Here is a 54354-nt window from a genome sequence, read left to right on the forward strand (position 1 = left end):
TGCAGCTTCATCCACAAACGCTTTATCTTCTGGTAAAGGTGGACGTTTGCTGGCTTTCATTTTTGCACGTGCTTCAATCATGGCATCTAATGATGTCTGATAGGTTTCCCAATTTGGATAAGGCTTTAAATTGGTTAGCTCACGGCGACGATTATCTGCTGTAAGGGTTTGTTGCTCCATCTGATCAATTTCAGCACGGCGCTCAGAAAGACTCAGTACAATCTTTTTACGGTCATCTTCTTTTTTAGCAAGCTTAGTTCGTGCATCTAAATAACTAAACTGCGGGTCTTGTGTTACCCGTGAAGCAGACAACTTCTCAAGCTGTGGTAAATATTTTGCAACATCGCCTTCACGCTTGAATGGCGCAGTTGGAATAGTATCCCATTGCAATGCATTTTTTGCTTTACGCTCACCAAATTGCTCGTTGTAAATATCAACCAATTTAATGTCTGGAATTACGCCTTTATTTTGCGTACTTCCACCTGTAATACGATAGAACTTACGCTGTGTTAACGTCGCTTGTCCATACGCTAAGCTATCAAGCTGAATTTGTGCTGTTCCTTTTCCAAGCGTTGTACTGCCAATCACTACGCCACGGCCATAATCTTGAATTGCTGCAGAATAAATCTCACTTGCAGATGCCGATGCCAAGTTAATAAGTACGGCAAGTGGTCCTGAGTAAAGCTGTTCGCCATCATCATTGTCTTTAAACACACTCACTGTGCCATTGCCATCACGAATTTGAACAACAGGCCCTGATTTAATGACTTGCGAAATCATACGAGCCACTTCTTCTAATGACCCACCTGGATTATTTCTTAAATCTACAATAATCCCTTCAACATTTTGCTTTTGTAGCGACTGTAATGCAGCTGCTGTATCTTGAGCGACTGAACGGTAATCTGCGCCATCACGACGTGCGCGATAATTTAAGTAAAATGATGGAATTTCAATGACACCAAACTTATGGGTTTTGCCATCACGTACAACCTCTGTGGTGCGTGAACGCACCCCTTCATCTTCTTCTTTAATCACATCACGGACTAATGTCACATTACGTGCTTGGCTCATAGAAACGCCTGCACCCAATAAACGAATTGTCACTTTAGTACCGCGTTTACCACGGATTAACCCTACAATTTCTTGGCTGGTCCAACCCACCACATCTTCCATTTTTTTGCCGTCTTGGGCCACACCAATAATGCGGTCACCTGGGTGTATTTGACCTGATTTGCTGGCTGGTCCACCTTCAACAATGGTTTCAACACGTGTGTAATCTTCATTACGGCGTTCAGGACGAATGGATACCCCAATCCCTTCAAGCTCAAGCGTGGTTTGACGGTTTAATTCAATGGCATCAATAGGCGGGAAATAATTACTATGTGGATCATATGTCAAAGTCATTGCATTTAAAATGCGCTCTAACACATCATCACTCTTTAAACGGCTAATTCGTTCTAGCTTACGCTTATAACGTTTGGTCAAGGTTTGGACTGGTGTTAAGTCTTCGGCAGCTGTTAAATCTTGTCCATTGGCAAGTGAAGGGTCTGCTTTTAAAGCAGCTTGTTTTGCCATATCTTCTTGCTTGGTAATAGTCAGGCTAATAAGCTGTGATACCAGCATTTTATCCCAATAATCTTGACGTTCTGCTGTCGTTGCAAAATAAGGCGCTTTTTCACGATCAATATCAAGATAAACATCTTTTTGCTCAAGATTTTGTGGTTTTTTCACTTCTTTGAGCATGCTTTCATAGAAGCTGGTCAGATGTTTTCGATATTGTGCATGAATATCATAAGCTGCCGTTAAGTCACCTGCTTTTAAAGCCGCACCCAAGGTTGCACCATATTTTTGTTTATATGCTTCAACTTCTGAGGCTAAAAATAACGTATGATCTGGATCTAAACTGTCTAAATACATATCTAAAATACGCTGCGATGTATTGGCATCTAAACGCATATTTAAGTAATGTTGACGGTCTACTAAATTGGCCAATTGCCGAGTGACCAGCTTTTGCTCTTGTGTAGGTTGAATCGATTTCTGTACCGACGCTATATTGTTTGCAGCAATGGCTTCAGACATTGTATGGTTAAAAAATAAACCACCAGTTGCCAATGCAACAGCACACGCGATTATTTGAAGTTTCATAAACGAATTATATTTCCTTTGAGTTTAACCAAATAACACGCTTTTAAGTGTTCTGGATACCAGCGTATTCAATATGTTAAACAAACTATACCTTCTATGTTGTCTAGTTTTATCATATTCTGTGCAAACAAAATGTAGCAAATCATTGCAAAATATGCGCAATGTTTAAATCTGAAGTCCACAGGGAAAAATACGCTTATGATTGGCGCACTCATGCTCGATATCGAAGGCACCTCTTTATCTGACCAAGATATTGAGCTTTTAACCAATCCTCAGGTCGGTGGTATCATCTTATTTTCCCGCAATATTGTCTCGCCACAACAGGTCAGACAATTGACCGACCATATGCGACAAGTTCGTCCTGAGCTATTAATTGCCGTTGACCAAGAAGGTGGACGCGTTCAGCGTTTAAAGCAAGGTTTTACGCGACTTCCTGCAATGGGTAAGCTTGGCGAACTGTATCAATCATCGCCTGACCAAGCATTAACTTTAGCTCAGCATAGCGGTTGGTTAATGGCAACTGAAGTCTTAGCTGTGGGCATTGATTTTAGCTTTGCCCCTGTGCTTGATGTCAATAATATCAGTGATGTGATTGGCGATCGCAGTTTTTCCAAACACCTAGAAGACATTCCTAGGTTAGCTTCAGCATTTATGCAAGGCATGCATGATGCAGGAATGGCAACCACAGGTAAACATTTCCCAGGCCATGGTTCAGTAAAAGCAGACTCGCATGTGGCAGAAGCCGTGGACCACCGCAGTTATGATGAAATTTATGAAAATGATATGCAGGTATTTATTGAGTTAATGCCACATCTTGATGCGCTCATGCCTGCACATGTGATTTACCCACAAGTAGACCGACATCCCGCAGGTTTCTCTAACTATTGGATTGAAGAAATTTTACGTGGTCATTTAAAGTTTGATGGTGTGTTATTTTCAGATGATTTAACCATGCAAGCTGCATGTGTGGTCGGTGGTGCAGATATGCGAATCCAAGCTGCACTAAAAGCAGGTTGTGATATGGGGCTGGTCTGTAACCAACGTGATGCTGCTATTTTAGCGTTAAATGCGATTCAAGCATTGCCGCTACCGAATCAAGAACGCTTAGAACGTATGCGTGGCAACATTCCCGCCATTCAAATTGGTGAAGCTTTCGATTTGGGTGAAACATGGCAAACTGTCCAAAGCACAGTCACTGCATTTGTGAATCAATCATCATAAATAAAGTCTTATTGCCTTAAAAGCACCTGATGTAATGAAACTAACCTAGCTCATCACAGCCACAAAGCAAATAATGATGATTTTATTTCCCTGATGACGCTGTTAAGATAAACCCAATTAATACTTTTTATTACGCTGATAGGTTATGCAACAGTCTATTCAAGAATATATGAAAACGATCGGACAACAAGCACGCGCTGCATCACAGCTCTTGTCTGCTGCATCAACAAAAAGTAAAAATGATGCATTACAAACCATTCATGATGCATTGATTACGCATAAAGCAGACATTTTAACTGCCAATCAAGCTGATATGGAAAAAGGACGTGCTAGCCAATTAGATGCTGCACTACTTGATCGCTTAGAGCTCACTGAAGCTCGATTCAATGGCATGTTAGAAGGTTTAAAAGATGTTATTGCATTAAAAGACCCGATTGGTGAAATTACCGATTTAGCATATCGCCCAACAGGCATTCAGCTTGGAAAAATGCGTGTACCGCTTGGCGTGGTCGGAATGATTTATGAATCACGTCCAAATGTAACGCTAGAAGCTGCATCATTGGCATTAAAATCAGGCAATGCCATTATTTTACGTGGTGGTTCTGAAGCGTTGGCATCAAACCAAGCGCTTGCCCACGTCATTCAACAGGCATTAAATGCTGTAAATTTTCCTGCTGCCGCTGTACAAGTCATTGAAACTGCAGACCGTGCAGCTGTGGGTGAATTAATTACCCTCACAGAATATGTTGATGTGATTATTCCAAGGGGTGGTAAAGGCTTGATCCAACGTATCACCAATGAAGCACGTATTCCTGTCATTAAACATTTAGATGGCAACTGCCATATTTTTGTCGAAGCACAAGCAGATATTGCCAAAGCATTGCCTGTTATTCTTAATGCCAAAACCCATCGCTATGGCGTATGCAATGCCATGGAAACGCTGTTGGTAGATCAAGCAATTGCTGAGGACTTCTTACCACAAGTCAAAGCCATTTATGCAGAAAAGCAAATTGAACTACGTGGCTGTGCAGAAACCGTGCGTATTTTAGGTAGTGACATTGTCCCTGCAACAGAAGATGATTGGTACACAGAATACTTAGGACCAATTCTTGCAGTGAAAGTGGTTCAGGATATGGATGAAGCCATTCACCATATTAATCATTATGGTTCACATCATACAGATGCCATTTTGACAGAAAACTTTACCCTTGCTCATTCCTTTTTAGCGCGTGTTGATTCAAGCTCTGTGGTGATTAACGCTTCAACCCGTTTTGCAGATGGTTTTGAATATGGTTTAGGTGCAGAGATTGGCATTTCAACAGATAAAATTCATGCCCGTGGTCCGGTTGGACTTGAAGGTTTAACTTCACAAAAATGGATTGTCTTTGGTCATGGTGAAATTCGTCAATAGGTAGTTTTTACACGCTATTGACTTTTTATATCCAAACAAAAATCTCCATAAGTCATAAAAAGCTCAAACCATTGAATTTCAAGCAATGGCTTGAGCTTTTTTATCTATTCTGTTTGGTTTCAAATCAATATGCTAATGATGGTTTATTACCCATCTATTTAAATGGCTATTTAACATGAGATCAGCTTTTAGCTTGGCATCACTACTGTAAAAGATTGAACTAACTTCTCTGAGTCAGTAATCAGCTGTTGCCAATGCGGTAATAATTCTGATCTAAACCCAAGTGTTAAATATCGAATATCTTGATCTTTTATAATTTGTGTTTGATTTAATTCACAGCTTGTGTCACCCATTTTGAAATAGAAACAGCGGATTACAACACTGACCTTTTTATCAGGGGTTTCTTGCCAATAGACTGTCTTTTTATTCCCTTGTTCATCCTCAAAAACATCTATTTGATATAGGTCTAAAGAGGTATTAAATTGTTTTTTTTCTTTATATTCTGCATCAGGCATCTCTTCACCACCAAATATCCCTTTTTCTAATTTGCTGTGTAATACTTGTTTAATCCCTTCATTTAAGTATCTTTGCTTTAACTCTTTCGCCAAATTAGTATTGATTGCGAATTGTTGTAATTGAATGTTTAAATCATCTGGCTTTTCTAAATAATTAAAAGCTTTTGTCGCAGACATGGCAGGCCAAGATACTCTAAAAGCAGCACTACTAATTGCATCATGGCAGCCTTTTGCTTGGTGTGGTATCACACTGTTACCGCCCCAATAATCCACATCGACATATTCCACTTTGGTTAAAAATAAATAATTTCTGTCAATACGCATTTGCTGATGACCAAACATGCCACACTCATAAGGCTTCTCTTTAATGCTCGGAGTGTTTGGAGTCTTTTCACAGCTCGTTAAAATAATAATAAAAAATAGTACCGATAACTTAGTGGCTGGAAAAAATACACCCCCAATACTGTATACCAAACTTAAAAACAAACTATTCACTCTTTATAATCCCTTTCATGAGTAAGCATAATAAAACCCATAAGTTGGTATTTTCTAGTTATATTTCATAATTCATCCCAATATATAGATCAGCTTTTAGCTTGGCGTCACTACTGTAAAAGATTGAATTAACTTCTCTGAGTCAGTAATCAGCTGTTGCCAATGCGGTAATAATTCTGATCTAAACCCAAGTTTTAAGTATCGGATATCTTGATCTTTTATAATTTGTGTTTGATTTAATTCACACATTGTCTTACCGACTTTAAAGTACAAACAAAGGATTACAACACTGACCTTTTTATCAGGGGTTTCTTGCCAATAGACCGTCTTTTTAGTTCCATTTTCATTTGTAATGATATCTATTTGATATAGGTCTAAGGACTTATTAAATTGTTTTTTTTCTTTAAACTCTGCATCAGGCATCTCTTCACCACCAAATACCCCTTTACGTAAACTAAGCTGTAATTTTTTTTTATTACCTTCATTTAAGTATCTTTGCTTTAACTCTTTCGCCGAATTGGTATTGATTGCGAATTGTTCTAATTGAATGTTTAAATCATCTGGCTTTTCTAAATAATTAAAAGCTTTTGTCGCAGACATGGCAGGCCAAGATACTCTAAAAGCAGCACTACTAATTGCATCATGGCAGCCTTTTGCTTGATGTGCTATCACACTGTTACCGCCCCAATAATCCACACCGACATATTCCACTTTGGTTAAAAATAAATAATTTCTGTCAATACGCATTTGCTGATGACCAAACATGCCACACTCATAAGGCTTCTCTTTAATGGTCGGAGTGTTTGGAGTCTTTTCACAGCTCGTTAAAATAATAATAAAAAATAGTACCGATAACTTAGTGGCTGGAAAAAATACCCCCCCAATACTGTATATTAAACTTAAAAACAAACTATTCACTATTTATAATCCCTTTCATGAATAAGCATAATAAAACCCATAAGTTGGTATTTTCTAGTTATATTTTCATAATTTACCCCAATATATACATTTGTTATATTTAGTTTTTCATGTCATAAAAGGTTAAAAAAGCACTTCATATTTATAAAACATATCTGTTAAAGTCTAAATTGAGTGAGTTTATTTTTTGTCAGTAACTCACTAGATTTGATTGGCTTTTAAGGATTTTTTTCATTAGGAACAATGACGTGTCAACATCTATCTTAGTAATAAACTGCGGCTCTTCTTCAATAAAATATGCTTTGATTTCAGAGCGACCACAGGACCGCATTCATGGTTTGGCTGAAAATTTAGGTTCAGCAGAAGCACGCATCAAAGGCATTACCATTGGTGGACAGCCGCTAGACCTTGCCATTCCACATGCTAATCATGAACAGGCACTTGATGTCTTATTACAACGATTGTCAAAATATAAACCTCAAGCCATTGGGCATCGTGTTGTTCATGGTGGTAAACTCACTAAAGCAGAACGATTAACCCCCGAAATTATAAAAACCATTCGCGCAGCTGTTCCCCTTGCCCCGCTTCATAATCCTGCCCATTTGATTGGTATTGATGCAACCATGCGCTTATTTCCCGATTTACCGCAAGTGGCAGTATTTGATACCGCATTCCATCAAACCATGCCGGCACATGCCTACCGTTATGCCTTACCACAATTTTTATATACAGAACATAATGTTCGACGCTATGGTTTTCACGGTACAAGCCATGCCTATGTTTCACAAAAAGCAGGTGAATTGACAGGTCAAATTGATCAAGGTGGTTGGTTAACCGCCCACCTAGGTAATGGCAGTTCGACATGTGCAATTTGGAATGGAAAAAGTGTTGATACATCTATGGGCATGACGCCACTTGAGGGTGTGGTTATGGGCACCCGAAGCGGTGACATTGATCCAAGTATTCATCAATACCTTGCCACCAATTTAGGATGGGATCTTCATAAAATTGATCACATGCTAAACCGAGAAAGTGGTTTACTTGGTTTATCGAATTTATCCAATGATATGCGCACGCTCATTGAGGCTTCAGAACAAGGTCATGAAGATGCAGCACTTGCGATTGAAGTGTTTAGTTATCGCTTAGCCAAATCACTTGCTGCATTAAGCTGTGGATTACCTACTTTACAAGGACTGATTTTCACAGGCGGAATTGGAGAAAACTCAGCACATATCCGCGAAAAAACAGTCGCATATTTACCACATTTTGGTTTTGCTCTAGATCTGCAAAAAAACACTCAATTACCACGTGGGCAAGAAGGACGAATTGACCAAGGTCAAGGACCTCAAATTTGGGTTATTCCAACAGATGAAGAAGGCCGCATTGCCAAAGAAACCATAGAAGTGATTCAGCAAAATAAACAATAAACCGACTCACTCACAACCTCAAATAAGGTGCTGTATGAATACATTATTACTGATACCAAGCAAAGAAAGTGTGGGACTCACCTCAGCCTGTTTAGGCTTAATTTATGCATTAGATTGCAATGGTGTGAAGTCTGGTTTTTTTAAGCCCTTTGAAAAAGAAAAGCAGCAAACTACCGACTTATATGAAAAGTTATTTCAAGATACGCCTGCACTGTCTATTGATTATGAAAAATTTTTATATGCGCTCAATCATGATCAAATCGATGAGCTGCTAGAAGATGCTGTCTCACAACACCGTAAAATTGCTGCAGGCCGTGACATTGTTATTGTAGAAGGTCTCCCCCCTGCACCACATTTATATTCAAGTTATGACCTTAACCTACAACTTGCTAAAGCATTAGATGCCAAAATACTTTTAGTCAGTGATGCAGACCTTCAAGCACCCGAAGCGACAGCTGTTTCCATTGATGCAAGCTATAAAGCATTAGACATTACAGGGCGTAACCGTGTTGCAGGCGTCTTGCTCATGCGAACCAAAGGGTTACCTGAACAATCAGCTCAGATTCCTGTAACACTTGATTCAAGTTTAAGATTAGTTCAAGAAACCAAACATTTTACGCGGGCACTACAGCAGTATAGCCAACACATTGGGCAAGCACATTTACCTGTGGTTGGGCTCGTTCCATTTAGCAACACTTTAAGCGTTCCAAGAACAGCCGATATTTTAGATGCCATCGAAGGCACATGGATTAATGAAGGCGAAGCACAGCAACGGCGTATTTTGCATACTAGTTTGGCAAGTTCAGACGTTGCTTATGAGTTAAATAAACTGACAGCAGGTGAGCTGATTGTCAGCTCGACAGAACGGCATGATATTTTGTTGGCTAGCTGTTTAGCCACTCAACAAGGTACACCGCTTGCAGGCCTTATTTTGTCTGAGCGTGAACAACCGCAAGCAGCAGTATTAGAATTTTGTGAACCCACATTACAGCTTGGGCTTCCCATCATTCATACCCCACTCAATCCCATTGAAACCATTCAACGCCTTCATCAATTTAGCCTTGAAATTTCAATTCATGATATTGAGCGTGCCAAGCAAATTACGCGTTTTGTATCAAGTCATATTGATGAAGAATGGCTTGCGCATTATGTCAAAAAATCTCATCAAGTCCGCTTATCACCTGCTGCATTTCGGTATGAATTGGTGCAACAAGCCATTCAAGCCAAAAAACGAATTGTTTTACCTGAAGGTGATGAACCTCGTACCATTGAAGCTGCGATCATTTGCCAAACGCGTGGTCTTGCACAATGTGTGTTATTGGCAAAGCCTGACGACGTTCATAAAGTTGCAAGTGCACGTCATTTAACAATTCCTGCAGACCTAGAAATTATTGATCCTGAATTCATTCGTCATCAGTATGTAGACCAAATGGTTGCACTTAGACGAGGTAAGTTGGCTGCAGCACAAGCCAAAGAGCAACTCCAAGACACTGTAGTACTCGGCACAATGATGTTGGCACTTGATGAAGTTGATGGCTTGGTTTCGGGTGCCGTTCATACCACAGCCAACACAGTACGCCCGGCGTTTCAATTAATTAAAACAGCGCCTGCTTATTCATTGGTTTCCTCTGTCTTTTTCATGCTTTTACCGGATGAAGTGTTCGTCTATGGCGACTGTGCAATCAACCCAAATCCGAATGCAGAACAATTGGCAGAGATTGCCATTCAATCGGCAGATTCTGCAAAAGCATTTGGCATTGAGCCTCGGATTGCCATGATCAGCTACTCTACAGGTGCATCTGGTATGGGCACTGATGTTGAAAAAGTCTTACAAGCAACCACGCTTGTCAAAGAAAGACGTCCTGATTTATTGGTTGATGGTCCATTACAATATGATGCAGCATCTGTTGAAAGCGTCGGTAAGTCTAAAGCGCCTGATTCTAAAGTTGCAGGACAAGCCAATGTGTATATTTTTCCTGATTTAAATACAGGCAATACCACCTATAAAGCCGTACAGCGCTCTGCCAATGTGGTGAGTGTTGGTCCAATGTTGCAAGGCTTAAACAAACCTGTCAATGACTTGTCTCGTGGTGCATTGGTCGATGACATTGTGTTCACCATTGCACTCACTGCAATTCAAGCACAAGCACCTAAATAACTTTGGCGCATCAGGGCAATTATTGTATCTGATGCGCTTTTCAGTCGTTGAAAAAATGCCATCAATTCAACATCCTTATTCATTTTAAGCATATAATTTATCGCGCTAGCTTACCGCCCGCTCAAGAGATTAAAGATATGACCACGATCATCAAGCAAGAAGACTTGATTACTTCTGTCAAGGACGCTTTACAGTTTATTTCCTACTATCACCCACAAGATTTTATTCAAGCCATGAGCCGCGCTTATGACTATGAACAAAACCCTGCTGCAAAAGATGCCATTGCACAAATTTTAATTAATTCAAGAATGTGTGCAGAAGGCCATCGTCCGATCTGCCAAGATACAGGCATTGTGAACGTCTTTGTCCAAGTGGGCTTAGATGTTAAATTTGATCTTACCTTGAGTTTAGATGACGCCATTAACGAAGGTGTACGTCAAGGTTATTTAGAAAATGCCAATATTTTACGTGCATCTGTTTTAGCAGACCCTGCGTTTTCGCGTAAAAACACCAAAGACAACACCCCTGCTGTCATCCATTACACCCTTGTACCGGGTAACACAGTTGACATAACAGTTGCAGCAAAAGGTGGTGGATCTGAAAATAAATCTAAACTTGCCATGCTCAATCCATCGGATTCAATTGTTGATTGGGTCTTAAATACAGTCCCAACCATGGGTGCAGGTTGGTGTCCGCCTGGCATGCTTGGTATTGGGATTGGCGGGACAGCTGAAAAAGCCATGATGCTTGCCAAAGAGTCGCTCATGGAAGAAATTAATATTGATCAATTACTGAAACATGGCCCAAAAAATAAAATTGAAGAGCTGCGTTTAGAACTGTTTGAAAAAGTAAATGCTTTAGGCATTGGTGCACAAGGATTAGGTGGGCTAACCACGGTATTAGACATCAAAATTAAAGATTATCCTTGTCATGCTGCAGGAAAACCTGTGGGAATGATTCCAAACTGTGCCGCTACACGTCATGCACATTTCACCTTAGATGGTTCAGGTGTTGCACATATCCCTGCACCTAAGCTCTCTGATTATCCTGAAATCACATGGTCTTCCTCAAAAGCAAAGCATGTTAATTTGGATACGCTGAGCCAAGAAGATATGAATACATGGCAACCGGGTGACACATTGCTCCTCAGTGGTACCATGTACACAGGTCGTGATGCTGCACATAAAAGATTGGTTGAAATGATTGATCAAGGTGAGCCTTTACCAGTCGACCTAAAAGGCAAGTTTATTTATTATGTGGGTCCAGTTGACCCAGTCAATGATGAAGTGGTCGGCCCTGCTGGACCAACCACAGCCACACGTATGGATAAATTCACCCCTAAAGTGTTAGCACACACAGGTTTGTTCGGCATGATTGGTAAAGCTGAACGTGGGCCAACGGCTATTCAAGCCATTCAAGACAACCAAGCCACCTATTTAATGGCTGTTGGTGGAGCTGCATATTTAGTATCTAAAGCCATTCGCGAAGCAGAAGTCGTGGCTTTCCCTGAGCTCGGAATGGAAGCCATTTATAAATTTGTGGTTGAAGACATGCCTGTTTCTGTGGCGGTTGATGTCCATGGCACATCAATTCATGCCATTGCCCCTAAAATTTGGCAGAAAAAAATTAGTCAAATTGCTGTAACCAATGCCATGTTATAATTGAAGAAAGTAGGCAGAATTTTACTGCCTACTTTATTTTTCAGGCTTAACATGGTATTTATCATGTTTATAACTATAAAGAGTAATAACCCTATGTTAAAAAAAATAGTTTTATTTGGTTTAATCAGTCTAAATATGGCACATGCATTTGCTGCTCCTGCCACTGAAGTTTCTGTACAAAAAGCGCTTAAACTAACAAATATTAATGACGTTGTGAGCCAAAGTATTCAATCTTCACAAACTGTATTAACCAGTCAATCTGTTCAATTGGTTCGTCAATATACAGGTCATAATGTCCTAACAACTCAAGACAACCAAGCAGCACAACAAATTGCACAAGTGCTCTATAACAATACAAACAGCATTCTAAAAGATTTAAACATCCAACAGATTGCTGGGGATGTATATCGCCGTTATTACACAGAAGAAGAACTTAAAGCCTATATTAAATTTTTAGAAACACCCGAAGGTCAATCTATTAACCGTAAATTACCGCTTATCACACAAAATGTGACTCAAGATGTGGTGAAAAGACTGCAAAGCAATCCAGATGTAAAAACAAGACGAGAACAGTCGAACCAACAAGTCAAAGATATTTTATCAAAATTGCCAAAAGCTCAACCTGCTGCAGTTGCTCCAGCCAAGTCTTAACATATGATTTGCTCAACAAAAACACACACCCTTGTGTGTTTTTGGTTTAAATTATAAGTCATATAAATTAGATCTCTATTCGTAATGACCATTAAAATATTTATCTCGACCACAGCATTGATCGTTGGCCTTTTCTGTATGCCATTGGCACATGCCACACCAGCAACAGCGGCATCTATTAATCAATTATTTGACACATTACAAATTCGTAAAAACACAGAAGCCATGATTAAACCGCAACAACTTAAACAATTGGGCTTAGATCAAGATCAATTTTGGGCAGCAATTGAACCCCAATTAAAACAGGCATACCAAGACAGGTTAACTGAAGAAGAAATACAAGCACTCGACCAATTCTACAACACCAAAGAAGGTCGCTCTTTGTCACAAAAAATGCCTGAGCTCACCCAACAAACGTATCAAATCGCACTCCAAAACGTTATGACACACAGTCAAATTAGCCAAGGTTTATTTAAACTTTTTGGTCAATAAATTAAAAATTAAATACAACATTATACATACCTTTTAAGTGTTTTTAACGCAGGCTTTTTAATATGAAAAAACGTATTTCACATACAATACAAGGACTGTTTTTAGTTGCTGCAACTGTTGGTATCACCTTTCAAGCCCATGCAATGACGCCTGCACAAGAGCTCATTAGCTTAACAGACGCCAATACACTAAACCGTACCTTTGACAGCTTAATTCCATCTTACCGCCAACGTTCAATTCAACTGGTGCAGCAGCATACAGGACACAGCCAATTAACTGCAAAGGATTTGGCAGTGGTTGATAAACTCACGCAAAGTATGCTTAGTACATCGCAAGATTACTTAAAACGCATGAACATTATGCAAAGCATCGAAGGTGTATATGCGACCTATTACACTGATCAAGAAATCCAAGCCTATTTACGTTTTTTAAAGTCCCCTGAAGGTCGCTCAATTATGAGTAAAAGAACCCAAATTAGTGGAGCAATCGATCAGCAAATTGCGATGTCTATTACCAACATTGCAAAAAGCGCAAGCTTCCAACAAACAATTAGCCAAAACATTCAGCGTATTTTGGCAGAATTACCAAAGAAATAATCTTCTACGCAACCAATACACTGTTTCATTGTGCACAGTAGGCTCAGATTCATAGTCCTTATGAATCTTGAATGCCTTTGCATCTGTATGTAGTAATTTGCAAGATTAAAACAGCATTTTCTTCATAATTGGCCTACGCTTAAAGTGACCAACAAGGACGTGAAGATCATGCAAAGACACCTGTTATCATTTTTAAAATTGGGTTTTATCACACTCATCTATGGATGTAGCCTACAAACGCAAGCTCAAGCCTTACATCAAAATACCCCTCCCGATCCTATTCAAACTGTAATTACCAACGCATTCAAGCCATTAATGAATCAATACCATGTTCCTGGTATGGCCATTGGTATTATTTATAAAAACCATATAAATCAGCAGTATTATGGTGTTCAATCTATAACAACTGCTACGCCTGTAACACCGCAAACCATATTCGAATTGGGATCAGTGAGTAAAATTTTCACAGCAACAGCAGGTGCTTATGCCAAACAACAAGGTAAAATATCTTTTCAAGATCATCCGAGTCAATATTGGCCTGCACTTAAACAAGCTCCGATTGATCAGCTCAACTTACTACAGCTTTTAACTTATACCAGTGGTCATTTAAGTTTACAGTTTCCAGAAACTGTAAAAACTGACCAACAAGTATTGAGCTACTTTAAAAATTGGCAAATCAAAAATAAGCCCGGACAATACCGTCAATATTCAAATCCAAGTATTGGTTTATTTGGTCATTTAACTGCAAAGGCTGTAGGTATGCCTTTTACAACTTGGTTAGAAGGTACGATTTTTCCACAACTTGAACTCAAAAACACCTATATCCAAGTGCCTTCCGACAAAATGAAAGACTATGCCTTGGGTTATGACAGCAAAAACCGTCCCATTCGTGTGGATGCAGGTCCGTTTTCAGCAGAAGCTTATGGTGTTAAGTCGACATTGCCTGATTTATTACAGTTTTTAAAACTGAGTCTGCATCCAGAAACCAGCTCACCTTTAATGAAACAAGCCATTTTAGATACTCAACAAGGCTATTATAAAGTGGTAGGACATGACATGTATCAAGCCTTAGGTTGGGAAATGTTTGCATATCCAACTCGCCTTGAAACACTCACAGACAGTAATACAGAACAAATCATTTTTGAATCAAATGAAATGACTACTCATTTTTCTGAACCGCGTTCTAAAGTCTTTCATAAAACAGGGTCCACCAATGGCTTTGGCACATATTTATTTTTTGTTCCAAACGAGGACTTTGCACTGGTCATGCTGATGAATAAACGTATTCCAAATCAAGAACGTATTAAAGCAGCTTACCGTGTGTTCACTGAATTAAAAAATCATCCTGCACTAAAATAATGTATAAAAAAACGCACCCCAAGGTGCGTTTTAATTCTAACTACAATTATTTATTGCCAACAACTTTTAATTCAGGCTCAGGTTCAACTTCTTGTTCTTTCGGCTGACGCTCTGGTTTGAACTCAGGCAATTTATTTTCTGAAATCACTTGATCATTAATAATCACTGTACCGACATCTTGGCGACTTGGTAAGTCATACATGGTATCAAGTAATACATTTTCTAAAATTGAGCGTAAACCACGTGCACCTGTGTTGTGTGCCAATGCTTTTTTCGCCACCGCACGAAGCGCAGCATCTTCAAAAATAAGATCCACATCTTCCATATCAAATAAATATTGATATTGACGTGTTAACGCATTTTTTGGCTCAGTCAAAATTTGCATTAATGCTTCTTCATCTAATTCTTCAAGCGTTGCAATCACAGGGAGACGACCAATAAACTCAGGGATTAAACCGAATTTCACAAGGTCTGTGGCTTCAACTTGACTAAATAGTTCCGAAACACGTTGGCGATCATCTTTTTTACTGACTTCTGCATTAAAGCCAATGCCGCCTTTTTCTTGACGTTGCTGAACAATTTTTTCTAAACCAGAAAACGCACCACCACAAATAAACAATATATTTGAAGTATCGACTTGAATCAGTTCTTGCTGTGGATGCTTGCGTCCGCCTTGAGGTGGAATTGATGCCACAGTGCCTTCAATCATTTTAAGTAAAGCTTGCTGTACCCCTTCCCCAGATACATCACGGGTAATGGATGGGTTTTCAGCTTTACGTGTGATTTTGTCAATCTCATCAATATAGATAATGCCTTTTTGTGCTTTATCGACATCATAATCTGATTTTTGCAACAGCTTTTGGACGATGTTTTCAACATCTTCACCGACATAACCTGCCTCAGTGAGTGTTGTTGCATCTGCCATTGCAAAAGGAACATCTAATAAACGTGCTAATGTCTGTGCCAATAATGTTTTGCCCGATCCTGTTGGACCAATCAACAAAATATTACTTTTCGCCAATTCAACTGCATCTTTTTTCTGCGTACTTTCAGATACTTTGAGGCGTTTATAGTGATTATATACCGCAACTGACAATGTTTTTTTCGCAGTGTCTTGTCCAATAACGTATTGATCAAGCGCAGCACGAATTTCTTGTGGTTTTGGTAACGGACGTGCTGACCAATCATTTGTATTGACTTGCTGACTTGTTTGCACTAAGTCTAAACATACATCTACGCATTCATTACAGATATATGCGTCCTCACCTGCGATCAATTTACCGACTTCTGCCTGTTTCTTTCCGCAAAATGAACAGTTTTTTTGTCCTTGAGGATGGTCGGACATATTTACTCCAAATCACTAAATTTTAATTTATGGGCGCTTATTAAGCACTGCGTCAACTAAACCATAATCTTTGGCTGCTTGAGCAGTCATAAAATTATCACGGTCAGTGTCACGTGCTAGCGTTTCATAGTCTTGACCACTGTGCTCGGCCATTAAACGGTTTAAACGCTCTTTAATAAAAATAATTTCACGGGCATGAATTTCAATATCAGATGCCTGACCACGGAAACCGCCTAAAGGTTGATGAATCATCACACGTGCATTTTCTAAACAATAGCGCTTCCCTTTTGCACCGGCATTTAACAGAAAAGCACCCATTGATGCTGCCTGACCCATACAAATGGTAGAAACGTCTGGTTTAATAAACTGCATGGTGTCATAAATTGCCATCCCTGCTGTTACAGAACCGCCAGGTGAATTGATATACAAATGAATGTCTTTATCAGGATTTTCTGCTTCTAAAAACAACATCTGCGCAACAATTAAATTGGCCATATTGTCTTCAACTTCGCCCGTTAAGAAAATTACGCGCTCGCGTAATAAACGAGAAAAAATATCAAAGGAACGTTCCCCACGTGAGGACTGTTCAACAACCATCGGGACTAAAGCATTTTCTATATTTGGAACATACATGGCTTTATTTTTTCCTAAATTCTTTTTGTCACTTATCTTACGGTAACAATATGAGGTATATTAGCTGAAAATGCAAAGCGAATCCTGACTTTTATTACGCAGATTCTTTTGGAATCGTGCTGATTTTATACAGGATTAACAATTTAACAACAGCATAAAAAAAGGCGCGATTAAAGCGCCTTTTTTCGGTTCAACACAACCATTAACCTTGTTGTTGTTGACGAGCTTGTTGCTCTTTTAACAAGTCTTCATAAGAAATTTCTTTCTCAGTCACTTTTGCTGAAGCAAGAATATAGTCAACCACTTGGTCTTCTAAAATCACAGCTTCAATTTGTGAACGCTGTTGCTGATCGTTTTTGAAATATTCAATCACTTCAGCTGGATCTTCATATGAAGTTGACATTTCATCGATATAAGCATCAACACGCGCTTGATCAACTTCAAGTTTCGCATTTGCAAGTACAGTGCTTACAAGTACACCTAGCTTCACTGAACGCGTTGCTTGTTCTTTAAATAAATCATCTGGCAACATGCTTGCATCAAATGCATTTGCACCTTGAGCACCAAACTGTTGTGTGAATTGCTGAATCATTTGCTGACGTTGACGGTCAATTTCTTGAGCAACCATTGCATTTGGTACTTCAATTTCATTGGCTGCAACCAATGCATCAAATGTTGCTGCTTTCACTTGATTACGTAAACCATTTTTCACTTCACGTTCCATATTTTTACGAACGTCAGCTTTTAATTTATCTACGCCTTCACCTTCAGCTAAGCCAAAGATTTCTAAAAATTCAGCATCAACTTCAGGCAATTTTGCTTTTTCAACTTGCTTGAGTGTGATTTTGAATTGAGCAGCTTTTCCTGCAAGGTTTTCAGCTTGATAGTCTTCAGGGAAAGTTACATCAATAACTTTCTCTTCGCCACTCTTCATGCCAATGATGCCATCTTCAAAACCAGGAATCATTTGACCTGCGCCAAGCACAAGTTTGTAATCTTGCGCTGAACCGCCATCAAAGATTTCGCCATCAATCGAACCTTCAAAGTCAAAAGTCACTTGCATGTCTTTTTTCGCCATGCCTTTGGTGTTGACCCAAGTTTGACGTTGTTTACGCAAGTTTTCGATCATTTGATCGACATCTTTATCTTTGATTTCTGAAATTTGACGTTCAACTTCTAAACCATCAAATGCTTTCACTTCAACTTCAGGATAAACTTCAACAGTCGCTTCATACACTAATGCATCTTCAGTGTTTTCAACTTTTTCAATATTTGGCATACCAACAGCATTGATTTTTTCTTGTTGAATTGCTTCAAATACGGTATCACGAATGATGTCATTCACAACTTCTTGATAAATACCTGCACCATATTCACGGCGTACAACATTTAAAGGAATTTTACCTTTACGGAAGCCGTTGATTTTTGCAGTTTTGGCAGTGCGCTTTAAACGAGCTTCAAATTGCTCATTAATACGGCCAGTCGGTACAGATACGTTTAAACGACGGGCAACGCCCGAAACAGCTTCAGTCGTTACTTGCATGGCTTCCTCTATTCTTTTCACAGGTGAGTAATAACAAAATTTTTAAAGTGGTGCATTATATTCTATACAACCAATATATACAAAGTTTTGCTGTATGTTTATCCATTTACGCCTAAAAAGGGGTAAAATAGAGTGAATAAGTGCTATTTTTGGCTTTTTTTATTCATTTCAAGCCAATTTCAACAAAGTTACTATTTGACCAGCACAACGCATATTTCCTGCTTCGCATGGTTACAAATTGTCTTTTTTTGTCACATTTTGATCATGATTGAAGCGTTATAATTAACGTGATACCTATTCACTTCATTATTTAGAAAACTGACTAGCCCGTCTCTTTTGTCTATTTCATAATTAAAATTAAAATCAGTGATTTAAATAACACTCAATTACACATTTCATTAATTAAATAGTCTTAAATTGAGCTTAATTTATCAAATAATAATGATTATTAATAACGATTGCTTTATGGCGATCTATTGCTATTTAAAATAACATATAAAATACTGATTTATAATGATTTTAATTCTATAAAATCCTTTTTTCATCCATGATTGAAGTTTTGCTATTTTCAAAGTATACCAAATTAACGATAATCATTTTTATTTAAGAATCGTTACATTTACTTACGAGTTGAAACATGTCCTTCATCAAATCACGTAAAAAGTTTGTCTCTTCTGCACTTGTCTCCTCTCTGTCTATGATTACAACAGCAGCGATTGCGCAGCAAGACCTTGCAGAACTACCAACGATTGAGTCACATAGCCATACTGAAGAAAAAGCACCATCGTTAAAAACAGATCAGTCAGCAAACCCAAGATTTTTAGCACCGTTGCGTGATACTGCAAAATCAGTAGATGTTATCTCATCAAAACTCATTGCAGATACGCAAGCCACAACTTTAAGTGATGCATTAAGAACAGTGCCAGGTGTGACTTTAGGTGCTGGTGAAGGTGGTAACCCCAATGGCGATCGTCCAATCATTCGTGGTTACAACTCTGAAAGTTCAATCTATGTTGATGGTGTGAGAAATGCGACATCTCAACAACGTGAAATGTTTGATGTTGATCAAGTGGAAGTTATTAAAGGATCAGCATCCTCTTTAGGTGGTGCAGGTACAACAGGTGGTAGTATTAATATCATCAGTAAGCTCCCGAAAAAAGAAGACTTTATTCAAGGTTCAATTGGTCAAGGTACAGATGACTATCGTCGTATTGTTCTTGATGGCAATAAAAACTTTAACAATGGCATTGCTGCACGTGTTGTGGTGATGGGTCATCAAAATGATAAGCCAGGACAACGTAACGGCGCTGAATACAGTCGTGCAGGCATTGCCCCAAGTATTGTTTTTGGAACAGACTCTGCAACCAAAGCCACTTTCAGCTATTACTATCTAAGAACAGATGATATTCCTGATTCAGGCGTACCCTATAGCAACCCAACAGGTGCAGGTACGGCAGGCAAACCTGTTAATGTTAAACAAGGCATTTTTTATGGCTTAAAGAACCGTGATTTCCAAAAACAAGAAAATCAAATCGGTACATTCAAGCTTGAACATACGTTTGACAACGGCTTTGTACTTGCCAATACAGCCACGTATACAGGCTCAAAAAACGATTATTCATGGACACAGCCTGATGACTCTCAAGGCAATGTGACCTATAACAAAGTATGGCGTCGTGCAAATAGCAATATTTATGATACAGACGCATATGCTGACCAACTTTCACTGCGTGGCAAACTCAACACAGGACGTTTTGAACACCGTCTGAACATGGGTGTTGATTACAGCTATCAATCCACAGATCGCGGCAGTTATACCACCACCAACTCACTCACCGCTGCACAAGCGTGTGGTACAGGTGCCAATAAACTCAATCCAAATTATGGCATTGGTACAAGCAATGGTTTTTGTACATCATTGACCAGTCCTAACCCATATGATGCATGGTCAAGCGATCGTGTTGGACATGGTGTTAGCTCAACTAAAACCAGAAATATTGGTGTCTATTTACTTGATAATATTGAGCTGAGCCCACAATGGTTACTTGATTTAGGCGTACGTTGGGATCAATTTAATACCAAGCAAACTGCATATGCGAGCGTAAGCGGTGCAACATATACGGTATTGTCCCCAAGCAGTATTAACAACGACAGTAAGTTCTTTACTTACAATGCAGGCTTAACGTTTAAACCTGTAGAGCAAGGCAGTATTTATGTAAGCTTTGCCACATCAGCAAACCCAGTTGGGATTAGCTCAGGTGATGGATCAGAAACCATTGCTGCTGCATATGCTGACTTATCTCCTGAGAAAGCACGTACTTATGAACTTGGTACAAAATGGGATTTATTGAACAGTCGTGCCAATGTTACCGCAGCTATATTTCGTACCGAAAAACAAAATACTCGTATTGCTGTAAGCCCAATTCAATATACCAATGCAGGTGAAAGCCAAGTTGATGGCTTTGAGTTTGGCTTAAATGGCAATATCACAGATGCTTGGGATGTTGCGCTAGGCTATAGCTATTTAGATGCAAAACAAACAGGCAATCCTGGTGTAAATACACGTAATGGTGTGGCATTAGATACGCAAGGTAAGCAATTACCCAATGTACCTAAAAACAGCTTTACATTGTGGAGCAATTACCGTGTGACACCAAAACTTAGCTTAGGCGGTGGTGTCGTTGCCAATGACCGAGTTTACGGTAGTGCAACCAACAACTTATGGGTTCCAGGCTATACACGCTATGACCTTATGGCAAAATACATTGTAAATTCAAACATCGATTTACAGTTAAATGTGAACAACGTAACTGATAAACGCTACTTCACCAAAGCATTTGCTGCGCATTATGCGACTGAAGCCGATGGACGAAATGCAGTATTGGCATTGAACTTCAAATATTAATTGATTATCATTTTTATAAAGCAGCCTCTTTTGAGGCTGTTTTATTGAATATGCTCTTCAAGTCAACTTGATTCTCTGCGGAAAACCCTAGATATGATTCATCACATTCCACATGTACTTCATGTTGAACAAGTTCAGTACTTTCGTGAACGATTAAAACAAGCAACGTGGACTGATGGTAAAACCACCACAGGTAATTTGTCAGCCTTGGTCAAAAATAACCAACAACTGCCTGTTGATCACCCAATTGCCAAAGAACTAGGTCAGCATATTTTAGATGCACTTGCACAGTATCCGCTATTTTTATCAGCAGCATTGCCACTTGACATCATGCCGCCTTTTTTTAATCAATACGAAATTTCGCAAGCATTTGGTTTTCATGTCGACAATGCCATTCGGCATATGCCGCATTCCAATCAACGTATTCGCACAGATTTATCTTGCACGTTGTTTTTAAGCGATCCTACTGAGTATGATGGCGGAGAATTGGTTATTGAAGATACATATGGCTATCATGAAGCCAAGCTGCCTGCAGGAGATATGATTTTATATCCATCTACAAGCTTACATGAAGTATCTGCAATTACATCAGGTTGCCGAGTTGCCTCTTTTTTTTGGTTACAGAGCATGATCCGTGATGACTCTAACCGACATATGCTATTTCAATTGGATCAATCGATTCAAAGCTTACGAGCCGAACAAGGTGATCAGCATCCGCAAGTTGTTCAACTGACAAGCCTGTATCATAATTTGATTCGCAAATGGGCTGAAATGTAAGGCTTTCTTTCGGCGCGTTTAGGAGTTTGACCCATGCTGCCACCACTCACACATATTCCAGCGCATCTTTTAACGCTACTAGATTATGAACAACAAGCGCAGCAGCATTTGCCTGCATCATATTGGTCATACCTACAAAGCGGTGCAATGAATGAAATCAGCTTACAAGAGAATCAAACCCAATTTAATGCATGGCGTATTTTACCTCGTATGCTCAACAACTTACGAAATGGGCACACTGCACTGACTTTATTTGGGCAGCATTATCCGCATCCAATTTTTTTAGCGCCTATTGGGCATCAAGCATTATTTCATCAGCAAGCGGAACAAGCCACTGCATTAGCAGCTGAAGTGATGCAAAGCAATATGGTGTTAAGCACATTTACCAACACCCCTTTGCAACACTTCAAACAAGACAACCCATTTAAATGGTTTCAGTTGTATTGGCAAGGCGATCGCGATAAATCATTAGCACTCGTAAAAGAAGCTGAAGCACATAACTATAAAGCGATTGTGGTCACAGTCGATGCGCCCCATAAAGGCATTCGTGATACTGAACGCCACGCCAACTTTCAATTGCCTGCCAATATGCCTCATCCACATACCAAACCTTATTTAATAGCAGAACATCTCACTCCAGAGGAGCATCCTGTATTTGATGGTTTAATGCAATTTGCTCCCACTTGGTCAGATATTGCATGGCTTACTCAAAACACAAGCCTTCCTGTGGTTTTAAAAGGTATTTTACATCCTGAAGATGCTCAACTGGCCATACAGCATGGCGTTGCTGGGCTTATTGTATCGAATCATGGCGGTCGTGTTCTAGACACAACACTCCCTGCCTTACACGCTTTACAGCAAATTCGCCATGCAGTTCCTGATGACTTTCCATTGCTCTATGATGGGGGGATTCGGCGCGGCAGCGATGTATTTAAAGCCTTGGCTTTAGGTGCAACTGCAATATTCATTGGCCGACCTTATATTTATGGTTTAGCCAGTGCAGGCGCTTTAGGAGTTGCTCATGTCATCCGCACATTAAAAGAAGAATTTGAAATTACTATGGCCCTTGCAGGGACAGCCACGCTTCAAGATATTTCAAGTTCACACATCTGCCTTTTAAGGTGATTGACATCAGACAATTTATCATTTAACTTGGGTATACCCACCCTAAACTCCCTTAAATGATTTGATTATCTATGCATAACTAGATGATATAGGTAAACTAATCGCAAAATTTTTAAAATAATATTATTCATGCAATAACACGACCCCCTTCTGCATAAATAACAAGGAGTATTCAATCATGTTGGCTGATCCAAGCAAAAAATATCGCCGTATGTATCAACGTGTTAATTTACCAGACCGCCAGTGGCCAAATAAAGAAATCACCACAGCACCACTCTGGATGAGCACTGACCTGCGCGATGGGAATCAAGCCATCTTTGAACCAATGAGTCTCGAACAAAAATTTAAAATGTTTCTTATGCTCGTCAAAATTGGCTTTAAGCATATTGAAATTGGTTTTCCTTCAGCATCACAGACTGATTTTGACTTTACGCGTAAACTGATTGAAGAAAACCATATTCCAGATGACGTCTATATTGAAGTTTTAGTACAAGCACGTGATCATCTAATTGCTCGTACCTTTGAGTCACTTGTCGGTGCAAAACGTGCAATTGTGCATATCTATAATTCAAATTCACCGACATTCCGTCAAAAAGTATTAAATACAGATATTGATGGCGCAAAAAAACTTGCTACAGATGCTGCAAAAAAAGTCAAAGAATATGCAGCAAAGCAACCAGAAACAAAATGGGTGTTTCAGTATAGCCCAGAATGTTTTTCAGCCACTGAACTTGAAGTCGCTAAAGACGTGTGTGATGCAGTCACAGAAATTTGGGATGCTACCCCTGACAATAAAGTTATTCTAAATTTACCTGCAACTGTTGAAGTTTCAACACCAAATGTTTATGCCGATCAAATTGAGTGGATGCACCGTAATTTAGCACGTCGCGATAGCGTACTGATTTCAGTACATTGCCATAATGACCGCGGCTGTGGAATTGCAGCATCTGAGCTTGCCATCATGGCAGGTGCAGATCGTGTTGAAGGCTGTGTATTTGGAAATGGCGAACGTACAGGTAATGTGGATATTGCAGCCATTGCCTTAAATATGTACTCGCAAGGTGTTGCACCACATTTAGACTTTTCAAACATTAATGAAATTATTGCAACCATTGAAGAATGTACAGGTTTGCCTGTCCACCCACGTCATCCATATGCAGGTGATTTGGTCTTTACGGCATTTTCAGGTTCGCATCAAGATGCCATTAAAAAAGGCTTTGAATTTCAAAAAAATGAAACCATTTGGGATATGCCATACCTCCCAATCGACCCAAAAGATCTTGGCCGCGATTATGATGCTGTGATTCGTGTGAACAGCCAATCAGGTAAAGGTGGAATTGCTTACTTACTTGAATCAAAGTACAACATCACTTTGCCACGCCGTGTACAAATTGAATTTAGCCAAATTGTACAAGCGCATACTGACACCACATCCAAAGAAATTTCTGCTGAAGAAATTTGGGACTTATTTAAAGCCACGTATATTAATATCAAAGATAAACATTACAGCATTAAAAAATACCATCTTTCAACAGAAGATCATGATCAAATCATTGATTTAGATATTGTGATTAATGATCAAGTTCAACGTTTACAAGGTCGTGGTAATGGACCGATTTCTGCGGTCATTAATGCGCTGAATCTTCCAATTGATGTTTTGAGCTATGAAGAACGCAGTATTGGTCATGACTCTAAAGCACAATCATTGGCTTTACTTGAAATTCAAGTTAAAGATACAGGTCGCAGTGCATTTGCTGCAGGAATTCATAGCAATACCATTACTTCACCAATTGAAGCAATTATTGCATGCACCAACCGATTGATTGATCAAGGTGTTTTAAAGATCAATGATATTGTTTCAGAAACAGTTTAAACCAAATAATGGTTTAAAAAGGATACCCAAGTTGGTATCCTTTTTCTCATTCATGATTTAAAAATTAAGGCGATTACGACCCGTGTCTTTTCCTTCTGACTCCGTGGGTATAGTTACCCCGAAAAAGTATAGCTTTGAAAACCCGCTTCAATTGGAGTGCGGTCGTATTTTACCTCATTTTGAATTGATGGTTGAAACCTATGGCACATTAAACCAAGATAAATCAAATGCCATTTTAATTTGTCATGCGTTATCAGGCCATCATCATGCAGCAGGATATCACCAAGAAACAGATAAAAAACCAGGATGGTGGGATGCATGCATTGGTCCAGGAAAAGCCATTGATACCAATGTATTTTTTGTGGTGGCACTCAATAATATTGGTGGCTGTCATGGTTCAACAGGACCAACATCACCTAATCCTGAAAATGATAACCTTCCCTATGGCCCAGATTTTCCATTGGTTACGGTACGGGATTGGGTCAAAACTCAAGCCATGTTGGCAGATCGCTTAAAGATTCAGACATGGTATGCAGTAGTTGGCGGTTCACTCGGTGGTATGCAAGCTTTGCAATGGTCAGTGGATTATCCTGATCGTTTGGAACGCTGTGTCATTATTGCCAGTGCCCCTAAATTGTCTGCTCAAAACATTGCGTTTAATGAAGTGGCACGACAGTCTATTTTATCTGATCCAGATTTCCATCAAGGCTATTATTTGGCCAATGACAGTTATCCGCGCCGTGGTTTAATTTTAGCGCGTATGGTTGGACACATTACCTATTTATCTGAAGCTGCCATGAAGCAAAAATTCGGTCGTGACTTAAAGTCAGGCAAATTCATGTATGGCTTTGATGTTGAATTCCAAGTTGAAAGTTATTTGCGCTATCAAGGTGAACAGTTTAGCCGTAACTTTGATGCAAACACCTATTTAATTATGACCAAAGCACTTGATTATTTTGATCCAGCGCGTGAATTTGATGCATCATTGACCCAAGCTATGGCCAATACCAAATGCCGATTTTTAGTGATTTCTTTCACTACAGATTGGCGCTTTAGTCCTGAACGTTCAGAAGAAATTGTGAATGCGCTCATTACCAAAGACAAACCTGTGAGCTATCTTGAAATTAATGCCAAACAAGGACATGACTCTTTCTTGTTTCCAATTCCTTTATATGTCAATACCATGCGTGCGTTTTTAGGTGGTGAAACACTCCTTCACACCACACCTCGCCTACAGGAGAAAACCACATGAGATTAGATCAGCAACTCTCTGAAAAATGGATTAATCCGGGTTCTAAAGTCCTTGATTTAGGTTGTGGTGATGGCGAACTACTTGCAAATATGAGTAAAAAGCATAATATTAGTGCTTATGGCTTAGAAATTGATCAAGAAAAGATTGCAATTGCGATCGGTCGAGGGTTAAATATTATACAACAAGACCTCAACCTCGGATTACATCGTTTTGCTGATCAATCCTTTGACTATGTGGTCATGGCGCAGGCTTTGCAATCTGTAGACGCGCCAGATGTATTATTAAAAGATATGGTACGTGTAGGAAAACAGGCAATTATTACTTTTCCTAATTTTGCTCATTGGAAAACACGCTCATTTCTCGCATTAAAAGGCAAAATGCCTGTTTCTGATGCACTGCCGTATATGTGGTATAACACACCAAATATTCATTTATGTACTTTCCGAGATTTTGAGGCGCTATGTGCTGAAAATCAAATTCGGATTATTAATCGGCTCGCTGTGAACGGAGATCAGCAAGATAGTTTACTCAGTAAATATCTTCCCAATCTGTTCGGTGAAGTCGCTATTTATCGAGTGAGCGCAATATGAGAAAATTTTTAATTAGTAGTTTGTTATTCGGACTGTCTGTCCTATCACATGCCGACTATCTACCAACCACACAACAAACTGTGTCATCACAAGCAGCACGTTATTCAACAATGGGCTTTACTGACCTTGTGAAAGAAGCCAATGCAGGTCAAGCAGCTGCACAATTTTATGTTGCTATGCATTATCAAGCAGGTAAAGATACTGCAAAAGATATGAATCAAGCATTTGCTTGGTACAAAAAAGCTGCAGATCAAGGTATTCCTGCAGCACAACTAAATGTTGGGCGTATGTTGGCTGATGGTCTAGGTACAAGCAAAAATATGACCTTAGCACGCACCTATTTAGAAAAAGCAGCAAGCCATGGCGATAACCGCGCAAGCTTCAATTTGGCGCTCATGGAAGAACATAAGAAAGACTTTATTGGTGCATATCAGTGGTATGAACTGTCTACACGCGATGGCATGTTAGATAACAAAGTAATTAATATGTCTGAAAGCAAAAAAACAGCTTTAGCAGCAAACTTAACGCCAGAACAAATTCGGCAAGCAGTTGATCGTGCAGATCAATGGATTCAAGCACAATAATATGTAGTTAGTACATTTCTCACTCAAAGCAGCACATTTGTGCTGTTTTTTATTGGACAAAACTTAAATATCTTAGGACATGACCATTATGGCAAATCCCCTTCAAACCACATGGCTGACTGAACCTGAACTTGTCCTTGCCAGTAATAATCAAGGCAAAATTCGCGAATTTAACCATCTTTTTGCTGATTTAAAATTGCCTGTTCAAATCATTGCACAAGGTGAGCTTAATATTCCTGATGCCATTGAAGATGGATTAAGCTTTATTGAAAATGCCATTATTAAAGCCCGTCATGCAGCACGCTTATCTGGAAAACCTGCGATTGCTGATGATTCAGGATTATCTGTCCCTATCTTAGGCGGTGCACCTGGCATTTATTCAGCACGCTATGCAGGTGAACATGGTGATGATCAAGCCAATAACCAAAAGCTATTAAAAACATTAGAAGCATATCGACATGGGCAACCGATTCAAGGAATGTTTGTGTGCGTGCTCGCTTATGTCTCACATGCAGAAGATCCACTGCCACGTGTGTTTCAAGGTATTTGGCAAGGTGAAATTTTAGACCAACCCCGTGGTGAGCATGGATTTGGTTATGACCCATTATTTTGGCTACCTGAGCTACAAAAAAGCAGTGCCGAACTTGAGAAAAGTGAAAAAAATAAATACAGTCACCGTGGTCAAGCTATGCAACTGTTTTACCAAAGTTTAAACCAGTAAAATCAATTTAAAACCTGCAGGACAATAGCAAATAGCATAATTGTAATTAAACTGGTTATTGTACCTGCAGCAATATAATGCGCAGACTTGCCTGTGCCTTGGTAATGGGTTTCTAATGCCACAATATTTGCAGCTGGCGGTAAACAGAATAAGAAAAACCACAATGTTAAATGTGCTTTAAATACAGCAAATGATGTCCATGAAATTATTAGACATATACTGCTTGCTAACACAAGCTTAATCGACATCATTGATATACTGGTTTTTAAATCATGCCATGTCACTTTGGTTTGACCAAGCCATGTGCCTAAAACCGCCATTCCTGTCAATACCATGCCGACTTTGACCCAACTTTCAAACTCTGTGATATAACTCAATTGCACCCTATGCTGTATACCAAGTTCATGCAAAAACACACCGAGCATTAAAGCCATCATTGCAGGGGTTCGACGTAGTTTATTTAAAGTTGCAAGTATGTTTAGCTTTTCTGTACTGACGGCACGAACAGCATAAATATTGCCAAAAATAGAACTGCCAATATAAAGGGCAATCATCATTGCACTCACATCTTGACCAAAAATAAGTAATGCCAATGGAAAACCAAGCCAACCAATATTCACATAGCTTGCACATAAAGCAATTAAAGTATCTTTAAAAATCAAGCTAAATACAGCATAAACCATCACTGCTGTAAAAAAACTCACAAGCATAAACATCAAGCTGCCTGCTTGATAATTTAACATCTGATATATAATGATAAATGGGATAAAGAACCACGCCAAAGTGGTGGCACATCCTTGCTTAAAACGTTCTGCCCATGAAGAGTAATTCATCGACCAACCCACAACAAAGCCTAAAATAGGCAGCCATGCTGACATCAACTATTCCTTTTGATGGTGAACATAAATCTGTTCTTAGCCTTTGAACATACATGTCTAGACTTAATCCTTTCTTTAAATTGCAATCTATCTGTCATCACAATGTCATAGGAAGTTGTTGATATAAGTCTCATTATAAGGAGAATAGAATATGGCTGGTTTATCAATTTGGCATGTCATCATTTTCTTAATTGTTGTCGTTTTACTTTTTGGTACCTCAAAATTAAAAAATCTAGGTAAAGATATTGGTGGTGCTGTCAAAGACTTTAAAAAAACGATGCATGATGATGAAAATGAAAAGCTACCTGCACCCCGCACAGTGAAAGCTGAACCTGCAACTGTAAAAACTACAAAAACTGAGTAGTGTATGTTTAATGTCGGCATCACAGAGCTGCTGGTTTTTGCCATTATTACCCTATTAATTCTCGGTCCAGATAAACTGCCTGAAGCCATCCGTTTTGCAAGTCGTTGGTACAGTAAAACCAAACGCTTCATCGGTAACATTCAAGATGATATTGACCGTGAGTTAAGAGTGTCTGAGCTGAAAGATCAAATGCAAAAAGAAATGCAAAGAATCACTGAGCTTGAACAAAAAATGCAAATGCAGTTGAAAAGCATGGAATCTTTAGATGTACCAAAAAATCAATTGGCACAATCATTATCAAAGACCTGCCATCAGCTTACCCCTATCCAGCAAATCCATTTCGGGTATTCGTTAGATTATCCATTTTTAGTGACCAATACAGCATCTAACACTGCTGAACTGCCTCAACTCAAGGTTGCTGTATGACAACGCTACATTCTTCGCAAGAGCAGACAGATGAGCTGCAACAATTTGATGAAATGCCAATTCATAAGCATTTAATTATTTTACGTAGGCATCTCATTAAAGTTGTTGCAATGGTTTTGGGTTTGTTTTTATGTTTATTGCCTTTTGCCAACCATACTTATCAATTGCTGTCTGAACCACTTCGTCGACAACTTCCTGTTAATTCATCCATGATTGCAACAGATGTCACAGCAACGTTTTTAGCGCCATTTAAACTTAATTTATGTGTTGCGCTCATGATCAGTATGCCTTTTATTTTGTATCAGATTTGGTCATACATTAAACCTGCTTTACATCAGCATGAAAGAAGCATCACATGGCCATTATTAGCCAGTAGCATTAGCTTATTTTATGTTGGAATCGCTTTTGCTTATTTTGTGGTATTACCATCCATCTTGCATTTTTTTATTAATATCGCGCCTGAAAGCGTTGCTCCAATGACTGACATTAATAGCTATTTAACATTTTGTCTAAAGTTGTTTTTAGTTTTTGGATTCACCTTTGAAATCCCTATTATCACAATTTTGCTCATTTTATCAGGCTTAGTCAGTACAACAACTTTTGTTGAAAAAAGACGCTTTGTCATTGTGGGCTGTTTTTTCGTTGCAATGTTTGCGACACCGCCTGATGCACTGTCTATGATCATGCTTGCCATTCCAATGTGGATGCTGTTTGAGATTGGACTTTTATTTGGTAAAACGCTCGAAAAAAGAAAGTTAAATCACGAATAAGTAAACTTTTAACCATTTTGTCACACAAGTGTCAAGGCATATTCATTTTTCACACTTATATTCTTAAAAACTTAATGATTTTATACTTTTAACTTACCTTAGGAGCCTCTCATGAAAGAGCAGACGCCATATCATGAAGACCAAGAACTTGATAATAACAATTCAGAAAATACACATTTCAACGATATTCTTGAACAATATATCAGCCGTCGCGATTTAATCAAAAAAACAGCAAGTGGTGCAATTGCTTTAGCGATTGCAACATCAGCAACTGCAACCAGTATTCCATTTAGACATCCAAGACCGCATAAACATCGCCCAACTGAATCAGGAACACGTCCTGAAAAACTTACATTCACACCTGTAGCTAAAAACAAACTAGATGTAGTGACTGTTCCTGAAGGGTATGATGTAAAAGTACTTTATCGTTTAGGTGATGCAATTCACCCAGCGTTAAATGATTGGGATGATAATAATATTCCATCGGGTCCAAGCTTCCAATTCCGTTCTGGCGACTGCCATGATGGTATTCACTTCTTTGGTTTAAACTCAAGAACTAAACAAGTTGATGATCGTGTATCATCAGAAGGGTTGCTTGTCATGAACCATGAGTATATTAACCCGACTTTCCTACATCCAAAAGGACCGACCAAAGTAGATGGTCATCGCCCTGAAGATGAAGTCATCCGTGAAACCAATGCACACGGCGTATCGATTATTCATATTCGAAAAGATGATGCGACTCAAGATGTTAATTTGGTTAAACACTCTATTTTTAACCGTCGTATTACTGCAACAACTTTAATGCAATTTGAAGGCCCTGCTGCAGGTTCAAAACTTCTTGCAACTGCCTTTTCACCTAAAGGCGTTCGTACACGCGGTACACATAATAACTGTGGTAATGGTTATACTCCTTGGGGAACTTACCTCACTACAGAAGAAAACTTTATTGGTTATTTCCAACGTTCTAAAGAAGACGATAACAAGCGTCCTGCACATGAAATCGCTGCACTTGCACGTTATGGCTTAAAAGCAGGTTCAAGCTCTCGCTACGGCTGGGAATCTGCCGTTGGTAAATTACAACCACAAGACCTATATGATCGCTGGGTGGCTGATGTTAAAAAATCAAGCGAAAAGTTAGATTACCGTAATGGTCCAAATACTTTCGGTTGGATGGTTGAAATTGATCCATTTGATATCAAACACCACCCTGTAAAACGTACTGCCTTAGGCCGTTTTGCACATGAAGATAGCGCATGCCGTGCTGTTGCAGGTCAACCACTTGCATTTTATATGGGTGATGACTCTCGTGGTGAATATATTTACAAGTATGTCTCAGACGCTGTATGGAATCCAAGAGATTCAAAAGGTGGCTATAAAGCTGGTGACAAATATATGAACCGAGGCCGTTTATATGTGGCGAAATTCAATCAAAACGGTACAGGTGAATGGATTGAATTAACCCATGGTAAAAATGGTTTAAATGCATCAAATAAAGTATATCCATTTACAAGCCAAGCTGATGTTGTCACCTTTGCCCGTATGGCAGCAGATAGTGTGGGTGCAACTCGTATGGATCGTCCTGAATGGTGCAGTATTCATCCTGAAACAGGCGAAGTGTATGTCACACTCACCAACAACTCAAACCGTGGTACCAATTACCCAACAGATGCAGCCAACCCACGTAATTATCAAGACCTTTATGGTGGTACAAAAACCCAAAAAGGTAATGTCAATGGGCATGTAATTCGATTTAAAGAAGTGAATGATCAAACCACTGCAACACGTTTTGAATGGGATATTTACCTATTTGGTGCAGAAGCTGGTATGAATCCAAACATTAACTTATCTGGATTAACAGACAACAATGACTTTTCAAGTCCAGATGGTATGGCTTTTGACTCACGCGGGATTTTGTGGCTTCAAACAGATGACAGTGCATATACTGATGTGACGAACTGCATGATGCTTGCTGCCCTACCAGGTTTTGTAGGTGATGGCACAACTGCAACCACAAGTAGTGGTCAGCTTACTCGTGTTGGTGCAAAAGTAAATGACAGCAACTTAAGACGTTTCTTAGTGGGTCCAAAAGAAGCTGAGATTACAGGAATTACTTTAACGCCAGACAATAAAGCAATTTTTGTCAATATTCAGCACCCAGGTGAAGAATCTGCAAGCTTTGATCAACCAAATAGCCATTGGCCTGCAACACAAGCCAATGCAGGTAATACAACAGCTCGTCCGCGTTCAGCAACCATTGTTATCACACGTAAAGACGGTGGTTTAATCGCAGGCTAATTGCATTAAAATGAATTGAATACCTCGTCTTTGTACGGGGTATTCTTTATTTAAAGCCATGCTTATTTTAAATAAACCACAGTTATACTTTATGTTATTTCAATATTTTCACTATAAAAAATAAGTTTTAGATCATAATCACTACGGAAAAACTCACCATTTTTAATATTGTTCCGTTAAAATTGCCCTCACATGTTTGTTAAAAGGAATCATCATGCTGGCCTACCCCAATATCAATCCAATAGCTCTTGAGCTGGGTCCACTCAAAGTTCACTGGTATGGCATCATGTATCTATTGGCATTTTTATGTGCATGGGGACTTGCAACCTATCGCGGACGGCAGCGCACTGGCTGGGGCTCAGAAATGATCTCTGACTTGATTTTCTATGGTGCATTGGGTGTTGTATTAGGCGGACGCATCGGCTATGTGATTTTTTATGAGTTTGATAATTTCATTGCCAATCCACTTTGGTTATTCAAAGTTTGGACAGGTGGAATGAGCTTTCATGGTGGTTTTATTGGTGTCATGGTCGCCATGATATTATGGTGTCGTAAATACCAAAAAACGTGGTTTCAAACGATGGACTTTATTGCACCCTGTGTACCAACAGGCTTAATGTTCGGACGAATTGGTAACTTCATTGGTGGTGAGCTATATGGCCGTGAAGTAGTTGATCCCAACTATCCATTTGGTATGATCTTCCCGACAGACCCATTGCAATTGGTACGCCATCCTTCACAAATTTATCAAGCACTGTGTGAAGGTCTATTACTGTTTATTATTTTGTGGTGGTTTAGTTCCAAGCCGCGCCCACGTATGGCTGTATCTGCCCTCTTCTTAATGGGCTATGGGCTTGCACGCTTCGTAATGGAATTTTTCCGCGAACCAGATGCCGACCAAGGATTTGTATTACTCGGTTGGATGACCAAAGGACAATTGCTCTCTTTCCCAATGATTATTATTGGAATTTTAGTTCTTGTTTGGGCATATAAACGTCCGATTTATGATTGGGGACCACAAAAAAACTAACCCAATAAAAGAGGCGTTTGCCTCTTTTTTTATGGTAAGATTTGGGCTAAAAGGTGCGCTCAGATAACGTTATGCTTGAATTTTGGTTTAATCAAACCACCTCCATCTCACACAAACTTACCTTGCTTTTCATTGCCATCGCAATTGCAGTGACGTTGTATGTCATCCATCCCATGCCTTACCAATTAATTTTGCTTTTTGTTGCAACCGGTATTGTCTTTTTAATATGTCGTATGTGTCAGATTCATCTCATTCAAGGTGATCGAACCCGACCATTACAACGTATTTTTATGTGGATTCCTTTGGCATTACTTGCTGCAATTATTTTTACTAAAGCTATGGATCATTTATTAGAATGGGGTGTGCAAGGCATTGCTTTTATGATTATAACGATTTGCATATTTTCTATGCATATTCTATTTAAAAAGCCGTCAGCATAAATATGCTTTTAAATACATTACAATCAACAAAAAATATTAAACTGATTACTGTTTTTATCTGTTTTTGCATTATTATTGCATTGCAAAATATAATGCCTTTAACCCGTGTTTGGATCGTGATCAGTGTCTTTACAGGGCTCAGCATACATGGTTATGTGGTATTGCAACGGCGCTTAAAATTTTTGCCACGTTATGGCTTAATTGTGCTGCCAATTATTATACTGATCTTGCTTAATGTTGTGATAAAGACACATTATCTTATATTAAGTATACAAGCTGTATCGTTCATGGTGCTTGGGTTCACCTTAATCACCACATTTGTATCACGTAGCCCAAGACATCACTGATGTCATATACCGTCATTCAAGCAATTCCTATTTTATTTATACACTTCCTCGAGGCACTTTATGCAAACATATCTTGATCTATTGCAACACATATTAGACAACGGTGGAGATAAAGGTGACCGTACAGGAACAGGAACGCGCTCAGTATTTGGATATCAAATGCGTTTTGATTTATCAAAAGGCTTTCCTTTGCTCACCACAAAAAAAGTGCATTTCCGCTCAATTGCCATTGAGCTGTTTTGGTTTTTGAAAGGTGATACCCATGTACAATATTTAAAAGACCATAAAGTTTCTATTTGGGATGAATGGGCAACTAAAGAGCAAACAGCACGCTTTAACCGTCCTGAGGGAGAGCTTGGTCCTGTCTATGGTCATCAATGGCGTAATTTTGGTGCAACACAAAATACCGATGGCAGTTATCAAAAAGATGGTTTTGATCAAATTTCATGGCTGATTGAGGAAATCAAAAATAATCCCAACTCGCGCCGATTAATTATTTCAGGATGGAATCCAAATGAGGCAGGTCAAGTTGCACTGCCGCCTTGTCATACCCTATTTCAGTTTTTTGTTCATAATAATAAATTATCATGCCAGCTGTATCAGCGCAGTGCAGATGTATTCTTAGGTGTTCCATTTAATATTGCAAGTTATGCACTACTGACCCATATGGTGGCGCAAGTGTGTAATTTAGATGTAGGAGATTTTATTTGGACCGGTGGAGACACTCATTTATATGCCAATCACATGGAACAAGCACAACTACAACTGAGTCGTGAACCAATGCCATTGTGTCAAATTCAACTCAACCCTGACATTAAAAATATTTTTGATTTTTCTTTTGAAGATATTCAAATTGTGAATTATCAATCTCACCCAACAATTAAAGCACCGGTGGCTGTATGAGTTTTCAAGGTATAGAAATTGTGCATGTTGTAGCAATGGATCGACAACACTGTATTGGTAAAAATAATAGTTTACCTTGGTACATTCCCGAAGATTTGAAACACTTCAAGGAAATCACGCAAGGTGGTGTGGTGGTCATGGGTCGAAAAACCCTAGAATCAATGGGTCGACGCCTGCCTAAACGTGTGAATTGGGTGATTACACGCGATCAAGAGTGGCAATTTGATGATGTGCATGTAGGTTACCGTATTGATGATGTGCTGTCTAAAGCGATGAATGACGCAAAAGACAGTGAAAAACCAAACAGTATCTTTATTATTGGTGGTGGTGAAATTTTTAAACAAACCTTAGATATTGCTGATCGTTTAGAGTTAACACATGTCGACTTTACAGTAGAAGATGGTGAAGCATTTTACCCTGCACTGCCTGATCGCTTTAAAAAAGTTGCAAGTACCACTCATTTTAATGCTGATGCTCAGATTGAGTTTGAATTTGCCACATATAAAAAGTAATCTTAAAACCAATTAAAATAATAATGCGATGACTATGCCTCAAGACCAGCTAATTTCACATTTAACCACGCTTGGAATGGGGCTATTTTACTTGGCGCTCAGTTTATCTGTATCTGCGTTTAGTATTTGGTTTTCATTGGCTTTATGGGTGCAGTTGCCGCTTGGTAAAATTCTTACGCTGTTACTGATTGCGCTATGGATTATTTTTTCACTCAGTGTGCTTGGCATTTATTTTACTCAATTATTTGTACATCGACCGATTAGCCTGCTCATTTATGTTGTTGTCGCAATAATAGGATTATGTTGGTATTTTAGTTTAACCCCTAAACAAGATCGGGTATGGAGCCCTGAAGTTGAAAAAATACTGACCTATGAAAAACAAGGTCCATGGATAACGCTCAATAATGTTCGTAATTTCAGATGGCATGATGATGGAAGCTATGACATACATTGGGAAAAACGAAGCTTTAATTTAAACGAAATTAAAGGGGTCAATTTAATAGCCTCATATTGGATGGGACCGCAAATTGCACATACGCTAGTCAGCTTTGATTTTGAACATCAACAGCCGATTGTGTTCTCTCTTGAAATTCGTAAAGAAAAAAATGAATCGTTCTCAGCCATTGGTGGTTTTTTTCGTCAGTTTGAACTGTCGTTGGTTGCTGCAGATGAAAAAGATATTATTTATACACGCAGCAATATTCGTAAAGAAAAAGTATATTTCTTTCCTGTTCGTATTCCAAAACAAGAAATACGACATTTGTTTTTGGCTTATTTAGATACAGCAGATCAGTTAAAACAATCTCCTGCGTGGTACAACACCCTTACAAGTAACTGTACCACCATTATTTTTGATATGGCACAAGCCATTCACCCCAATCAGTTACCCAAAGATTATCGAATTTTGATGTCAGGTTATTTACCCAATTATCTATATGATAGCGGTGCATTAAATCGGCAATGGGACATTAAAACTTGGTACAACCATGCTTATATCAATCCACGCACTGCTCATTTTTCTGAACACACAGACCAAAGTAGTGAAGCTTTTTCACAGCAAATACGTGCGGGTTTACCGACTGCATCACGAACAAATAACATGCTCAAACAATAACATTTTATCCTTTGATTTTGCCCATAAAAGGAGATAACTTACTGTAATTCATTCCATAATGAGCAAAACAATGAATAAAAATATAACAATGAGTATAATTACAAGCCTTCTCATTGTCGCTTGTTCAAAACAAGAATCTGCACCACATACCCATACTGAACCAACAGCTTCAGCCCAAACATCAACACATACAGCTTCTGAAACAGCTGCATCTGTAGATTTAGTGACAGCCAGCCACATTACACCAACCACGCATGTCACCAGTTGGCATGGTGAATACACAGGGACATTGCCTTGTGCTGACTGTGATGGCATTAAAACAGAGTTGTTTTTATTTAAAAATCGAACTTATAAGCTTAAAAATGTTTATCTCGGTAAATCAGAACGACCTCTCATTGTAGAAGGTAAGCTGAGTTTAAAAAATGATGAATTTACCATTATTACCCTTTACCACCAAAATGAAAAAACCATGTATCAAGTGCGAGGAAATCAACTGATTGCACTTGATCAAGAGGGACATGAAATAGAGGGTGCACTTGCTTCACAGTATGTGTTGGAAAAGGTAAAACCTGTGCCGCGTGAAGTCTAACGTGATTTTCAAACACCGTTTACTTTAAATGCGAGCAATTAAAATCAGCACTGTGATTCTTTTGTTAATAAGCTCTGCCAATTTATTTAAATCTTATAAATGAGCGTATATCATAAGTTTAAATCCATCATGTAAATTGAGATAAAAATGCAACAGGCAATGTTTGGCGGTGGCTGTTTTTGGTGTATTGAATCGGTTCTTTTAGAGTTAAAAGGCGTGCTTCATGTCGAAAATGGCTATGCAGGCGGTAAAACACTCAACCCAACTTACGAAGAAGTATGTACAGGGACCACTGAGCATGCTGAAGTCGTTCTTGTTGAGTTTGATGAAACTGTTATTCAGTACCAAGATCTATTGAATGTATTTTTTGGTATGCATGACCCAACCACATTAAATCGTCAAGGCAATGATATTGGCACACAATATCGCTCGGTGATTTTTTATTATGATGAAGCGCAAAAGCAAACAGCTGAGCACATGATTCAGGAATTAAAAGCTGAAGGGTTAAACGTAGTTACTCAACTTGACCCTGTGCCAACGTATTACAAAGCAGAAGAGTACCATCAAAACTTCTTTGCTAAAAACCCAACACAAGGTTATTGCAACTTTGCGATCCCACCAAAACTTAATAAACTACGTCAAAAATTTCAATCTTTACTCAAGTAGTTTTAATAAAAAAACCCATCTAAAGATGGGTTTTTTTATGCCAAAGCATCGAATTAGTTTTCACTAACAAATGATAAATCGCTCAGTCCAGCTTCACTTGCACGTGACATGACTTGGGCAACAGTGTCATAACGTGACTCTTTGTCTGCACGCAGTTGCACTGTTGGCTTTTGCTCAGCCTGTCCTGCTTCTTGGAAACGGGTTGCTAGCTCTTGCAATGAAATCATTTGATCATTCCATGCCACCTCACCTTTTGCATTAATACTAATAGTGATTGCTTTGGGTGGCGGTGTGGTCATTTCCGCTGTTGTTTTGGGTAAAGTCAACGGAATTGATGGATTTGCAACTGTTGTCGTGACTAAAAAGATAATCATGAGCACCAACATAATATCGATCAATGGAATGAGATTCATCTCATTCATTCCAGAATCGTGATCTTCACCCAATTGAAAACCCATTACGATTGACCTCCAGCAGATGGTTTAGTTTCAAGCATTGTGTCAATTAACAAATGATGTGCTTGATCTTGTAAAGCATGTCCTAATGCACGGTTTGCGCGTAAACAGATGTTATAAGCAAGCACTGCAGGAATTGCAACAGCTAAGCCAAGCCCTGTCATAATTAGTGACTCACCCACAGGAAGTGCAACTTGTGCTAAACCTGCTTGACCGCTACTTCCCACTGCAACCAACGCATGGAAAATCCCCCAAACCGTACCAAATAAACCAATAAATGGTGCAATTGAAGCAATGGTTCCAAGCACAGGTACAAATTTGTCTGCTGATGTTTTTTGGTCAGAGATTTGACGCAATAATGCTTGTTCTGCAACAGATTTACGTTGCTCTATACTTAATGGGTCAAGCTTGCTTTTTAATACATTTAATGACTGTTCTAGTCGAGCAAAGGCTTGTTGCTTTAATTGACGAGTTCCTACAAGGCGTAAGACAAAAATCGTCCAAGTCGCAATCGACATGATCAGTAATATAAAATAAAGTGTTTTACTTACTGCATCTGCACTTTGCCAGTAGACTGAAAAGTTCATTGGTGAATTCCTAAATCGTTGGTTAGCCGTAATTAAATATTAAGTAAGATCAAATGGTTGTTGTGCTTTAATTGGATATGCAACACCATTTTCTATATAAGGTTTAAAACGTGCGCTTCGTACTGCTCGTAGAATTTTTTCATCTAATGCCGAGATTCCGCTGCTTTTAACAACAGTTGCGCTAATGATTTTTCCTTTTTCATCTGCTTCGATCAACACCATGATTGAACGTGGAGAATTTCTTAAGTCACTTGGTTCATATGATGGTTTTGGGGCACGGCTCCATTGCACACCACTGCCCCCAATTGCGACATTCTTCGCTGCTTTTTCTGTCGGCACTTCTGCTTGTGGCGCAGGCGGTGCAGGCTGAGGTGCAGGTTGAGGTGTCGGCTCAGGTTTAGTTTCCACCGCAGTCACAATAGGTGGTGCAGGTGTTGGCAAAGGCTGCTCAACATGCTGAACCACTTTTTTGGGCTCTTGCGCTTTTTTGACATGTTGAATTTTTTCAATATGTTTGGGTGGTGGCGGTGGGCTTTTGACAATTTTCACTTCTTTCACTTCTTTTTTCGGTTCCGGTTTCTTTTTCGGTTCCGGTGGAAGTGGCTGCGCTGGCTGTTGGATTTTCACAAATTGCACTTTAACAGGCTCTTTATGAACAGGCTTTAACGTCGATACTTTCAATTGACTTAAAGTCCATAACACACCGACATGCCCAATCACCACAGCAGCAACTGCAATGATTGCTTTTTTCTTCAAATTACCAGGATGGTTCAAATTTAGCGCGGAAGAATGGCTCATAGCACAATGGTGACCTTTGTCGTATGAGGAATTAGTACAGTGATGACTGTATATAATTACTCATCCGTTTCTAGTTAAACGATATTGCTCAATATAATAAATGAGAAGGGTTTTCATTTGCAACCTGTTTTTGAAAATCGTTTCTCATTCTGATCTGTTATTGTACTGCATAATGTATAGTTATAACATAACAAAATCAAGTTGAACTTCAGAGAGAGAAATTGGTATCTAACTCAATCACAACTCTTTTTGATTGAAATATTGAGATTGAGTTAGACTAAAATACACGCAGATGGGGTTAGCTTTCGTTGGGTAAATGATCAATATTTTCTTCTTTGGTGTAACGGTCTACCACCACACTGACCATCATATCACCCTCTACATTCACGACTGTCCGAACGGTATCTAACACACGGTCAATCGGTAATAAAATGGCAATTGCTTCTGCCGGTAACCCCACTGACTGTAATACCATAATCATGGTCACCATACCCGCACTTGGAATGCCAGGCGCACCTAAGGATGAAATCATTGCGGTTAAGCAAACAATAATTTGTTGCCCTAAACTTAAATCCAAACCGATTAAATTAGCAACAAATAAAGCAGCTGCCGCCTCATACAGTGCAGTACCATCCATGTTTAAATGTGAACCCATTGGAATCACAAAGCCTGCAATTTGAGGACGAACACCTAAATTTTCTTGAGCACATCGAATGCTTAGTGGCATTGTGGCTGAACTTGAACTGGTGGCAAACGCTGTAATCAATGCAATTTTAGTCCCTTTAAAAAAGGTCCACGGCGACATTTTGCCAAAAATCCACAGTAAGCACGGTAAAATGACTAAACCATGGAAAATTGTGGTTCCTGTCACCACGGCTGCAAACTCAGCCAATCGGCTTAACACGGTTAAATCTTCTTTTGCAATCAGTTTAGCAAGCAACGCAAAAATACCAATCGGTGCTAACTTCATGATCCAAGAAACAAGCATCATGACAATATTGAAGAACTCTTCATTCACCGCACGGACATATTGAAATTTTTTGCCGCCATAAACGAGGGCTAAACCAATTAAAATTGCAAAGACCACCACGGATAAAACATTGCCATCGCTAAATGCTTTAAATGGATTAATTAATGTATTTTGGACAAAATTTGTAATAAATGAAGAAGTATCTAAATTTTGAGTTGGAGAATGATATTGGCTCATGGCTTGTTGGAACAAAGTGATGTCCATGCCTTTGCCGACTTCAAACAAATGTGCCCCTGCTAATCCAAGAATCAGTGATAAAGTCATGGTGGTGGCACTACACATTAGAGTGACTTTCCAGACTTTACCCAATTGTCGTCCAGACTCTAAACTTGCCACACCGACAACAATTGAAGTAAAAATTAACGGCACCAACAGCATTTTTAAGAAGCCAATAAAAATGCCACTAATGATACTAAGTCCATAAATACTGCCCGCAAAAAAACCTGACGTCGGGTCAAGGCGTAATAATACACCGACCACAACACCGATTACTGCAGCAATAAAAATTTGAGTATTTAAGCTCATATTAATCCATTTTTATCATTTTGGTCAGCGGTATCATACGATAGCCACTCTATTATTTATTCATTTATTTTGCATAAGCATATGATTTTTTATTAAATCTATCTCAGTAGTTTAGACACTATCCATATCATTAAGCATCTAAATCTCTTAGACGCATTAACCCTTCTTGAACAGTACTGCATACCAATTCACCATGTTGCCACATCCGCCCATGATTCATACCTCGAGCATTCGATGTCACTGTGGCTTCCATATCATAAAGCACCCACTCATCTGCACGAATGGCTTTATGAAAGTATATGGCATGATCAATACTTGCACACTGAATATTTGGTGACAAATAGCTTAATCCATGCGGACGCAGTGCTGTCGTCATCAAGATAAAATCTGAGTAAAATGCAACAATCGCCTGATGCAAAGATACGGTATCATATTCTCCGGTCAGTTGATCATGGGTTTTCACATAGTGTGCATAAAATGGTTCAATCGGTTTTGGCTGAAAAAAGTTACGAATATCGCTTTTTACAGGTTTTAATTCAATATGACGCTCTTGCATAAAGCTTGCTTGCAATGCCTTAGGTACAAATCGCATCATTGATTCTTTCAATTCTTTCTCGCCTTTTAATTCATCAGGCTGCGGATAACTTGGTACCGGGTGTTGATACTCAAGCCCCTCTTCCTCTGATGCAAAAGACACAAGCGCGGTAAAAATAGTACGGCCATGCTGAATAGCACGCACTTGACGGCTCACAAAACTTTTGCCATCTCTTAAACGTTCTACTTCATACACAATTGGCTCATTAATATCCCCGCCCAATAAAAAATAAGCATGCAAAGAATGCGCAGGTCGATTGGTGGTATCAGCAGCAGCTCTTAGTGCTTGGGCAAGGATTTGCCCACCAAAAACACGCTTACCCACGAAGTTACGGCTATGGCCTCGATACCTGTTTTCTTCTAGCTTTTCTAAAGTTAGGATTTCAATGAGTTCTTGTGTCAATTGTGTCATCATTCTTCGTCTACTTCATCGAGGTGTTTTTCAATAGCGCTATTAGAACACTTTTTCATTTCGGTGTATCTTGCCATATCTACCACTTTTTCATGGCCTGCTTAGCTAAAAATGACTTATTTTTTAAACTTTATTGCGATATAACGACTTTTTTTCTAGTTTTATTAGCCTAAAATGACATTTTTTAGTTAAAATTGCCCACTTAAATTTTATTTACGATCGCTTTTAAATTATTTTATATTTTAAAGCTTAATATGCGTATTAAGTAAGGAGTCTTTATGTCCAAGAATAGCTTTGGTCAGATCTATCGCAGACTATCAAGTAAAGTACTTGATCTTGTGGTAAAGCCTCGTGTTCTTGGAGAAGTTCCTCACACTGAATCTCAAGACCGCCATGAGGCCACTGAATCGACTACCCCCACCAAGAAGCCGGTTATTTGCTATGTATTGCAAACCTATTCGCGGAGTAATGCCTTGGTCGTTGATGGTGAAACACGGCGTTTGGGTCTCCCCCCTGCTCTTGAACCATTACAGTTAAACGAGTTATCAGAAAACACCTCTGTATTTTTTTTACAACAAAAAGACACCAGTTATTTTGCACAAAAGAAATCATCTCTACCGCCCAAACTTGTACATTTTATCGAATATTTAAATAGCAATCCTGATTTAGACATTGATATCACCCTAATCCCTGTGACGATTTTATGGGGACGCTCGCCAGACAAAGAAGACTCATTATTTAAACTGTTGTTTACTGATACATGGGAAACACCAAGTAAAGTTAAGCAATTGGTCAACATTGGTATTCATGGTCGTCAGTCATTCTTAGAATTCCACCCAGAATGTTCTCTTAAATCATTAATCCACACGGCCAAAGAACAGCATCCAAACCTGTCTCCTGCAACATATATTGTTAATCATTTAAATCAGTACCTAGATCGCCAGCGTGAAGCCGTACTTGGACCCGATTTATCTGACCGTCGCAATGTCATTCAATCTTTGATGAAATCGACCGATTTACAAGAATCAATCCGCCGCGAAAGCTTACGCAGTAAAATCAGTTTGTTCGAATCTGAGCGACGTGCTGTAGGTTATATCAATGAAATTGTGTCAGATTACTCCTACTCTACGGTTCGCTTTGCAGATATGGCACTGACTCGGCTTTGGACACAATTGTATGATGGTGTAGAGGTTCATAACTTTAATACTGTTCGAGAATTGGCAAAAGACTACCAAGTCATTTATACACCATGCCACCGTAGCCATGTCGACTACTTATTACTGTCTTATATTATTCACAGGCGTGGTCTGATGGTGCCATATATTGCTGCAGGTGATAATTTAAATCTGCCTTTGGTTGGGCAGTTTTTACGTGGTGGCGGTGCATTCTTTATTCGTCGGTCTTTCCGTGGTAATGGTTTATACACCTCAGTCTTTAAAGAATATCTATACAGTATTGTGTCTCGTAATACCCCACTTGAATACTTTATTGAAGGTGGTCGTTCACGAACAGGGCGTTTGTTACCGCCTAAAACAGGTATGTTGGCGATGACTGTTCATAGCCATTTACGTAATAAAAAGAAAAATAAGCCTATTGTCTTTATACCAACTTATATTGGTTATGAGCGTTTAATGGAAGGTTCAACCTATATTGGCGAATTACAAGGCAAGCCTAAAGAAGCTGAATCTATTTTAGGCTTAATCAAAACCGTTCGAAAAATTGAACGTATTTTTGGTAAAGTGCATTTGAATTTTGGTGAGCCGGTCTTTTTAGATCATTTATTGAAAAAGCACCATGCAGAAGACATCACCATTCAAAAAAATGATGATCCAATTCCAACGCCTGTGTCAGAAGCAATTACCAGTTCAGCATATGAAATTTTAGAAAAAATTAATAATGCAGTGGTCATTAACCCCGTCTCACTTATTTCTTTAATTTTATTGGCAACTGAAAAACATACATTAGATGAACAACTGTTTATCAAACAACTAGATGCTTATCGGGCATTGCTGACACGTTTACCCTATGATGGTTTAAGCGAATTAACGCATTTGTCTGGTCAAGAAATCATTACCCATGCTTTAAAACTTAAACTCATTAAACGTGTTCATCATGCACTTGGCGATATTATTGCAATTGAAGACAATCAAGCGGTTTTACTGACTTACTTTAGAAACAATATATTGCATGCCTTTATTTTGCCGTCACTCATTGCATCGCTTATTGAGTTAAATGGTAAAATTAAACGTCATGACTTAATTAATGTGATTGCAACGCTTTACCCATTCTTAAAAGCTGAATTATTTATGAAATGGGATACTGACACCTTAAAGCCTGCAGTTGAACAATACATTGATGCATTGATTGAAGATGAATTAATTACCACAGAAGATGGTTATTTATTTAGCCCATCACCAAATACAGAAACACACAATCAATTGGTGATTTTAGGTGCCTCGGTCAAACAAAGTATTGAACGTTATTACATGATTTTGGCGATTATTACGCAACGTGGTTCAGGCAAAATGTCTTCAAAACAAGTCGAAGACATCAGTTACTTACTTGGACAACGTTTATCTGTCCTCTATGAATACAACTCACCTGACTTTTTTGACAAATCCTTATTCCAAAGCTTCTTAAAAGTTTTAACTCAAAAAGATTATATTCGTATCCGTGAAGGCTTAATTGAATTTGATGACCATCTGATTCATATTGCGCAATATGCTAATTTGGTTTTAGATGATGCCACATTACATATGCTGCAACATATTACGCAGTTTACAGATGAAGGATTAGAAGAAGCATTAAATGCGTTAGCGGTTGAAAATGCAAAACGGCGTTTAAAACGAAAAGCGAAAAAATAGCAAAAAAGCGCAAGATTCCTCTTGCGCTTTTTTATTTATTTTTGTGAAAGTAGCTGTGCATAGTCTTGAAATGGATCTAAATGCTTTAATTGAAAACCACTTGCCTCTAATGCTGTTGCATAGATTTTTTTTCCGGTTTCTTGCTGCGGATCATATTTTAACAATGGTAGATCTAACTTTCGTTGAAACCATAAAATTACTTCATGCAATGGATAAGGCTGTGAATTACTCACAATATAACTTTTGCGTTGATATGCAGGCTGAATGACTTCAGCTAAAAAATGAGCTAAGTCTTCACTATGAATCCGATTGCTCCAATGCAACTTATGATATTCATGTGTTTGCTGAGCCAATTTAACCATACGCTCAACACTTCCACCATAAATGCCCGTTGGGCGAATAATAGTACATTCATTTGGATAAGCCTCTTGATAAGCTTTTTCCATATCCAATAAACACTGACCTTGAGCATCATCTGCAATTGGCTGACTATCATCATTGACAGATTCACCCACATAACCGTTATACACACGAGTGGATGACACCACAATACAACGGCGAATTGGATGAGATTTTAATGCACTGAGAATGGCAGGTGCTGTATCAACAAAAGTATCTTGGTAGCCGGCTAAACTGCTTTCTTTTGGACTTAATAGAATATAAACACAATCAACAGGTTTTATATGGCTCAAATCCAACTGATGAACATTTTGTTGTAAGTGTTGAATTGCGCTGTCTTTTTTTTCACTTAAACTTACTGCTGTAATTTGGTGACCTTGCGCAAATAATTGTTTTGCAATCTGCTTGGATGTTTTACCATAACCAATAAATAATATATGCATGATAGAACCTGAGTTGACATGGCTTTAATTCATGAATTAAAAGGCGTTGGCAATGCAGCCGCCGCACTTCTCGAAAAGTTGCATCTCTATACAACTGAAGATTTGTTGTTTCATTTGCCAAGAGATTACGAAGATCGTAGCACGATTATTCCAATGAACCAACTGACAGTAGGTCGTACCTATTTGCTTGAAGGTGAAGTGATTTCTGTTGACTATCCACCAGGTAAACGCAAGTCAATGGCTGTATTAGTACAAGATGGCTTTGGCAAGGTGACGCTACGTTTTTATCATATTTATAAAGCGCTCAATGACCGACTTAAAATAGGTCATCATGTTCAAATTTTTGGTGAAGTTCGCGTTGGCGCACGTGGGCTTGAACTCTATCACCCTGAAATACATCTCCCGCAGCCCACCCAAGGACAAACTCGCCTCACTGCAATTTACCCGAGTACAGAAGGGCTCAGCCAAGCAAAACTTCGTGACTTGGTACAACAAGTATTTGAACATTATCTACATGACTTAACAGAGCTTTTACCTAAAAAATACACACAAGGTTATGCATTAAAAGATGCTTTGCACTATATTCATGTCCCTCCTGTGGATGCGAATATGCAACAGCTGATGCAAGGACAACACCCTGCACAGCAACGTCTGATCTTAGAAGAGCTCATTGCTCACCAAATTAGCCTATTAACTCGGCGTGCTTATGTCCAACAAGTCAAAGCACCTGTGTTTAGCCCTAGTCAACGCTTAGTGAACGCTTTACTCGAACAATTGCCTTTTCAGCTTACAGGCGCACAACAACGTGTCTCTGCAGAAATTATGCAAGATCTGAATAAAAATCAGCCCATGTTGCGTTTAATTCAAGGCGATGTAGGTGCAGGAAAAACTTTGGTTGCAGGTATTGCCGCGTGCCATGCTTTAGAGTCAAACTGGCAAGTTGCTTTAATGGCACCTACTGAGATTTTGGCAGAACAACATTACTTAAACTTTAAACGTTGGTTTGAGCCTCTTGGTATTCATGTCACTTGGTTATCCGGCAAACAAAAAGCCAAAGACAAAAAACAAGTTAAAGCGGCCATGCTCTCAGGAGAGGCGCAGTTGGTGGTAGGCACACATGCTTTATTCCAAGATGATATTCAATTCCAACAACTCGGCTTAGTCATTATTGATGAACAACATCGCTTTGGAGTAGATCAACGCTTAGCACTTCGTGACAAAGGCAGTGCCAACACCACACCACACCAATTAATAATGACTGCAACCCCTATTCCACGTACATTGGCCATGAGTGCCTATGGCGACCTCGACACCTCTATTATTGATGAACTTCCGCCTGGCAGAACCCCAATTCAAACGGTCACCATTCCATTAAACCGACGTGAAGAAGTATTGCAACGTATCATCAAGAATTGCATCGATGATCACAAACAAGCCTATTGGGTATGTACCTTGGTTGAACAATCAGAAACATTAGATGCACAAGCTGCAGAAGCACACTTTAACGATATTCAAAGCCGTTTTCCTGAAGTACGTGTGGGACTTGTCCATGGAAAAATGAAAGCAGATGAAAAACAACATGTCATGCAATCTTTTAAAGACAATCACATACAGTTTTTAATTGCCACTACTGTCATTGAAGTGGGGGTTGATGTCCCCAATGCCACCATTATGGTGATTGAAAATGCAGAACGCCTAGGTTTATCACAGCTTCACCAACTTAGAGGACGTGTTGGTCGTGGACAGCTAGAGAGTTTTTGTGTCTTGCTGTATAAAACACCATTGTCACAAAATGGTTATGAGCGTCTTGCAATTTTAAGAGAAAGTAATGATGGATTTGTGATTGCAGAAAAAGACTTAGAAATCCGAGGTCCCGGAGAGTTACTTGGCACCAAACAAACAGGAGATCTTGGCTTTCGCGTTGCAGATATTGAGCGAGACCAACACTTACTTGAAAAAGCACATCGAATTGCCCAAGATATATTAAACACCCATCCTGAGCATGCAGAATCTTTATTAAATCGTTGGCTGCCACATGCGCCACGCTATGCTTATGTTTAATCACTTAAAATGGTTAAATCGCATAAAACCATGTGCACTGTGTCAAAGCACATGGTTCAAACACCAACAGACTTCCCTGTGTTTTGAATGCTGGCAGCAGTTAAATATCAAGCCGAGTACTATTCAGCAGCGTGGCATTACAATCCAAGTGGCCACATCATATCAATTTCCTATAGATCGGTTAATTCAACAGTTCAAATACCAACAGGCCTTACATCACAGCGTAATTTTTAATGATGTATTATCACGCTTAAACATTCCTCAGGTCCAAGCTGTTGTGCCCATGCCAATCTCAAGTCAGCGACTACAACAACGTGGATATAACCAAGCCTACCTTTTGGCACAGCTTATTGCTCGTCCACGTCAACTCCCTATTTGGATGCCTATTGAGCGTGTGCATGCAGAACAACAGAAAAACCTTGATCGCTCAGAACGCATTCAAAATATTGAAGCACAATTTGTCATACAAGCCAAAAATAAAATTCGCTATCGTCGCGTACTAATTATTGATGATGTAGTCACCACAGGAAGCTCAATTTATGCCTTAAAAAATAAATTACATAATTTAGGTTGTCATCAAGTTCATGTAATTTGTATTGCACATGCAGCTGGATTTAAACCTATGCATGCAGGGCCTGACCTTGGGTCAGATTAAAATCAACTTAAAGAGATAAAAATAATGAATTTATTCTCATTCTCTGTATTAAAATAAACTAAAATACTTTTTTTAAAATAAAATACTCCTCAGAGCTGTGTTTTACATCATTCCTTGTCTAAAATACACCCTGTTTAAATCCAACCACCTTAAGGAGAAGACACTCCAATGCTTGAAGCTTTTTATGCCACAGAGCGTGGTAGTTTGGAAAATGTAACGATTAATGGTGGTTTTGATCTGCAATCTGATTGTGTTTGGGTTGATTTAACTGCGCCTTCGCAAGAAGAACAACAATGGGTTGTTGATGCATACGAACAAAACTTACCAACGCTCAAATCTTTAGAAGATATTTCTTCATCTGCTCGTTTTTACCGAGAAGATGATGGCGTACTTCATATCAGTACTTATTTTTTAACAAAGAATAGGCACTATCAAGAACATGATGAAGATGAAGGCGATTACAAACTCGGTACAGTACAAACCGTTGCTTTTATTTTAAAAAAAGACCGCCTAATTACATTACGTGGTGAAAAACTCATTGCATTTCGTGCATTTAAATCAAGATCACGTCGTAATGACTACGATATTGACTACAAAGATCCTATTTGGATTTTACTTGGGCTTTTTGAAGCTAAATTAGATGAATTGGCAGATATTTTAGAAGATATTCATAAAGATTTAGAAAAATATTCAACAGAAGTTCTAAATAACCATCATCGTGAACAGCATTTAGATCTTGATGAAATGGTAACCCGTTTAGCACAACAAGAAGATATGCTTGGAAAAGCACAATTATGTTTGATTGATTTACGTAGAATCTTAACGTTTTTGTCCCGTCCAAGAGCGCTAGGCAGTCATATTTATGATGCTGAAATCCGTGAAATGAGTGAAGATGTTCGTTCTTTAATTGAACATAATGCCTTTTTATTCCAAAAAGTACGCTTTTTAATGGATACCACATCAGGCTTTATTAATACAGAACAGAACGACACCATCCGACGCTTTTCCATCTTACCAAGTATGCTTGCACCACCTATGCTCATTTCAAGTGTTTATGGAATGAATATTGAAGAACTGCCCTATGCGCACAGCCCTGTGAGTTTAGTCATTGTTGGCGGCTTCTTAGCAACATCGTTTATTGGCCCTTATTTTTACTTTAAGTGGAAAAACTGGATCTAATAAACATAAAAAAAGCATCTTAAAGATGCTTTTTTTATGTTTCACTTAGTGGCTTAAGGTCAGCTCATGGTCTAAATGCGATGCTTGCAAAATATTCAGCATTTTTTTAGTTAATGCTTTAAATACAAGGTCATGTGTATGAGGCACATGGCGCACCCATTGCACAAAAACTGCTAAAGCAAGCGTACTACCATGCTCTAGTGCCTCGCCATTAATCACAAGTGGCAATGGATGACTTTGAATGATTTTAAGTCCCTGCTGATACACATGCTCTGCATTATTAAAATCAATTTGTCCAACCAACATTAACTGCTGATCTTTTACATAAAGTTCCATTTATATCATCACCAAAACTATTTTTTAGTTGCTGCATTGGCATCAGGTTGGAAGCTTGCAATGGCTTTATCAAGATCACCGCCTGAACGTTGAACTGTCGATGCAAACTGATTTCTAAACTGCAAGCCAATATCAATACCTGCAACATTAATATTGCGGATTTTCCACTGATTACTTTGCTCAGACAATTGGAATGCAACAGGTGTCTTCTGCCCTGACTGGATAAAGTCTAACGTTACCACTTGATACGCACCAGCAGATGGACGATATGGACGAATTGAATAAGATTGGTTTGAATATTTTGCCAATGCAGTACCGTAATTTTGAATTAAGCTTTGACGTAAGCTCTTTTCAAAATTTGCACGTTGTTGTGGTGTACTGTTTTGTGGTGATGCATATGTGCCCATCACAAGACGTGTAAACGCTTGAACATCTACATACGGTTCAAGATTTTGCTTCACAATCGCATTAATTGCTGATGGATTGTTTTGTAATTGTGAATGTTCTGCTTTTAAGCGACCGATTAATCCATCTGCCACAGTTTTAATAAAGTCAGATGGTGTTTGGGCTGGCGCTGCAATGGCTGCAGTACTTACCACAGCAGTTAATGCGCTTGCCATAATTGCTTGTCTAAATAGCGTATTCAAAATACATCTCCTATAAAATTATTCTGCAAATGATGGCTGACTTGCATCTTTTTCAGCAGGTGCAGTAGCATCAGCACTTGAGCCTGATTTGCCAAAACTGGTCACAAACTTACTAATTAAATCTTCAAGATCCATGGTGCCTTGGGTATTGTTAATGCTTGAACCTGGTTTTAAGTAGTTTAATCCACCACCTGGTACAACTTTTAAATATTTCTCACCCAATAAACCATTGGTTGCAACCATAATATAAGCATCTGAATCGATATTTGTAATAGATTTCATGCTGTCAAATAGTTGCGTTTCCATTTCTTTTTGTTTCGCAACGTTCGCTTGTTGAAAGTCGCTGCCATATTTCAATTCTTCTAATGCACTTTGTTGTACAGTTTTAAGTTGCTCTGGTGAGAAAGTCGTTAAATTGCGATCTAAATCAAAAGTCACTTTTGCCAAGCGTGTTACTGGATCTAGTGTAATTGACTCAACACGACCAATCGTCACGCCACTCATCGTTACTTTTGCACGTGCTTTTAAGCCGTTCACATTGTCAAATGTGGCATACATCGGGTAACTTGCTCCCACTGTATTGCCTGATAAACCGCTGACTTTCATCGCTAGAAAAAATAAAGCAACACCAAAGATAATTACAAATATACCTACGGTCAGCTCAATTGCACGAGACCTCATGATACTCCTCCAAACATGACCGCAGTCAAAACAAAATCAAAACCTAATACACATAAAGAAGAATACACCACAGTTCTTGTTGTCGCGGTGGCAATTCCTTCAGACGTTGGACTACATGAATAACCTTGATATACAGCGATCCATGTACATAAAACGGCAAATATAATACTTTTGATGGCGCTGTTTAGGACATCATGGCTAAAGTTGACTGCATTTTGCATACCACTCCAAAATGAACCTTCATCCACGCCTAAAAAATCGACACCTACTAGCTTCCCACCAACAATACCAATCGCTGCAAAAATCATGGTTAGCATGGGTAAACTTACAATACCTGCCCATAAACGTGGTGAAACAATTCGTTTTAAAGGATCAACTCCAATCATTTCCATACTAGACAATTGCTCTGTGGCTTTCATCAAACCAATTTCTGCAGTCAACGCAGAACCTGCACGACCAGCAAACAATAGTGCAGCAACGACTGGTGCAAGCTCACGTAATAGTGTTAATGCCACCATGGTTCCTAGCATTGATTCACTGCCAACATTCACCAAAATGCTGTAGCCTTGTAAACCAATGACAAGTCCCATGAACAAGCCAGATACCACAATAATTAAAAGTGATAACACACCTACCCGATACATTTGATAAATGAATAATTTAAATCCTAGTTTTGTGGGTAATGACAAAACAATTTGTAATAGCAATAAGGTTGCTATGCCAATTCCACTGACGGCATCAATCACCCGCCGACCTAATAAGGCAATCCCATTCACGAGCCAACCTCTTGGTTTAAATAAGTATTCGAATTAAATTGAAAACCCACTGGACCTTCAGCATGTCCATTTAAAAACTGTTTTACAAATGCTGAAGAGTGCTGTTTTAATTGTTCTGGTGTTCCTTCACCTTGTACACGCCCATCTGCAACAATATAAATATAATCCGCAATCGACATCGTTTCTTGTACATCATGTGAAACAATGATTGTGGTTAAATCAAGTGCATCTCGCAACGAACGAATGAGGCGTGTTAAGACACCCATGACAATCGGATCTTGTCCTGCAAATGGTTCATCATACATAATTAATTCAGGATCAAGTGCAATTGCCCGTGCCAACGCAACTCGGCGATTCATACCACCTGAAAGTTCAGCTGGCATGAGCTGCTCTGCACCTCTGAGTCCAACAGACTCTAATTTTAAAGCCACTAACTCTGCAATTAAGTGTTCAGGCAATTTAGTATGCGCACGAATTGGAAAAGCGACATTTTCATACACTGTCATGTCAGTAAACAGCGCACCACTTTGAAAAAGCATTCCCATGCGTGCACGTGCAGCAAACAGATCGTGCCTGCTCATTTTTGCAATATCTTTTCCATTTAATAAAATCACACCATGATCTGGTGTTAATTGACCACCAATCAAACGCAGTAAAGTCGTTTTACCTGTCCCTGAAGGACCCATAATGGCTGTGATTTGACCGCGACGGATACACATATCAATATTGTCATATATGATCCGTTCTCCACGTTTAAAACTCAGACCTTGAACGTCTATTAGTACGTCAGACTTCACTGATGCTGCTTTATTCATGGGAATGTCTCATTATTTGTTTTTCACTATATCAAATTATAAGTTAAGTTATTTAAATTTGGAGTATTTTAGCTCATATTTATTAAAAACAGATGAGCAACAAACATATTTTATTTTAATTATTTTATGTATTCATTTTATAGAATCACATTGTATATGAGTTGTGATGAAGTCTTCATATAGTTTTGATGTTATTTTACCATTAGTTTAAATGATATGTGTAACAGACACCCATAAAAAAAGCCCCCTCGATGAGGGGGCTTTTTAGGAATAAGATGCTGGCGATGACTTACTCTCACATGGGTAATCCCACACTACCATCAGCGCAAAGAGGTTTCACTTCTGAGTTCGGGAAGGGATCAG

51 protein-coding genes and 1 rRNA gene (1 of these 52 running past the window's edge) are annotated in these 54354 nt (G+C 39.0%); 33 read left to right on the top strand and 19 right to left on the bottom strand.

Annotated elements, in window-relative coordinates; translation table 11 throughout:
* Window positions 1–2145, bottom strand: partial view of a carboxy terminal-processing peptidase gene (locus tag CFY84_RS06195; RefSeq protein ID WP_088823285.1) — the 5' portion only. 42 nt of this gene lie to the left of the window's left edge; 2145 of the gene's 2187 nt are visible here — the first part of the coding sequence; its start codon is at window positions 2143–2145; the stop codon falls past the left edge of the window.
* 198 nt (window positions 2146–2343) lie between these two features.
* Between CFY84_RS06195 and nagZ the strand changes: the two genes are divergently transcribed.
* Both nagZ and CFY84_RS06205 read left to right on the top strand, forming a co-directional pair.
* The gene (gene nagZ, locus CFY84_RS06200) at window positions 2344–3366 is read left to right on the top strand and encodes a beta-N-acetylhexosaminidase (protein ID WP_088823286.1); all 1023 of its coding nucleotides are present in this window, start codon (window positions 2344–2346) and stop codon (window positions 3364–3366) included.
* 145 nt (window positions 3367–3511) lie between these two features.
* Window positions 3512–4777 (top strand): glutamate-5-semialdehyde dehydrogenase, encoded by a 1266-nt coding sequence (locus tag CFY84_RS06205; RefSeq protein ID WP_088823287.1) that lies wholly within the window; start codon window positions 3512–3514, stop codon window positions 4775–4777.
* Window positions 4778–4965: 188 nt separating this feature from the next.
* On the opposite strand, the gene CFY84_RS06210 is transcribed toward CFY84_RS06205, so the two are convergent.
* Window positions 4966–5634, bottom strand: coding sequence for a hypothetical protein (locus CFY84_RS06210; RefSeq protein WP_088823288.1), 669 nt, complete (start codon window positions 5632–5634; stop codon window positions 4966–4968).
* A 249-nt stretch (window positions 5635–5883) separates the two neighbouring features.
* Window positions 5884–6696 (bottom strand): hypothetical protein, encoded by an 813-nt coding sequence (locus tag CFY84_RS06215; RefSeq protein WP_171289040.1) that lies wholly within the window; start codon window positions 6694–6696, stop codon window positions 5884–5886.
* Window positions 6697–6953: 257 nt separating this feature from the next.
* Here CFY84_RS06215 and CFY84_RS06220 point away from each other — a divergent pair, with 257 nt between their 5' ends.
* The 7 genes from CFY84_RS06220 to ampC all read left to right on the top strand — a co-directional run bounded on the left by CFY84_RS06220 (window position 6954) and on the right by ampC (window position 15049).
* Window positions 6954–8132: an acetate/propionate family kinase gene (locus tag CFY84_RS06220; protein ID WP_088823290.1), complete on the top strand. Its 1179-nt coding sequence runs from the start codon at window positions 6954–6956 to the stop codon at window positions 8130–8132.
* Between the two features lie 34 nt (window positions 8133–8166).
* On the top strand, window positions 8167–10290 hold the full coding sequence (gene pta, locus CFY84_RS06225) for a phosphate acetyltransferase (protein ID WP_088823291.1): 2124 nt from the start codon (window positions 8167–8169) through the stop codon (window positions 10288–10290).
* A gap of 137 nt (window positions 10291–10427) precedes the next feature.
* A complete protein-coding gene (locus tag CFY84_RS06230; RefSeq protein ID WP_088823292.1) occupies window positions 10428–11951 on the top strand; it encodes a fumarate hydratase in 1524 nt (507 codons plus the stop codon).
* Window positions 11952–12044: 93 nt separating this feature from the next.
* Window positions 12045–12602: a DUF2059 domain-containing protein gene (locus CFY84_RS06235; RefSeq protein WP_171289041.1), complete on the top strand. Its 558-nt coding sequence runs from the start codon at window positions 12045–12047 to the stop codon at window positions 12600–12602.
* An 84-nt stretch (window positions 12603–12686) separates the two neighbouring features.
* The gene (locus tag CFY84_RS06240) at window positions 12687–13094 is read left to right on the top strand and encodes a DUF2059 domain-containing protein (protein WP_088823294.1); all 408 of its coding nucleotides are present in this window, start codon (window positions 12687–12689) and stop codon (window positions 13092–13094) included.
* Window positions 13095–13156: 62 nt separating this feature from the next.
* Complete coding sequence (locus CFY84_RS06245) at window positions 13157–13690, top strand: DUF2059 domain-containing protein (RefSeq protein ID WP_088823295.1); 534 nt, start codon at window positions 13157–13159, stop codon at window positions 13688–13690.
* Between the two features lie 168 nt (window positions 13691–13858).
* Complete coding sequence (ampC, locus tag CFY84_RS06250; RefSeq protein WP_088823296.1) at window positions 13859–15049, top strand: class C beta-lactamase; 1191 nt, start codon at window positions 13859–13861, stop codon at window positions 15047–15049.
* Between the two features lie 46 nt (window positions 15050–15095).
* On the opposite strand, the gene clpX is transcribed toward ampC, so the two are convergent.
* From clpX to tig, 3 genes are all read right to left on the bottom strand, one after another.
* The gene (gene clpX / locus CFY84_RS06255; RefSeq protein ID WP_088823297.1) at window positions 15096–16394 is read right to left on the bottom strand and encodes an ATP-dependent Clp protease ATP-binding subunit ClpX; all 1299 of its coding nucleotides are present in this window, start codon (window positions 16392–16394) and stop codon (window positions 15096–15098) included.
* Between the two features lie 27 nt (window positions 16395–16421).
* Window positions 16422–17027 (bottom strand): ATP-dependent Clp endopeptidase proteolytic subunit ClpP, encoded by a 606-nt coding sequence (gene clpP / locus CFY84_RS06260; RefSeq protein WP_088823298.1) that lies wholly within the window; start codon window positions 17025–17027, stop codon window positions 16422–16424.
* Between the two features lie 202 nt (window positions 17028–17229).
* Entirely contained in the window at window positions 17230–18570 is a 1341-nt protein-coding gene (tig, locus tag CFY84_RS06265) for a trigger factor (RefSeq protein ID WP_088823299.1), read from the bottom strand.
* A 637-nt stretch (window positions 18571–19207) separates the two neighbouring features.
* On the opposite strand from tig, the gene CFY84_RS06270 reads away from it, so the two are divergent.
* The 8 genes from CFY84_RS06270 to rdgB all read left to right on the top strand — a co-directional run bounded on the left by CFY84_RS06270 (window position 19208) and on the right by rdgB (window position 28397).
* The gene (locus tag CFY84_RS06270; protein ID WP_088823300.1) at window positions 19208–21475 is read left to right on the top strand and encodes a TonB-dependent receptor; all 2268 of its coding nucleotides are present in this window, start codon (window positions 19208–19210) and stop codon (window positions 21473–21475) included.
* A 93-nt stretch (window positions 21476–21568) separates the two neighbouring features.
* Window positions 21569–22252, top strand: coding sequence for a Fe2+-dependent dioxygenase (locus CFY84_RS06275; protein ID WP_088823301.1), 684 nt, complete (start codon window positions 21569–21571; stop codon window positions 22250–22252).
* A gap of 33 nt (window positions 22253–22285) precedes the next feature.
* Window positions 22286–23377: an alpha-hydroxy acid oxidase gene (locus CFY84_RS06280; protein ID WP_088823302.1), complete on the top strand. Its 1092-nt coding sequence runs from the start codon at window positions 22286–22288 to the stop codon at window positions 23375–23377.
* 175 nt (window positions 23378–23552) lie between these two features.
* Window positions 23553–25250, top strand: coding sequence for a 2-isopropylmalate synthase (gene leuA, locus CFY84_RS06285; RefSeq protein ID WP_088823303.1), 1698 nt, complete (start codon window positions 23553–23555; stop codon window positions 25248–25250).
* Window positions 25251–25332: 82 nt separating this feature from the next.
* Window positions 25333–26502: a homoserine O-succinyltransferase MetX gene (metX, locus tag CFY84_RS06290; RefSeq protein ID WP_088823304.1), complete on the top strand. Its 1170-nt coding sequence runs from the start codon at window positions 25333–25335 to the stop codon at window positions 26500–26502.
* The gene (gene metW / locus CFY84_RS06295; RefSeq protein WP_088823305.1) at window positions 26499–27092 is read left to right on the top strand and encodes a methionine biosynthesis protein MetW; all 594 of its coding nucleotides are present in this window, start codon (window positions 26499–26501) and stop codon (window positions 27090–27092) included. The genes metX and metW overlap by 4 nt, the downstream gene beginning before the upstream one ends.
* Window positions 27089–27676: a tetratricopeptide repeat protein gene (locus CFY84_RS06300; protein WP_088823306.1), complete on the top strand. Its 588-nt coding sequence runs from the start codon at window positions 27089–27091 to the stop codon at window positions 27674–27676. Before metW ends, CFY84_RS06300 begins: the two co-directional genes overlap by 4 nt.
* A gap of 88 nt (window positions 27677–27764) precedes the next feature.
* Window positions 27765–28397, top strand: coding sequence for an RdgB/HAM1 family non-canonical purine NTP pyrophosphatase (gene rdgB, locus CFY84_RS06305; RefSeq protein ID WP_088823307.1), 633 nt, complete (start codon window positions 27765–27767; stop codon window positions 28395–28397).
* Between the two features lie 2 nt (window positions 28398–28399).
* Here the strand turns inward: rdgB and CFY84_RS06310 are convergent, their stop codons facing one another.
* Complete coding sequence (locus CFY84_RS06310) at window positions 28400–29275, bottom strand: AEC family transporter (protein ID WP_088823308.1); 876 nt, start codon at window positions 29273–29275, stop codon at window positions 28400–28402.
* 151 nt (window positions 29276–29426) lie between these two features.
* Here CFY84_RS06310 and tatA point away from each other — a divergent pair, with 151 nt between their 5' ends.
* From tatA to msrA, 12 genes are all read left to right on the top strand, one after another.
* On the top strand, window positions 29427–29639 hold the full coding sequence (gene tatA, locus CFY84_RS06315; RefSeq protein WP_088823309.1) for a Sec-independent protein translocase subunit TatA: 213 nt from the start codon (window positions 29427–29429) through the stop codon (window positions 29637–29639).
* A 3-nt stretch (window positions 29640–29642) separates the two neighbouring features.
* The gene (gene tatB / locus CFY84_RS06320; RefSeq protein ID WP_088823310.1) at window positions 29643–30065 is read left to right on the top strand and encodes a Sec-independent protein translocase protein TatB; all 423 of its coding nucleotides are present in this window, start codon (window positions 29643–29645) and stop codon (window positions 30063–30065) included.
* The gene (tatC, locus tag CFY84_RS06325; protein ID WP_088823311.1) at window positions 30062–30835 is read left to right on the top strand and encodes a twin-arginine translocase subunit TatC; all 774 of its coding nucleotides are present in this window, start codon (window positions 30062–30064) and stop codon (window positions 30833–30835) included. The genes tatB and tatC overlap by 4 nt, the downstream gene beginning before the upstream one ends.
* Before the next feature lie 111 nt (window positions 30836–30946).
* Window positions 30947–33133: a PhoX family protein gene (locus CFY84_RS06330; RefSeq protein ID WP_088823312.1), complete on the top strand. Its 2187-nt coding sequence runs from the start codon at window positions 30947–30949 to the stop codon at window positions 33131–33133.
* Window positions 33134–33347: 214 nt separating this feature from the next.
* The gene (gene lgt / locus CFY84_RS06335; RefSeq protein ID WP_088823313.1) at window positions 33348–34163 is read left to right on the top strand and encodes a prolipoprotein diacylglyceryl transferase; all 816 of its coding nucleotides are present in this window, start codon (window positions 33348–33350) and stop codon (window positions 34161–34163) included.
* Between the two features lie 53 nt (window positions 34164–34216).
* Window positions 34217–34603, top strand: a complete 387-nt coding sequence (locus tag CFY84_RS06340; protein ID WP_228149606.1) for a hypothetical protein — start codon at window positions 34217–34219, stop codon at window positions 34601–34603.
* Window positions 34604–34695: 92 nt separating this feature from the next.
* Entirely contained in the window at window positions 34696–34950 is a 255-nt protein-coding gene (locus CFY84_RS06345; protein WP_143218769.1) for a hypothetical protein, read from the top strand.
* 60 nt (window positions 34951–35010) lie between these two features.
* Window positions 35011–35853: a thymidylate synthase gene (gene thyA, locus CFY84_RS06350; RefSeq protein ID WP_088823316.1), complete on the top strand. Its 843-nt coding sequence runs from the start codon at window positions 35011–35013 to the stop codon at window positions 35851–35853.
* Window positions 35850–36365, top strand: a complete 516-nt coding sequence (locus CFY84_RS06355) for a dihydrofolate reductase (protein WP_088823317.1) — start codon at window positions 35850–35852, stop codon at window positions 36363–36365. Before thyA ends, CFY84_RS06355 begins: the two co-directional genes overlap by 4 nt.
* Before the next feature lie 34 nt (window positions 36366–36399).
* On the top strand, window positions 36400–37479 hold the full coding sequence (locus CFY84_RS06360; RefSeq protein WP_088823318.1) for an Lnb N-terminal periplasmic domain-containing protein: 1080 nt from the start codon (window positions 36400–36402) through the stop codon (window positions 37477–37479).
* Between the two features lie 70 nt (window positions 37480–37549).
* Window positions 37550–38068, top strand: a complete 519-nt coding sequence (locus CFY84_RS06365) for a copper resistance protein NlpE (RefSeq protein WP_171289042.1) — start codon at window positions 37550–37552, stop codon at window positions 38066–38068.
* A gap of 147 nt (window positions 38069–38215) precedes the next feature.
* A complete protein-coding gene (gene msrA, locus CFY84_RS06370; protein WP_088823320.1) occupies window positions 38216–38734 on the top strand; it encodes a peptide-methionine (S)-S-oxide reductase MsrA in 519 nt (172 codons plus the stop codon).
* Between the two features lie 53 nt (window positions 38735–38787).
* Here msrA and CFY84_RS06375 read toward each other — a convergent pair whose 3' ends face one another.
* The 5 genes from CFY84_RS06375 to CFY84_RS06395 form a co-directional block, all read right to left on the bottom strand.
* Window positions 38788–39192, bottom strand: a complete 405-nt coding sequence (locus CFY84_RS06375) for an ExbD/TolR family protein (RefSeq protein ID WP_088823321.1) — start codon at window positions 39190–39192, stop codon at window positions 38788–38790.
* A complete protein-coding gene (locus CFY84_RS06380; RefSeq protein WP_088823322.1) occupies window positions 39192–39776 on the bottom strand; it encodes a MotA/TolQ/ExbB proton channel family protein in 585 nt (194 codons plus the stop codon). The genes CFY84_RS06375 and CFY84_RS06380 overlap by 1 nt, the downstream gene beginning before the upstream one ends.
* Window positions 39777–39815: 39 nt before the next feature.
* A complete protein-coding gene (locus CFY84_RS06385) occupies window positions 39816–40574 on the bottom strand; it encodes an energy transducer TonB (protein WP_088823323.1) in 759 nt (252 codons plus the stop codon).
* A gap of 298 nt (window positions 40575–40872) precedes the next feature.
* Entirely contained in the window at window positions 40873–42129 is a 1257-nt protein-coding gene (locus CFY84_RS06390; protein ID WP_088823324.1) for a dicarboxylate/amino acid:cation symporter, read from the bottom strand.
* Between the two features lie 130 nt (window positions 42130–42259).
* The gene (locus CFY84_RS06395) at window positions 42260–43135 is read right to left on the bottom strand and encodes an acyl-CoA thioesterase (protein WP_088823411.1); all 876 of its coding nucleotides are present in this window, start codon (window positions 43133–43135) and stop codon (window positions 42260–42262) included.
* A 278-nt stretch (window positions 43136–43413) separates the two neighbouring features.
* Between CFY84_RS06395 and plsB the strand changes: the two genes are divergently transcribed.
* Window positions 43414–45999: a glycerol-3-phosphate 1-O-acyltransferase PlsB gene (gene plsB / locus CFY84_RS06400; protein WP_088823325.1), complete on the top strand. Its 2586-nt coding sequence runs from the start codon at window positions 43414–43416 to the stop codon at window positions 45997–45999.
* A gap of 35 nt (window positions 46000–46034) precedes the next feature.
* Here the strand turns inward: plsB and CFY84_RS06405 are convergent, their stop codons facing one another.
* Window positions 46035–46841 (bottom strand): NAD(P)H-binding protein, encoded by an 807-nt coding sequence (locus tag CFY84_RS06405; protein ID WP_088823326.1) that lies wholly within the window; start codon window positions 46839–46841, stop codon window positions 46035–46037.
* A gap of 18 nt (window positions 46842–46859) precedes the next feature.
* Here CFY84_RS06405 and recG point away from each other — a divergent pair, with 18 nt between their 5' ends.
* The 3 genes from recG to CFY84_RS06420 all read left to right on the top strand — a co-directional run bounded on the left by recG (window position 46860) and on the right by CFY84_RS06420 (window position 50736).
* On the top strand, window positions 46860–48902 hold the full coding sequence (recG, locus tag CFY84_RS06410; RefSeq protein ID WP_088823327.1) for an ATP-dependent DNA helicase RecG: 2043 nt from the start codon (window positions 46860–46862) through the stop codon (window positions 48900–48902).
* Complete coding sequence (locus tag CFY84_RS06415) at window positions 48877–49557, top strand: ComF family protein (RefSeq protein ID WP_228149607.1); 681 nt, start codon at window positions 48877–48879, stop codon at window positions 49555–49557. The genes recG and CFY84_RS06415 overlap by 26 nt, the downstream gene beginning before the upstream one ends.
* Window positions 49558–49725: 168 nt before the next feature.
* Window positions 49726–50736 (top strand): magnesium and cobalt transport protein CorA, encoded by a 1011-nt coding sequence (locus CFY84_RS06420; RefSeq protein WP_088823329.1) that lies wholly within the window; start codon window positions 49726–49728, stop codon window positions 50734–50736.
* 45 nt (window positions 50737–50781) lie between these two features.
* On the opposite strand, the gene CFY84_RS06425 is transcribed toward CFY84_RS06420, so the two are convergent.
* The 6 genes from CFY84_RS06425 to rrf all read right to left on the bottom strand — a co-directional run.
* Window positions 50782–51072 carry an STAS domain-containing protein gene (locus tag CFY84_RS06425; protein ID WP_088823330.1) on the bottom strand — a complete coding sequence of 97 codons (291 nt, stop codon included), beginning with the start codon at window positions 51070–51072 and terminating at the stop codon, window positions 50782–50784.
* 17 nt (window positions 51073–51089) lie between these two features.
* The gene (locus CFY84_RS06430) at window positions 51090–51719 is read right to left on the bottom strand and encodes an MlaC/ttg2D family ABC transporter substrate-binding protein (protein ID WP_088823331.1); all 630 of its coding nucleotides are present in this window, start codon (window positions 51717–51719) and stop codon (window positions 51090–51092) included.
* 18 nt (window positions 51720–51737) lie between these two features.
* Complete coding sequence (gene mlaD, locus CFY84_RS06435; RefSeq protein ID WP_088823332.1) at window positions 51738–52400, bottom strand: outer membrane lipid asymmetry maintenance protein MlaD; 663 nt, start codon at window positions 52398–52400, stop codon at window positions 51738–51740.
* Window positions 52397–53176 carry a lipid asymmetry maintenance ABC transporter permease subunit MlaE gene (gene mlaE, locus CFY84_RS06440; protein ID WP_088823333.1) on the bottom strand — a complete coding sequence of 260 codons (780 nt, stop codon included), beginning with the start codon at window positions 53174–53176 and terminating at the stop codon, window positions 52397–52399. Before mlaE ends, mlaD begins: the two co-directional genes overlap by 4 nt.
* Complete coding sequence (locus CFY84_RS06445) at window positions 53173–53991, bottom strand: ABC transporter ATP-binding protein (protein ID WP_088823334.1); 819 nt, start codon at window positions 53989–53991, stop codon at window positions 53173–53175. The genes mlaE and CFY84_RS06445 overlap by 4 nt, the downstream gene beginning before the upstream one ends.
* 276 nt (window positions 53992–54267) lie before the next feature.
* Window positions 54268–54354 (bottom strand): 5S ribosomal RNA (gene rrf, locus CFY84_RS06450); the annotation flags it as partial.

The organism is Acinetobacter apis, assembly GCF_900197575.1.
In the GTDB taxonomy this organism is placed as follows: Bacteria; Pseudomonadota; Gammaproteobacteria; order Pseudomonadales; family Moraxellaceae; genus Acinetobacter; species Acinetobacter apis.

Bases quoted from the DNA above. Each gene is read 5' to 3' on its own strand.
- nagZ (WP_088823286.1), top strand. From the start codon at position 2,344: ATGATTGGCGCACTCATGCTCGATATCGAAGGCACCTCTTTATCTGAC.
- CFY84_RS06205 (WP_088823287.1), top strand. From the start codon at position 3,512: ATGCAACAGTCTATTCAAGAATATATGAAAACGATCGGACAACAAGCA.
- CFY84_RS06210 (WP_088823288.1), bottom strand. From the start codon at position 5,634: ATGTTTGGTCATCAGCAAATGCGTATTGACAGAAATTATTTATTTTTA.
- pta (WP_088823291.1), top strand. From the start codon at position 8,167: ATGAATACATTATTACTGATACCAAGCAAAGAAAGTGTGGGACTCACC.
- CFY84_RS06230 (WP_088823292.1), top strand. From the start codon at position 10,428: ATGACCACGATCATCAAGCAAGAAGACTTGATTACTTCTGTCAAGGAC.
- CFY84_RS06235 (WP_171289041.1), top strand. From the start codon at position 12,045: ATGTTAAAAAAAATAGTTTTATTTGGTTTAATCAGTCTAAATATGGCA.
- CFY84_RS06240 (WP_088823294.1), top strand. From the start codon at position 12,687: ATGACCATTAAAATATTTATCTCGACCACAGCATTGATCGTTGGCCTT.
- CFY84_RS06245 (WP_088823295.1), top strand. From the start codon at position 13,157: ATGAAAAAACGTATTTCACATACAATACAAGGACTGTTTTTAGTTGCT.
- ampC (WP_088823296.1), top strand. From the start codon at position 13,859: ATGCAAAGACACCTGTTATCATTTTTAAAATTGGGTTTTATCACACTC.
- clpX (WP_088823297.1), bottom strand. From the start codon at position 16,394: ATGTCCGACCATCCTCAAGGACAAAAAAACTGTTCATTTTGCGGAAAG.
- clpP (WP_088823298.1), bottom strand. From the start codon at position 17,027: ATGTATGTTCCAAATATAGAAAATGCTTTAGTCCCGATGGTTGTTGAA.
- tig (WP_088823299.1), bottom strand. From the start codon at position 18,570: ATGCAAGTAACGACTGAAGCTGTTTCGGGCGTTGCCCGTCGTTTAAAC.
- CFY84_RS06270 (WP_088823300.1), top strand. From the start codon at position 19,208: ATGTCCTTCATCAAATCACGTAAAAAGTTTGTCTCTTCTGCACTTGTC.
- CFY84_RS06275 (WP_088823301.1), top strand. From the start codon at position 21,569: ATGATTCATCACATTCCACATGTACTTCATGTTGAACAAGTTCAGTAC.
- CFY84_RS06280 (WP_088823302.1), top strand. From the start codon at position 22,286: ATGCTGCCACCACTCACACATATTCCAGCGCATCTTTTAACGCTACTA.
- metW (WP_088823305.1), top strand. From the start codon at position 26,499: ATGAGATTAGATCAGCAACTCTCTGAAAAATGGATTAATCCGGGTTCT.
- CFY84_RS06300 (WP_088823306.1), top strand. From the start codon at position 27,089: ATGAGAAAATTTTTAATTAGTAGTTTGTTATTCGGACTGTCTGTCCTA.
- rdgB (WP_088823307.1), top strand. From the start codon at position 27,765: ATGGCAAATCCCCTTCAAACCACATGGCTGACTGAACCTGAACTTGTC.
- CFY84_RS06310 (WP_088823308.1), bottom strand. From the start codon at position 29,275: ATGTCAGCATGGCTGCCTATTTTAGGCTTTGTTGTGGGTTGGTCGATG.
- tatA (WP_088823309.1), top strand. From the start codon at position 29,427: ATGGCTGGTTTATCAATTTGGCATGTCATCATTTTCTTAATTGTTGTC.
- tatB (WP_088823310.1), top strand. From the start codon at position 29,643: ATGTTTAATGTCGGCATCACAGAGCTGCTGGTTTTTGCCATTATTACC.
- tatC (WP_088823311.1), top strand. From the start codon at position 30,062: ATGACAACGCTACATTCTTCGCAAGAGCAGACAGATGAGCTGCAACAA.
- CFY84_RS06330 (WP_088823312.1), top strand. From the start codon at position 30,947: ATGAAAGAGCAGACGCCATATCATGAAGACCAAGAACTTGATAATAAC.
- lgt (WP_088823313.1), top strand. From the start codon at position 33,348: ATGCTGGCCTACCCCAATATCAATCCAATAGCTCTTGAGCTGGGTCCA.
- CFY84_RS06345 (WP_143218769.1), top strand. From the start codon at position 34,696: ATGCCTTTAACCCGTGTTTGGATCGTGATCAGTGTCTTTACAGGGCTC.
- thyA (WP_088823316.1), top strand. From the start codon at position 35,011: ATGCAAACATATCTTGATCTATTGCAACACATATTAGACAACGGTGGA.
- CFY84_RS06355 (WP_088823317.1), top strand. From the start codon at position 35,850: ATGAGTTTTCAAGGTATAGAAATTGTGCATGTTGTAGCAATGGATCGA.
- CFY84_RS06360 (WP_088823318.1), top strand. From the start codon at position 36,400: ATGCCTCAAGACCAGCTAATTTCACATTTAACCACGCTTGGAATGGGG.
- CFY84_RS06365 (WP_171289042.1), top strand. From the start codon at position 37,550: ATGAATAAAAATATAACAATGAGTATAATTACAAGCCTTCTCATTGTC.
- msrA (WP_088823320.1), top strand. From the start codon at position 38,216: ATGCAACAGGCAATGTTTGGCGGTGGCTGTTTTTGGTGTATTGAATCG.
- CFY84_RS06375 (WP_088823321.1), bottom strand. From the start codon at position 39,192: ATGGGTTTTCAATTGGGTGAAGATCACGATTCTGGAATGAATGAGATG.
- CFY84_RS06380 (WP_088823322.1), bottom strand. From the start codon at position 39,776: ATGAACTTTTCAGTCTACTGGCAAAGTGCAGATGCAGTAAGTAAAACA.
- CFY84_RS06385 (WP_088823323.1), bottom strand. From the start codon at position 40,574: ATGAGCCATTCTTCCGCGCTAAATTTGAACCATCCTGGTAATTTGAAG.
- CFY84_RS06390 (WP_088823324.1), bottom strand. From the start codon at position 42,129: ATGAGCTTAAATACTCAAATTTTTATTGCTGCAGTAATCGGTGTTGTG.
- CFY84_RS06395 (WP_088823411.1), bottom strand. From the start codon at position 43,135: ATGACACAATTGACACAAGAACTCATTGAAATCCTAACTTTAGAAAAG.
- plsB (WP_088823325.1), top strand. From the start codon at position 43,414: ATGTCCAAGAATAGCTTTGGTCAGATCTATCGCAGACTATCAAGTAAA.
- CFY84_RS06405 (WP_088823326.1), bottom strand. From the start codon at position 46,841: ATGCATATATTATTTATTGGTTATGGTAAAACATCCAAGCAGATTGCA.
- recG (WP_088823327.1), top strand. From the start codon at position 46,860: ATGGCTTTAATTCATGAATTAAAAGGCGTTGGCAATGCAGCCGCCGCA.
- CFY84_RS06415 (WP_228149607.1), top strand. From the start codon at position 48,877: ATGCGCCACGCTATGCTTATGTTTAATCACTTAAAATGGTTAAATCGC.
- CFY84_RS06420 (WP_088823329.1), top strand. From the start codon at position 49,726: ATGCTTGAAGCTTTTTATGCCACAGAGCGTGGTAGTTTGGAAAATGTA.
- CFY84_RS06425 (WP_088823330.1), bottom strand. From the start codon at position 51,072: ATGGAACTTTATGTAAAAGATCAGCAGTTAATGTTGGTTGGACAAATT.
- mlaD (WP_088823332.1), bottom strand. From the start codon at position 52,400: ATGAGGTCTCGTGCAATTGAGCTGACCGTAGGTATATTTGTAATTATC.
- CFY84_RS06445 (WP_088823334.1), bottom strand. From the start codon at position 53,991: ATGAATAAAGCAGCATCAGTGAAGTCTGACGTACTAATAGACGTTCAA.